General features: G+C 69.7%; 50 protein-coding genes and 1 pseudogene (2 of these 51 running past the window's edge). 21 read left to right on the forward strand and 30 right to left on the reverse strand.

The features are described 5' to 3' along the window. From hemL to IEX49_RS07895, 6 genes and pseudogenes are all read right to left on the reverse strand, one after another. Positions 1–419, reverse strand: partial view of a glutamate-1-semialdehyde 2,1-aminomutase gene (gene hemL, locus IEX49_RS07870; RefSeq protein ID WP_188805626.1) — the 5' end (the start) only. Its footprint begins 931 nt before the window's first position; 419 of the gene's 1,350 nt are visible here — the first part of the coding sequence; its start codon is at positions 417–419; its stop codon lies beyond the left edge, outside the window. Continuing rightward, entirely contained in the window at positions 419–1,405 is a 987-nt protein-coding gene (gene hemB, locus IEX49_RS07875; RefSeq protein WP_188805627.1) for a porphobilinogen synthase, read from the reverse strand. The genes hemL and hemB overlap by 1 nt, the downstream gene beginning before the upstream one ends. Positions 1,406–1,476: 71 nt before the next feature. Continuing rightward, positions 1,477–2,327 (reverse strand): annotated as a pseudogene (locus tag IEX49_RS07880) (ABC transporter permease). After that, entirely contained in the window at positions 2,317–3,297 is a 981-nt protein-coding gene (locus tag IEX49_RS07885) for an ABC transporter ATP-binding protein (RefSeq protein ID WP_188805628.1), read from the reverse strand. Before IEX49_RS07885 ends, IEX49_RS07880 begins: the two are co-directional and overlap by 11 nt. A gap of 40 nt (positions 3,298–3,337) precedes the next feature. Further along, positions 3,338–4,483, reverse strand: coding sequence for a LolA family protein (locus IEX49_RS07890; RefSeq protein WP_188805629.1), 1,146 nt, complete (start codon positions 4,481–4,483; stop codon positions 3,338–3,340). Between the two features lie 77 nt (positions 4,484–4,560). Further along, positions 4,561–6,948, reverse strand: a complete 2,388-nt coding sequence (locus tag IEX49_RS07895; RefSeq protein WP_229672408.1) for a trimethylamine N-oxide demethylase — start codon at positions 6,946–6,948, stop codon at positions 4,561–4,563. Positions 6,949–7,137: 189 nt separating this feature from the next. Here IEX49_RS07895 and IEX49_RS07900 point away from each other — a divergent pair, with 189 nt between their 5' ends. Genes IEX49_RS07900 through IEX49_RS07910 form a run of 3 tightly spaced genes read left to right on the forward strand, consistent with a single transcriptional unit; the run spans position 7,138 to position 11,060 of the window. Next, positions 7,138–7,983 carry an NYN domain-containing protein gene (locus tag IEX49_RS07900; RefSeq protein ID WP_188805630.1) on the forward strand — a complete coding sequence of 282 codons (846 nt, stop codon included), beginning with the start codon at positions 7,138–7,140 and terminating at the stop codon, positions 7,981–7,983. 48 nt (positions 7,984–8,031) lie between these two features. Next, positions 8,032–9,498, forward strand: a complete 1,467-nt coding sequence (locus IEX49_RS07905; protein WP_188805631.1) for a M20/M25/M40 family metallo-hydrolase — start codon at positions 8,032–8,034, stop codon at positions 9,496–9,498. Continuing rightward, positions 9,495–11,060: an MFS transporter gene (locus tag IEX49_RS07910; RefSeq protein WP_229672410.1), complete on the forward strand. Its 1,566-nt coding sequence runs from the start codon at positions 9,495–9,497 to the stop codon at positions 11,058–11,060. Before IEX49_RS07905 ends, IEX49_RS07910 begins: the two co-directional genes overlap by 4 nt. Positions 11,061–11,112: 52 nt before the next feature. Here the strand turns inward: IEX49_RS07910 and IEX49_RS07915 are convergent, their stop codons facing one another. The 6 genes from IEX49_RS07915 to hemE form a co-directional block, all read right to left on the reverse strand. Next, positions 11,113–11,910 (reverse strand): uroporphyrinogen-III synthase, encoded by a 798-nt coding sequence (locus IEX49_RS07915; RefSeq protein ID WP_229672412.1) that lies wholly within the window; start codon positions 11,908–11,910, stop codon positions 11,113–11,115. Positions 11,911–11,947: 37 nt separating this feature from the next. Beyond that, entirely contained in the window at positions 11,948–12,988 is a 1,041-nt protein-coding gene (hemC, locus tag IEX49_RS07920) for a hydroxymethylbilane synthase (RefSeq protein ID WP_188805633.1), read from the reverse strand. Beyond that, positions 12,985–14,304: a ferrochelatase gene (locus tag IEX49_RS07925; protein WP_188805634.1), complete on the reverse strand. Its 1,320-nt coding sequence runs from the start codon at positions 14,302–14,304 to the stop codon at positions 12,985–12,987. Before IEX49_RS07925 ends, hemC begins: the two co-directional genes overlap by 4 nt. Next, positions 14,304–15,056 (reverse strand): hydrogen peroxide-dependent heme synthase, encoded by a 753-nt coding sequence (hemQ, locus tag IEX49_RS07930; protein WP_188805635.1) that lies wholly within the window; start codon positions 15,054–15,056, stop codon positions 14,304–14,306. Before hemQ ends, IEX49_RS07925 begins: the two co-directional genes overlap by 1 nt. A gap of 159 nt (positions 15,057–15,215) precedes the next feature. Continuing rightward, positions 15,216–16,766 carry a protoporphyrinogen/coproporphyrinogen oxidase gene (locus tag IEX49_RS07935; RefSeq protein WP_188805636.1) on the reverse strand — a complete coding sequence of 517 codons (1,551 nt, stop codon included), beginning with the start codon at positions 16,764–16,766 and terminating at the stop codon, positions 15,216–15,218. Then, positions 16,763–17,908 carry a uroporphyrinogen decarboxylase gene (gene hemE / locus IEX49_RS07940; protein WP_188805637.1) on the reverse strand — a complete coding sequence of 382 codons (1,146 nt, stop codon included), beginning with the start codon at positions 17,906–17,908 and terminating at the stop codon, positions 16,763–16,765. Before hemE ends, IEX49_RS07935 begins: the two co-directional genes overlap by 4 nt. A 128-nt stretch (positions 17,909–18,036) precedes the next feature. Between hemE and IEX49_RS07945 the strand changes: the two genes are divergently transcribed. The 7 genes from IEX49_RS07945 to IEX49_RS07975 all read left to right on the forward strand — a co-directional run bounded on the left by IEX49_RS07945 (position 18,037) and on the right by IEX49_RS07975 (position 26,044). Next, positions 18,037–19,434 carry a glutamyl-tRNA reductase gene (locus IEX49_RS07945; RefSeq protein ID WP_188805638.1) on the forward strand — a complete coding sequence of 466 codons (1,398 nt, stop codon included), beginning with the start codon at positions 18,037–18,039 and terminating at the stop codon, positions 19,432–19,434. A 69-nt stretch (positions 19,435–19,503) separates the two neighbouring features. Further along, positions 19,504–20,124, forward strand: coding sequence for a TetR/AcrR family transcriptional regulator (locus tag IEX49_RS07950; RefSeq protein ID WP_229672415.1), 621 nt, complete (start codon positions 19,504–19,506; stop codon positions 20,122–20,124). Between the two features lie 177 nt (positions 20,125–20,301). Next, positions 20,302–20,535, forward strand: coding sequence for a DUF3107 domain-containing protein (locus IEX49_RS07955; RefSeq protein ID WP_115931633.1), 234 nt, complete (start codon positions 20,302–20,304; stop codon positions 20,533–20,535). A 50-nt stretch (positions 20,536–20,585) separates the two neighbouring features. Further along, entirely contained in the window at positions 20,586–22,160 is a 1,575-nt protein-coding gene (locus tag IEX49_RS07960; protein WP_188805639.1) for an RNB domain-containing ribonuclease, read from the forward strand. Positions 22,161–22,430: 270 nt separating this feature from the next. Beyond that, on the forward strand, positions 22,431–24,254 hold the full coding sequence (locus IEX49_RS07965) for a DEAD/DEAH box helicase (RefSeq protein ID WP_188805640.1): 1,824 nt from the start codon (positions 22,431–22,433) through the stop codon (positions 24,252–24,254). Between the two features lie 48 nt (positions 24,255–24,302). Next, positions 24,303–25,172: a DNA-methyltransferase gene (locus tag IEX49_RS07970; protein WP_229672417.1), complete on the forward strand. Its 870-nt coding sequence runs from the start codon at positions 24,303–24,305 to the stop codon at positions 25,170–25,172. Between the two features lie 47 nt (positions 25,173–25,219). After that, a complete protein-coding gene (locus IEX49_RS07975) occupies positions 25,220–26,044 on the forward strand; it encodes a spermidine synthase (protein ID WP_188805641.1) in 825 nt (274 codons plus the stop codon). A 61-nt stretch (positions 26,045–26,105) separates the two neighbouring features. Here IEX49_RS07975 and IEX49_RS07980 read toward each other — a convergent pair whose 3' ends face one another. After that, on the reverse strand, positions 26,106–26,954 hold the full coding sequence (locus IEX49_RS07980; RefSeq protein WP_188805642.1) for a PHP domain-containing protein: 849 nt from the start codon (positions 26,952–26,954) through the stop codon (positions 26,106–26,108). Positions 26,955–27,024: 70 nt separating this feature from the next. Between IEX49_RS07980 and IEX49_RS07985 the strand changes: the two genes are divergently transcribed. Continuing rightward, positions 27,025–28,605 (forward strand): aminopeptidase P family protein, encoded by a 1,581-nt coding sequence (locus tag IEX49_RS07985; protein WP_229672419.1) that lies wholly within the window; start codon positions 27,025–27,027, stop codon positions 28,603–28,605. A 32-nt stretch (positions 28,606–28,637) separates the two neighbouring features. Here the strand turns inward: IEX49_RS07985 and IEX49_RS07990 are convergent, their stop codons facing one another. Then, a complete protein-coding gene (locus tag IEX49_RS07990; RefSeq protein WP_188805644.1) occupies positions 28,638–29,846 on the reverse strand; it encodes a general stress protein in 1,209 nt (402 codons plus the stop codon). A 135-nt stretch (positions 29,847–29,981) separates the two neighbouring features. On the opposite strand from IEX49_RS07990, the gene IEX49_RS07995 reads away from it, so the two are divergent. From IEX49_RS07995 to IEX49_RS08005, 3 genes are read left to right on the forward strand one after another with little or no spacing between them, the layout of a single operon-like run. Beyond that, a complete protein-coding gene (locus tag IEX49_RS07995) occupies positions 29,982–31,235 on the forward strand; it encodes a magnesium transporter MgtE N-terminal domain-containing protein (RefSeq protein ID WP_188805645.1) in 1,254 nt (417 codons plus the stop codon). Further along, positions 31,235–32,020, forward strand: a complete 786-nt coding sequence (locus tag IEX49_RS08000; RefSeq protein WP_188805646.1) for a DUF1003 domain-containing protein — start codon at positions 31,235–31,237, stop codon at positions 32,018–32,020. Before IEX49_RS07995 ends, IEX49_RS08000 begins: the two co-directional genes overlap by 1 nt. Beyond that, on the forward strand, positions 32,017–33,243 hold the full coding sequence (locus IEX49_RS08005) for an Mrp/NBP35 family ATP-binding protein (protein ID WP_188805647.1): 1,227 nt from the start codon (positions 32,017–32,019) through the stop codon (positions 33,241–33,243). The genes IEX49_RS08000 and IEX49_RS08005 overlap by 4 nt, the downstream gene beginning before the upstream one ends. Before the next feature lie 59 nt (positions 33,244–33,302). On the opposite strand, the gene IEX49_RS08010 is transcribed toward IEX49_RS08005, so the two are convergent. Then, positions 33,303–33,920 carry a twin-arginine translocase TatA/TatE family subunit gene (locus tag IEX49_RS08010; RefSeq protein WP_188805648.1) on the reverse strand — a complete coding sequence of 206 codons (618 nt, stop codon included), beginning with the start codon at positions 33,918–33,920 and terminating at the stop codon, positions 33,303–33,305. A gap of 99 nt (positions 33,921–34,019) precedes the next feature. After that, positions 34,020–35,315 (reverse strand): zf-HC2 domain-containing protein, encoded by a 1,296-nt coding sequence (locus IEX49_RS08015; protein WP_188805649.1) that lies wholly within the window; start codon positions 35,313–35,315, stop codon positions 34,020–34,022. A gap of 225 nt (positions 35,316–35,540) precedes the next feature. Between IEX49_RS08015 and IEX49_RS08020 the strand changes: the two genes are divergently transcribed. Beyond that, positions 35,541–36,191: an O-methyltransferase gene (locus tag IEX49_RS08020; RefSeq protein WP_188805650.1), complete on the forward strand. Its 651-nt coding sequence runs from the start codon at positions 35,541–35,543 to the stop codon at positions 36,189–36,191. A gap of 121 nt (positions 36,192–36,312) precedes the next feature. Here IEX49_RS08020 and IEX49_RS08025 read toward each other — a convergent pair whose 3' ends face one another. The 3 genes from IEX49_RS08025 to IEX49_RS08035 all read right to left on the reverse strand — a co-directional run bounded on the left by IEX49_RS08025 (position 36,313) and on the right by IEX49_RS08035 (position 37,799). Then, positions 36,313–36,483, reverse strand: coding sequence for a DUF3117 domain-containing protein (locus tag IEX49_RS08025; RefSeq protein ID WP_159551692.1), 171 nt, complete (start codon positions 36,481–36,483; stop codon positions 36,313–36,315). Positions 36,484–36,627: 144 nt separating this feature from the next. After that, on the reverse strand, positions 36,628–36,954 hold the full coding sequence (locus tag IEX49_RS08030; protein WP_188805651.1) for a DivIVA domain-containing protein: 327 nt from the start codon (positions 36,952–36,954) through the stop codon (positions 36,628–36,630). Continuing rightward, positions 36,951–37,799: an LOG family protein gene (locus IEX49_RS08035; protein ID WP_188805652.1), complete on the reverse strand. Its 849-nt coding sequence runs from the start codon at positions 37,797–37,799 to the stop codon at positions 36,951–36,953. The genes IEX49_RS08030 and IEX49_RS08035 overlap by 4 nt, the downstream gene beginning before the upstream one ends. A 146-nt stretch (positions 37,800–37,945) precedes the next feature. Here IEX49_RS08035 and IEX49_RS08040 point away from each other — a divergent pair, with 146 nt between their 5' ends. The 4 genes from IEX49_RS08040 (at position 37,946) to IEX49_RS08055 (ending at position 41,373) form a co-directional block, all read left to right on the forward strand. Beyond that, the gene (locus tag IEX49_RS08040; RefSeq protein WP_188805653.1) at positions 37,946–38,740 is read left to right on the forward strand and encodes an amino acid ABC transporter ATP-binding protein; all 795 of its coding nucleotides are present in this window, start codon (positions 37,946–37,948) and stop codon (positions 38,738–38,740) included. A gap of 70 nt (positions 38,741–38,810) precedes the next feature. Beyond that, positions 38,811–39,683: a glutamate ABC transporter substrate-binding protein gene (locus IEX49_RS08045; RefSeq protein ID WP_188805654.1), complete on the forward strand. Its 873-nt coding sequence runs from the start codon at positions 38,811–38,813 to the stop codon at positions 39,681–39,683. A 128-nt stretch (positions 39,684–39,811) separates the two neighbouring features. Further along, entirely contained in the window at positions 39,812–40,486 is a 675-nt protein-coding gene (locus IEX49_RS08050; protein ID WP_188805655.1) for an amino acid ABC transporter permease, read from the forward strand. Beyond that, positions 40,483–41,373, forward strand: coding sequence for an amino acid ABC transporter permease (locus IEX49_RS08055; protein WP_188805656.1), 891 nt, complete (start codon positions 40,483–40,485; stop codon positions 41,371–41,373). Before IEX49_RS08050 ends, IEX49_RS08055 begins: the two co-directional genes overlap by 4 nt. Positions 41,374–41,385: 12 nt before the next feature. Here IEX49_RS08055 and dapE read toward each other — a convergent pair whose 3' ends face one another. After that, positions 41,386–42,630 (reverse strand): succinyl-diaminopimelate desuccinylase, encoded by a 1,245-nt coding sequence (gene dapE / locus IEX49_RS08060; RefSeq protein WP_188805657.1) that lies wholly within the window; start codon positions 42,628–42,630, stop codon positions 41,386–41,388. A gap of 38 nt (positions 42,631–42,668) precedes the next feature. On the opposite strand from dapE, the gene dapD reads away from it, so the two are divergent. Together dapD and IEX49_RS08070 are read left to right on the forward strand one after the other, a co-directional pair. Further along, entirely contained in the window at positions 42,669–43,724 is a 1,056-nt protein-coding gene (dapD, locus tag IEX49_RS08065; RefSeq protein ID WP_188805658.1) for a 2,3,4,5-tetrahydropyridine-2,6-dicarboxylate N-succinyltransferase, read from the forward strand. Positions 43,725–43,812: 88 nt separating this feature from the next. Continuing rightward, a complete protein-coding gene (locus tag IEX49_RS08070; RefSeq protein ID WP_188805659.1) occupies positions 43,813–44,667 on the forward strand; it encodes a hypothetical protein in 855 nt (284 codons plus the stop codon). Positions 44,668–44,704: 37 nt separating this feature from the next. Here IEX49_RS08070 and IEX49_RS08075 read toward each other — a convergent pair whose 3' ends face one another. The 10 genes from IEX49_RS08075 to IEX49_RS08120 form a co-directional block, all read right to left on the reverse strand. Beyond that, positions 44,705–45,988: a citrate synthase gene (locus IEX49_RS08075; protein ID WP_188805660.1), complete on the reverse strand. Its 1,284-nt coding sequence runs from the start codon at positions 45,986–45,988 to the stop codon at positions 44,705–44,707. 188 nt (positions 45,989–46,176) lie between these two features. Next, the gene (dapC, locus tag IEX49_RS08080; RefSeq protein WP_188805661.1) at positions 46,177–47,457 is read right to left on the reverse strand and encodes a succinyldiaminopimelate transaminase; all 1,281 of its coding nucleotides are present in this window, start codon (positions 47,455–47,457) and stop codon (positions 46,177–46,179) included. Positions 47,458–47,493: 36 nt separating this feature from the next. Then, entirely contained in the window at positions 47,494–47,826 is a 333-nt protein-coding gene (fdxA, locus tag IEX49_RS08085) for a ferredoxin (RefSeq protein WP_159551716.1), read from the reverse strand. 72 nt (positions 47,827–47,898) lie between these two features. Continuing rightward, on the reverse strand, positions 47,899–48,438 hold the full coding sequence (locus tag IEX49_RS08090; RefSeq protein ID WP_188805662.1) for a hypothetical protein: 540 nt from the start codon (positions 48,436–48,438) through the stop codon (positions 47,899–47,901). Further along, positions 48,425–50,332: a translational GTPase TypA gene (gene typA, locus IEX49_RS08095; RefSeq protein WP_188805663.1), complete on the reverse strand. Its 1,908-nt coding sequence runs from the start codon at positions 50,330–50,332 to the stop codon at positions 48,425–48,427. The genes IEX49_RS08090 and typA overlap by 14 nt, the downstream gene beginning before the upstream one ends. A 124-nt stretch (positions 50,333–50,456) precedes the next feature. Further along, positions 50,457–52,298 carry an ABC transporter ATP-binding protein gene (locus tag IEX49_RS08100; RefSeq protein WP_188805664.1) on the reverse strand — a complete coding sequence of 614 codons (1,842 nt, stop codon included), beginning with the start codon at positions 52,296–52,298 and terminating at the stop codon, positions 50,457–50,459. Beyond that, positions 52,295–53,425, reverse strand: a complete 1,131-nt coding sequence (locus IEX49_RS08105) for an ABC transporter permease (protein WP_229672470.1) — start codon at positions 53,423–53,425, stop codon at positions 52,295–52,297. The genes IEX49_RS08100 and IEX49_RS08105 overlap by 4 nt, the downstream gene beginning before the upstream one ends. A gap of 101 nt (positions 53,426–53,526) precedes the next feature. Continuing rightward, positions 53,527–55,050: an ABC transporter permease gene (locus tag IEX49_RS08110; RefSeq protein WP_188805666.1), complete on the reverse strand. Its 1,524-nt coding sequence runs from the start codon at positions 55,048–55,050 to the stop codon at positions 53,527–53,529. 120 nt (positions 55,051–55,170) lie between these two features. Further along, positions 55,171–57,018 (reverse strand): ABC transporter family substrate-binding protein, encoded by a 1,848-nt coding sequence (locus IEX49_RS08115; RefSeq protein ID WP_188805667.1) that lies wholly within the window; start codon positions 57,016–57,018, stop codon positions 55,171–55,173. Between the two features lie 378 nt (positions 57,019–57,396). Next, a protein-coding gene (locus IEX49_RS08120; RefSeq protein ID WP_229672421.1) for an HTTM domain-containing protein crosses the window boundary here: on the reverse strand, positions 57,397–57,671 show its 3' end. 646 nt of this gene lie beyond the right edge of the window; only the last 275 of its 921 coding nucleotides appear in the window; its start codon lies beyond the right edge, outside the window; its stop codon occupies positions 57,397–57,399.

Here is a 57,671-nt window from a genome sequence, read left to right on the forward strand (position 1 = left end):
GCGCCACGGGCCAGCCGGATGGCGGTCATGGTGGCCTCGGTGCCGGTGGAGACCATGCGGACGCGGTCCACGGGGACCTTCCCGGCGATCAGCTCGGCCAGCCTCAGCTCGTCCGGCGTGGAGGTGCCGAAGGACAGTCCGGCATCCACGGCCCGGTGGACGGCGTCCACGACGGCGGGGTGGTTGTGCCCCAGCAGCATGGGGCCCCAGGAGCACACCAGGTCCACGTACTCGCGGCCTTCGGCGTCGGTCAGGTAGGGGCCGGCGGCCTTCACCATGGACACCGGGGCGCCGCCGACCGAGCCGAAGGCGCGGACCGGGGAATTCACGCCCCCGGGGATCACGGCACGGGCGGCGTCATACAGTGCGGCGTTGGTGGTGGGAGCGTTGTTGGCGGTGTTCGAGGTGGTCTCGGTCATCAGAGGCGTCCTTCCTTGATCCAGCGGGCCAGCTCGGTGGCCCAGTACGTCAGCACGGTGTCCGCCCCGGCCCGGCGGATGGACAGCACGGACTCCATCACGGCGGCGTCGCGGTCGATCCAGCCGTTGGCCGCCGCGGCCTCGATCATCGCGTACTCTCCGGAGATCTGGTAGGCGGAGACGGGGACATCAGAGGCGTCTGCCACGTCCCGCAGGATGTCCAGGTAGCTCATGGCGGGCTTGACCATGACCATGTCCGCACCTTCGTCCAGGTCCAGGGAGACCTCGAGCAGGGCCTCGCGGCGGTTGGCGGGGTCCATCTGGTAGGTCTTGCGGTCACCCGTGAGCTGGGAGTCGACGGCCTCGCGGAAGGGACCGTAGAACGCCGAGGAGTATTTCGCGGCGTAGGCGAGGATCCCGGTGTCCTGGTGGCCGGCGTCGTCCAGGTCCTGGCGGATGACGGCCACCTGGCCGTCCATCATCCCGGAGGGTCCCACCAGGTCGGCGCCGGCCTCCGCCTGGGCCACGCCCATCCGGCCGTAGATCTCCAGGGTGGCGTCGTTGTCCACGGCCCCACCCTCGGTCAGGACGCCGCAGTGTCCGTGATCGGTGAACTCGTCCAGGCAGAGGTCGGACATGACGACCATGGAGTCGCCGACCTCCTCCTTGACCGCCCGGATGCCGTCATTGAGCACCCCGTCCGGGTCCAGGGAGGCCGAGCCGGTGGCATCGCGGGTCTCGGGGATGCCGAAGAGCATGATGCCCCCCACGCCCAGACCGGCGGCCTCGGCGGCCGCGGCCTTCAGGGTGTCCCGGGTGTGCTGGACGACTCCCGGCATGGACTGCAGGGCAACCGGCTCGGTGATGCCCTCCCGCACGAACACCGGAAGGATCAGGTCCGCCGGATGGATCCTGGTCTCCGCGACCAGTCGGCGCATCGCGGCGTTCTGGCGCAGTCGGCGCGGACGGTGAGTGGGAAAGGACATGGGTACCTCGGCATTTTCTCGGCAGTCTGCGACGGTCCGTGGGTCGGTCGGTGCCGTTCCAGTCTACTGAGCTAGCTCAACACGTCCTTCGTGGTGAAACGGCCGTAGGCGAGCGCCCCGAACACGGCCACGTAGCCGGCCTGCAGCAGCGCGTTCTCCCGGAACGAGTCCCAGAGGAGCGGCGAGCGCAGCAGGTCCGCGAAGCCCATCCAGTGATGGGTGAACAGCCAGGGGTGCAGCCACTCCAGCTGGGGCAGGGCACCGAGGATCTGCGCCACGATGGTCAGCACCACGGCGGCGGCCATCGCCCCGACGGGCACGTCCGTCAGCGTGGAGACGAAGAGGGCGATCGCGCCCAGGCCGCTCAGGGAGACGGTCGCGTAGAGCACCATCAGCCCGATCCGGCCGAGCGTCTCCGCCGAGGTGATGGTCATCCCCGAGGGCATCACCAGCGGTCCGGTCCCGAACAGCGCCAGCCCGGTGAGCACGCCGACGGCGGCCACCACCAGCGCCGCGGCCAGGCAGAAGACGAGCGCCACCGCGTACTTCACGGCCAACAGCCCGGCCCGCCGGACAGGGGCCACCAGAAGGTACCGGAGGGTACCGTGGGCGGCCTCCCCGCGATCGAGTCCCCGGCCACGACGGCGACGGTCAAGGGGAGGAAGAAGGGCATGCAGACCATGACCGCGGCCACCGCCAGGAACAGGCCGCTGGCGGCCACCTGGTCCAGGAAGGCCGGGCCCCTGCCCTGCGGTGGTCCGGACGTCACCCGCACCGCCACCCCCATGAGCACGGGCACCGCGGCCAGTGCGGCCAGCAGCGTCCAGGTGCGCCGGCGCCGGAAGAGCAGTCCCAGTTCGGAGACCAGCAGGGCCGTCCCGGTGCGTACGGGACGGACCTGGCTCTCGGAGTCACTGCTCAACGTCGAACCCCTCCCCCGTCAGCTCCACGAACCGGTCCTCGAGGCTGGCGTGCTCCACCTCGACGCCGCGCACCCCGACCCCGGCGGCCACCAGCGCGGCGACGATCCGCTCGGGCTCCGGCGCGTCCTCGCCCAGCGGGGCGCGCAATGTCCCGGCACCCGGAGCGGGCACGCCCTCCTCGACCGGCATCAGGCCCAGACCGCGCAGGACGTCCCCGGCGAGCGGGACGTCCCGGGTGCGGACGAGGATCCGGCGGGGGCCGTCGTCGAACAGGGAGGCCAGCGTCCCCTGGGCCAGCAGTCGGCCACGGCCCACCACGGCCGCATGGGTGCAGACCTGCTCAATCTCGCTGAGCAGGTGGCTGGAGACGAAGACGGTGGCCCCGCCCTCCGCCAGGGATCCGATGAGGTGGCGGACCTCCCGGGTGCCCTGCGGGTCCAGGCCGTTGGTCGGCTCATCCAGGATCAGCAGCTCACGCTCGGAGGCCAGCGCGTTGGCCAGCCCGAGGCGCTGCTTCATACCCAGCGAGTAGGCGTGCACGGCCAGCCCGGCCGCTTGCCCCAGGCCCACCCGTTCCAGGGCCCGGCCGATGCGCCGCTTGCGCGTGGCGGGATCGGTGGCCCGGTTTGCGGCGTCGAGGCGCAACAGGTTCGCCGTCCCGGTCAGGTAGGGGTAGAACGCCGGGCCCTCCACGAGGGTCCCGATGCGCGGCAGGACCTCCATGGCGGCCTGGGGCATGGGCCGGCCGAGCACGCTCATCGTCCCACCACTCGGCGTGGCCAGGCCGAGTAGCATCCTGATGGTGGTGGTCTTGCCGGAGCCGTTGGGGCCCAGGAAGCCGAACACGGAGCCGCGTGGGACCTCGAGGTCCAGCCTCTCCACGGCCAGCCGGGCGCCGAACCGTTTGCTCAGTCCCCGGGTACGGATGGCCGACTCGGCCTCGCCATCGTCGGCGTAGGACGCGCTCACCCTGGGCTCACCGGCCGCTCACGCGGAGCTCGCCCGGTGCTCATCTGGAACTGGCGACATCGAGCAGGCGCTCGAGCGGGACCGGACCGGCGAGGACCCGACCGTCGTCGGCGAGCAGGACCGTGGCCAGCGGCGTGCTCAGCACTCGGCCCGCCGCGGAGTCGATGGCGTACTGGTCCAGGAGCGGCGAGTCCGTCAGGCCCGCGGGCACCTTCTCAGCGGGGATGACGGCGACGGCGTCCCACCCGGAACCGAGCACGGCGTCACCGCCGGCCGGATGTCCGCCGGCGCCCCGAGGACCGGAACGGTGCGCATCAGGCCACATGCCGCCGTCGGGCCGGACGCGTTCGACCTCGGCGCCCGCGGGCGGGGTGAACTCGAACAGGCCGGCGTCCGGGGTCTCGGTCGAATAGCTCGTGTATTCGACGCTGATGGCCGGGTCCTCCTGGCCCACGGCCCGGACGCGGACGCTCAACGGCGCACCGGTGGCGGCGTCGACGGCAAGGGTGACGTCCTCGACGAGCGTGTCCGGAGTGCGCGGGTCGAGCCGCAGCGTGTAGGCGTCCCGGCCGGCGACTCGGGTGTCCTCGCCCACGGTGACCTCCGTGGTGGGATCCAGTCCCGCCAGCGCCTTCTCGGCCAGCCGCTCCGGGGTCATGTCGCCTTCCGGGGCACGCGCCATGCCGTGGCCGGTGCTCGCACCGTCGGGTCCCTGCGGCAGGATGACTTGCGTGGCCCGGCCCTCCGCCGAGTCGTAGGCCCAGACTTCTTGTCCGTTGCGCACCACGTTGCGCTCGTCCGTGCCGTCGAAGACCTGCATCCGGAGCCGGTCAGCACCGTCCGCGAAGACGCGCGCCTCGTGGGTTCCGGACAGCAGCGAGAATGCCTCGGCGAGGCCCTCCGGCACAGCTCCGGTAGCTCCGGCAGCACTCGACCCTTCCGGTTCGCCCCGCTCCGGGCCCTGACGCGTCGGCAGTGGTGGCAGGCCCAGCGCGAAACTGGCCTCGACGGTGCCGGAGAAGGAGGTGTCGTGGTGCCCCGCGGCCAACGCCAGGACCTCCTCGGCGCTCCGGTCCGGCAGGTCCGTCTGGGCGTTGGCCGTCAGGCCCCCGCCGAACGCGATCACGCCCACGATCACCGGCGCCGCCACGGCCGGGATCCACTTGTTGCGCTGCTGGGATGCCATGGGAGGTCCACCTTAAGGAATTCGTCTTCCCCGTCCACGCTACGCCGGCCCCGGGCCCGTGGCGAGGGGCCCAGGCCTCAGGAGCGAGGCTTCTCCTTCTTCGGATCGTAGAAGGGCGTGGCCACCACGGTGGCGGGGATCCGCTTCTGCTGGCCGTCCAGCTTGCCGATCTCCACCTCGGCACCCACCTCCGCGTGCTCCACCATCATCCGGCACAGGGCGATGTTCTTGCGCAGGACCGGGGACCGGGTGGCGGAGGTGACCACGCCGACCTGGAAGCGGCCCACGTGCACCGTGTCCCCGTGCCCGGCGGGCTCGTTGCCCGCCAGTTCGAGGCCGACCATCCTGCGCTGGGGGTTCGCCTTGCGCCTGAGGAGAGCATCCCGGCCGGAGAAGTCGTCCTCCTTGGTCTTCAGCGGCACGGTGAAGCCGACGCCGGCCTCGAAGGGGTCGATCTGGTCGTCGAAGTCGTACCCGGCGAAGACCAGCCCGGACTCGATCCGCAGCATGTCCAGCGCATCGAGTCCCAGTGGCGTGAGCCCGTGGGGCTGGCCCGCCTCCCAGACCGCGTCCCACACGGCGTTGGCGTGGCTGGGATGGCAGAACAGTTCGTAGCCGAGCTCGCCGGAATAGCCCGTGCGGGACACGATCACGGGGGTGCCCTGGTGGTCCCCGATCCGGCCGATCGTGAAGCGGAACCAGGTCACCGAGTCGAAGTCCGGCTGGTGCGGTGGGGTCCAGATCAGATCCCTGAGGATGTCGCGGCTGGCCGGGCCCTGCACGGCGATGTTGTGCAGCTGGTCCGTGGAGTCCTTGATCCAGACCCGGTCCAGGCCTCGCTCGGTGGCCACCTGCCGCATCCACTCACCGGTGTAGTCCTCCCCGGGGATCACCCGGAAGTTGGTGTCGGAGCAGCGGAACACGGTGGCGTCGTCGATCATGCCGCCGGTGTCGTTGCAGATCGCCGTGTAGACCACCTGCCCCTCGGAGAGCTTGCGGATGTTCCGCGTCATGCAGTACTGCAGCAGCGCCTCGGCATCCGGGCCGATCACCTCGAACTTGCGCAGGGGAGACAGGTCCATCACGGCGGCCTTCTCCCGGCACGCCCAGTACTCGGCCTTGGGCCCGTAGCCGTCGTAGTGCGTCGGCAGCCAGAAGTTGCGGTACTCCGTGAACTGCTTCGTCAGCGCACTCGTCCGCTCGTGGAAGGCGGTCTCGCGCGTGAGCTTGGGCACGGAGTCGGGGTTGGTGCGGTGGGTGATGGCCATGGAGAATTTCCGCTCCGAGGAATAGACGCGCAGGTGGATGTCGGTGGGGACCCAGCCGTTGGAGGGGTCGATGTCATCGGGGCAGGCGGAGGAGGCGCAGACCAGGTCCTGCTGGGCCTGCATCATCACGTAGTCCCCCGGGCGGGACCACGGCTCGTCGAACACCAGCATGTTGTGCTCGTCGAACATGGTGTTGTAGAAGAGGTTCAGCGCCGGCCAGGACTTCCGGGCGGCCACCGAGTACCGCTTGAGCTGACCGTTGAAGTTGTCCGTGCAGTTCACGTGCCCCGGGTAGCCGAAGTCCTCGTAGTACTTGGCGTTGCAGGCCGGCGTGAAGGCGTCATGGCGTCCCACCGTGTCCCGGATGATCGAGACCAGCGGGTCCATGTCCTGGTTGTAGAACTTGCCGTGCAGCCCGGGCTGGGCGTAGGCCTGGCCCACGATGTGCCGGGTGGTGCTGGCGTCCAGCCCCAGCTCGCGTCCCTCCTGCAGGGCCCGCGCATCGAAGGCCAGGAAGTCCGAGCACTGGCGGCCGGCCACATCGATGATCTGGATGTAGTCGCCCTTCTTGACCTCGTAGCCGATCGCCGTGCTGTGGTCGATCCGCACATCCAGGACCGGCTCGGCCAGCGGTGGGGGCAGCTCGATCTCCCGCGGCCGGTACGGGTCCGCCCGCTGGACCTCGATCATCAGGTCCGAGGGCGGGTTCTGTTCCTCGAAGTTCATGGCCCAGGTGGGGTTCCCGACGACGGCCGTCACCGGCCGCTGCGCCGTGAACGTCTCCCGGGACCCGGCCGGGGACCAGCCGCCGAACAGGCGAACGCCGTGGGCGGCGTCCGGCCGCAACCCGCGCAGGGCCAGGGCGGTGACCACGCGGGCGACCTGTTCGTTGTCGAAGGCGGAACCCTCGGTGAGCGAGCCCAGCACGGTGGCCGGGGCATCGGCCCGCAACCCGAGGGCAGAGAAGTCCTCACCGCCGTTGCCCAGCACGGTCAGTTCGGCGGCTTGGGCCCCGAAGCGGTCCACCACGGTGAGCTCGTCCCCGGACTCGAGTTCCAGGGCGGTCACGCCGCCGGGGCGGACCCAATACCGTTCGTGTCCCGGCACCACGGGCAGCAGCCCCGGTTGCACCAATCGCGGCCTGGCCAGATCGAGCGGGAGTGAAGACAGGTCAGTGAGATCGAGGGGTGCAGTCACCGGTATCCCTCCTCAGGGATGTCTGAACGATGGTCGGGACGCTGTCCGGTAGCGGCGTTCCCCGCACCGTAGCCCACATTCCGTGCGCATGTAAGGGCCCTGGAGGACGCCTGTGCCGATGGAGGGGAACGGCGCCGTCCGTCCCTGAGATTCCGGCGGGTCCCGGCGGGTCCCGGGTACGGTGACACCATGACCGACGTCTCGAGCGCCACCACCCGCATCGCCGTGCTGATCGACTGTGACAACGTCTCCCCCACCCATGCCGGGGCCGTCTTGGAGGAGCTGGCCACGTACGGCACCCCGACCATCAAACGGGCCTACGGGGACTGGACCACCAACCAGCTCAGCGGCTGGAAGAACGAGCTGAACCGGCTGGCCATCCAGCCCACCCAGCAGTTCTCCTACACCGTGGGCAAGAACTCCACGGACTCGGCCCTCATCATCGACGCCATGGACCTGCTCTGGATGGGCAACGTCGAGGCGTTCGCCATCGTCTCCTCCGATTCGGACTTCACCCGGCTGGCCACCCGGCTACGCGAATCCGGCAAACGCGTCATCGGCCTCGGCGAGCGCAAGACCCCGGAGTCCCTGCGCAATGCCGTGGACCAGTTCATCTACCTGGAGCTGATCGGGGGTGCCCCGGAGGAGGACTCCGCTCCGTCCCGGCGGGCCACTCGCCGGGGCCGCCGGGGCGGCGCCGCGAACGACAACGACACCGATGCCGCCGATGGAACTGCCGACGGTCCAGTCGTCGTCGACACACCCACCGCACCTGATGCCCTCGACGAGGACCGCGCGCGGATCAACCTGGAGAGCGCCCTGGCCAAGGCCATCAACGCCACCAGCGGCGACGACGGTTGGGCCTCCCTGAGCCGCGTCGGACAGTACCTGAGCCGCACCCACGTGGACTTCGACCCCCGTGACTTCGGCCATCAGAAGCTGAGCACCCTGGTGTCCGAACAGCCCTACCTCGAGCACCGCACGTCCGACTCCCGCATGCAGGTCCGCCTCAAGCAAGGCAGGAACCGGATGTGACCGTCCCGGGTCGGTTACCCGCCGGTATTCCACGCTACCCTCAAGGGCATGCCTGTATCCCCCGTCACACCTCGGCCCGGCGCAGGCCACCGCCTGGCCGAGCTGATCCGTCTCCGCACCGTCTCCGCCCTGCACGGTGAGCCGGACCAGCCTGCCGTCGCCGCGGATTTCGAGGCGTTCCCGCAACTCCTGGCCCGGCTCTACCCACTCGTCCACCAACGGCTGGATCACGAGATCGTGGATTCCACCGGGTTGCTGTTCCGCTGGCGGGGTGCCCGAGCCGCAGACCCCCTGGTCCTCATGGCGCATTGGGACGTGGTCCCGGCACCCGCGGACCTGGCCGAGTGGACTGCCGTCGGTTGGGCCACGGACCCATTCGCCGGCACGGAGGACCACGTATCCGGCGAACCGGTGGTGAGGGGCCGTGGCGCCCTCGACGACAAGGGCCCGCTCGTGGCCGTCCTGGAGGCGGTGGAGAACCTCCTGGCCGCCGGATTCGCCCCGGATCACGATGTCTGGCTGGTCTTCGGCGGAGACGAGGAGGTCGGCGGACGCAACGCGGCGGCCATCTCGGACCTGCTCCGCGAGCGCCTGCGAGAGGAACAGGGCCAGGACGCCGAACCGTGGCTCGTCCTCGACGAGGGCGGCGCGGTGGTCCCCGCGCCGCTGTCCTTCGTCCAGGGCACGTGTGCCATGGTGGGCCTCGCCGAGAAGGGCCAGGCCCAGTTGCGGCTCACCGTCTCCGGCGCCGGCGGCCACGCCTCCTCCCCGCCCTCCGGATCCCCCATCCCGCGCCTGGCCCGCGCCCTGCGCCGGCTGGAGCGGCGGCCCTTCCCAGCCCGGCTGACCGGCACGACGTCGGCCATGCTCAGCGCGCTCGCTCCTCTCGCCTCCGGGGCGGCGGGCCGCGCCCTGCCGTGGGTTCTCCGCTCCGGGACCGTGGCAGCCAGGGCGCTGGGCGCGATGGGCGGCGAGGCGGCCGCCATGGTGCGCACCACCGTGGCCCAGACGAGGCTGGAGGCCGGGACAGCGAACAATGTGCTGCCCTCCACGGCCAGCGCCACCCTGGACTGCCGGATCGTACCCGGGGAGACCGTGGCGGGGGTCCGTGACGGCATCGTCCACCGCATCGCCGATCCCGGCGTCAAGGTCGAGCTCCTCCACGGCCAGGACCCCTCCGGCGAGTCCCCGGCGACGGGTGACCGGTTCGCGGCTCTGGAGGCCGCCGTCGGGACCTCGTGGCCGGATGCGACGACCGTGCCCTACCTGTTGATGGCCGCCACCGACTCCCGGCATTTCCACGCCTGGTGCCGCCACGTCTACCGGTTCGCCCCACTGTGGATGGACGACGCTCAACGGGCGTCCATCCATGGGGAGAACGAGTGGGTGTCCGTGGCCTCGCTGGAGCGGGGTGAGCGCTTCCACCGTGACCTCATCACCGGCCGGGGTGGCCGTTACCACGACTCCGCCGTGACGGCCCGCGACGCCATGACGGCTCCCGGCGGCCAGGGGTGAAGGCGGCCCTCCGGCGGCGCCGGCGGGGTGGTGGTGCCCTCCTCTTCGGCGGGCTGGCCTCCATCGTGGGCTTCCTCGCCTTCGTCGAGTTCACGTCCGGGGTGCTGCAGGGGTACTACACGCCCCTGCTGACGGACATCGCCCGGCACCTCGGGGTGAACGACGCGGACGTGAACTGGCTGGAGGGCTCCCAGCTGATGCTGTCCGCCCTCGTGGTGCCGTTGCTCTCCAAGCTCGGAGACCAGGTGGGCCACCGGAAGGTGCTGATCTGGTCCACTGCCGTGACCCTGGCCGCATCGATCGCGCTCGTGGTGGCGCCCGTGTTCTGGGTCTTCCTGATCGCGTGGGCCTTCCAGGGGTTCTATGTGGTGTGGCTGCCGTTGGAGATCGCCCTGATCTATGTTCGGACCGCGGCACGGGAGGAGGCCACAGCCGCAGCACTGGGGCCTGATGACCCGCGGTCTGATGAGCCGGGGCCGGCAGCGTTGACGCGGCGGGCCGCCGCCGTGCTGGTCGGGGCCCTGGAGGTCGGGGCCATCGCCGGAGCGCTGGCCGCCGGCGCCCTGGTGGACACCATGGACGTCCAGGCCGTGCTGGCGGTCCCGGCCGTCGTGGTGGGACTGTGCCTGGTGGCCATCATCCTCGGGGTCGAGGAGACGCCCGGGGCCTCGCTGGCGAACTTCCGCCGCCGGGATTTCGACATGTCCGGGCTGCTCTGGGTCACGGTGGCACTCGTGCTGATCATGGGGTCACTGTTCGTCCTGCGGGGAGCGGGCCTCGCACCGGACCGCCCCGGGTTCTGGCTCTCGGCGCTGATGCTCGTGGCCGGCGCCCTCGCACTGGTGAAATTCGTCCGGGTCGAGCGGGAACATCCCGATCCCCTGATCGACATCCGCATGTTCACCGACCCCGCCCTGTGGCCGGTCTTCGCCACCGCGGGCCTGTTCGGGGTCTCGGTCCTCGGTGCCCAGGCCCCGCTGTCCACGTTCGCCCGGACCGACCCCGAGATCTACGGCTATGGACTGGGGACCACGGGTTTCCAGACCTCCCTCATCATCGGCACCTATCTCATCGCCATGGTGGCCGGGGCCAGCCTGCTGCCGGTGGCCTCGCGGTGGACGAGCCCGAGGCTGGCCCTGTTGTCCGCCACCTTGTGCGTGGCGGTCGGATTCGGCCTGTTCCTGCCGTTCCATGACCAGATCGGCCAGGTGGTAGCGAACATGGTGGTGGTGGGCCTCGGTTCCGGCGCCCTGGTGGCGTCCTTGCCGGCGGCGGCCGCCTCGGCCGCCCCGCGGGAGCAGACCGGCGTGGCCACGGGACTGACCAACTCGGTCAAGACCGTGGGCGGCGCGGTGGCCTCCTGCATCTTCGGGCTGGCGCTGGCCACCACCGCCGCGGCGGGGATTCCGGGCCCCGAGGCCGTTCCGGAGATCACGGGAGCTCCCGACGTCGGCACGGCCGGTTCGTTCTCCGGTTACCTCACCGTGTGGATCGTCTGCTCGGCCACCGCCTTGGCGGCCGCGGTCCTGTTGCTGTTCGTTCCGAAGAAGGCGTTCCAGTAATCTCCAGCCATGGTGGCGGCGTCACCGGCAGCGGGTCGGATGATCCCGTGAGCTAGACGCGATGGCCGGGGCCCAACGCGGCCAGGACCCCGAGGGCGTCCGGGCTCGGTGCGGTGGCGGCCAGGTCCAGGGACTCCTCAGCGGCTGCCCGGGCCGTGGGCTGGCCGAGGGCGATGAAGCGGGTACCGGCCGGGACGGCGGTGCCGCGGCGCCGGACCAGCTCCCGCACCGCACTCGGACTCGTCAGCACGACGTCGGCCCCAGGCACATCGTCGACAGTCGCCAGGGCATCCACGGACGCCGCGCCATCACCCGCCAGCCCGGCCAGCAGCCGCCGCTCCGTGGCCGCGGGGTAGGGCACGGTGCGGTAGGCCTGCACGTGGTGGACCTCCCAGCCGCGTTCGGCCAGGCCCTCTGCGACCTCGTCCGTGGCGAGCGCGGACTGTGGCAACAACAGGACCCGGCGGGCAGTCTCACCCGGCGGCGGAAACTGCGCGAGGATCCCGGCGGCGGAGGCGTCCCCCTCCGGCATCCAGGGGGCCTCGGTGCAGCCGGCCTCGGCCAGGACGCGGGCGGTCCCCCGGCCGGTGACGGCCACCCGGATGCCGGCAGCCACCCGTCCGTCCCAGCCGGCACGGGTCAGGGCCCGGACGGAGTTCGGGCTGGTGAGGACCAACCACGCCGGGACGGGTGCCGTCCGCTCATCAGGGGTGATGTCCCGGACGAGACCACGGAGCCCCGCCAGATCCTCCGGCAACGCGAAGTCGGTCAGAGGCAGGAAGGCGACCCGGTAGCCGGCCTCGGCCAGACCGGTCTCGACCGCCCCGGCCTGGGCCGGCTGGCGGGTCATGATCACGGGACGACCGGCAGCCACCGGCATCAGATGGTCACTGCGGGGCAGGCAGCAGGTCGGCGCCGCCGGCCAGCATGGCCTCCGCCACGTCGATGCCGAGCTGGCGGGCCAGTCCGAGCGTCTCGGTGTCGGCGGAGCCGTCCTCGAGGCGGACGCGGACGGCCGGCAGGTCCACGGAGGCGTGCTCACGCAGCAGGCGGCTGCCATCGGTGGCGGCCACCACGGCGTCCATCACGAGTCGGGCCGGTTCCTTCTCCACCCGGGCGAGGGCTCCGATCGGTGCCGCACATCCGGCCTCGAGCCGCTCCAGCAGGGCGCGCTCTGCGGTGACCTGCAAACGGGTGACGGCGTCGTCGTACCCGGCCAGGGCCTGCGCCACCGGATGGGTGGACCCGGCGCCGGTCACCGCCGTCTCCGGGCGGCACTCCACGGCCAGGGCGCCCTGCCCCGGGGCCGGCATCATGACGGTCGGGGCGAGGCGTTCGGTGATCGCCCAGTCGAAGCCGATCCGGTCGAGTCCGGCGCAGGCCAGGATCACGGCGTCCAGATCGCCGCGCGGGGAGCCGGCAGCCGCAGGGGCGTGATCATCGTGCTGTTCCAGCCCCGGAACCCGCGCGAGGCGGGTCTGCACATTGCCGCGGATGTCCACGACGTCCAGGTCCGGGCGCACGGCCTTGAGCTGGGCGACCCGCCGGGGCGAGCCGGTGCCGACCTTCGCCCCCTGCGGCAACTCGGACAGCCGCAGGCCGTCCCGGGCGCACAGGGCGTCACGGACGTCCACCCGTTTCGGGATGGACGCGATGACCAGGCCCTCCGGCTGGACGGAGGGCAGGTCCTTGAGGGAGTGCACCGCGAGGTCGACCTTCGCATCCAGCACCGCGGCGCGCAGGGCCGAGGCGAAGACACCGGTGCCGCCGAGCGAGGCCAGGGAGCCCGTGGTCACGTCCCCCTCGGTGCGGATGATCTCCAGTTCGGCGTCGAGCCCGGACAGGCCGGCCAGGGCTTCCGCCACCGTGGTCGTCTGGGTCCGGGCCAGGCGGGATCCGCGGGTGCCGATCGTGAAGGTACCGGTCATCGGGTCGGAACACCCACCTCGGAATCGAAGGCGGCCACCGTGGGGCGGACGGTGCCGTCCCGCATGACCTTGACGCAGCAGTTGGGCGCACACACGTCGTTCCACGCGCCGAAGCAGCCCACAGCGGCCCGGCCCTCTCGCCGGCCCAGGCGCTCCTCGACAATGTCGACAAGGCCGGAGACGAAGGCCGGATGCGTCCCGGGCGTCGGGGTGCGGCGGAAGGCCAGGCCGAGGTTCTCGGCGGTCTCCTTGGCCTCGGTGTCCAGGTCCCACATCACTTCCATGTGGTCGGACACGAAGCCCAGCGGCACCACGAGCACCCCGGCGAGCGGGCCGGCGTCGGACCCTTCGCCGTGGGTGGCGCGTTCGCCCCTCCGTTCGCCTTCGCGTTGGTTCTCATCCGCGCCGGCGGGCGCGGCCGCCAGTTGCTCGATCGCGTCATTGATGTCCGGCTCGAGCCACGGCACGTGCGGGGCACCGGAGCGGGACTGGTAGACCAGTGACCACTCGATGCCGGCGGCCTCGGGGACGCGCCGCAGGATCTCCTCGGCCACGTCCAGGTGCTGGGCCGAGTAGACGTCGGCACCGTTGCCCTCGCCGGGCGCCAGCCCGGTCTTCTCCTGGAGTTCCGCGGCCACCGGGCGGGGCCCGGCGGCCTCGGCATCCGAGGTCGGGATGGAGTGCGTGGCGAAGAAGATGTGCAGCCGGCCGTCTGCCCGGCCAGCGGCCGCCAGCTCGGCGCGGATCTCGGCCAGCCCGGCGCTCAGTCCCTCGGCGAACGGGGCCACGAATCCGGGGTGGTTGAAGTACTGGCGGATCTTGTCCGCCTCGAGCTTGCCCTCCAGGCCGGTGGACCGCAGGGCCATCCCCAGGTCCTCGCGGTATTGGCGGCAGGAGGAATAGCTGGAGTAGGCCGAAGTGGCCACGGTCAGCATCTTCCGGTGCCCGTCGGCGTAGATCTGCTCGAGGGTCTGGGGGATGTAGGGCTCCCAGTTGCGGTTGCCCCAGTAGACCGGCAGATCGATCCCGCGGGCGGCCAGCTCGGTCCGCAAGGCCTCCAGCAGGGCACGGTTCTGCTCGTTGATCGGGCTGATGCCGCCGTTGGCCCGGTAGTGGGTGGCCACCTCCTCGAGGCGTTCATCGGGGATGCCGCGGCCTGCGGTGACGTTGCGCAGGAACGGGATCACATCATCCTGCCCCTCGGGTCCGCCGAAGGAGGCCAGCAGGATGGAGTCGTAGTCCTTCGCGGCCATGGTGCCGTTCTCATCCACCCCGGCCAGGGGATCGAAGCCGGGATTCTGGGCGGTGTCCGTCATCAGGCCAGGACCTCTGCGATCTCGCTGGTGGTGATGTGGCGGCCCGTGTAGAAGGGCACCTCTTCGCGCACATGCAGGCGGGTCTCGTTGTTGCGCAGATGGCGCATCATGTCCACGAGGTTGTTCAGCTCCGGCGCCTCCAGGCCCAGCAGCCACTCCCAGTCGTTGAGGGCGAAGGCACTGGTGGTGTTGGCCCAGACCATGGGGAACTCGCGCCCCAGCATGCCGTGGTCCTTGAGCATCCGGCCACGCTCGGCCGGCTCCAGCAGGTACCAGTCGTAGGAGCGGACGAAGGGGTAGAAGCACAGCCACTTCAGCGGCTTGCGTCCCATGGCGAAGGCCGGGATGTGGTCCTTGGCGAACTCGGCCATCCGGTCCGAGCCCATGGCGGACAGCACGATGGTGGTGCCGGCCAGCAGCTCGGTGCGGCGCAGGGTGCGGATGGCGGCCTGCAGGTCCTCGGCCACGTGGCCGTACATCCAGACCATCAGGTCCGCGTCAGCGCGCATGCCGGAGACGTCATAGGTGCCGCGGACGGTGACACCCTTCTCTGCCAGCCCGGCGATGACCGCGTCGAACTGCTCCACAGCCCGCTTCCGCTCGGTCTCGGTATGGCCTCCGGCGCCGTTGCCGGCCGCGTTCCGCGCGAAGACGGTATAGGTGGTGAACCACTCGACCTTCTCGGCGTCGCCGGGGCTGTCTACTCCCTGCGTGCCGGCGTCTGCGTCGCCATGAGGCTGGTTCTCGGTCATCGTCACAACTCCTGTGGTGTCACCTAAGGTCTGGGTTCCGTACCCACCGCCGGTTTCTACAAGCGGTAGAACGAGCGGTCCCAGCCTACCCCTCCCGGCGGTGGGATGCCTCAGCCGGGTTCAGTCGGTTTCAGTCGGTCCGCGCGACCGGTGGCGGCGTCACGGCACGATCCGCCGGCGGGCATCGGCCACGATGGCGGCCAGTCCGGTCCCGGCCAGCCACGCCCCGACCGCGTCCAGCCCGGGCTGGTCCTCCAGCCACGTGCGCACCGACTCCACCCGGGTCCGGTGGTCCGTGGTGGCTGCGGGCAGGGCGGACTTCCACCGCACCACGAAGGAATCGACCAGCCCCGCGGCCACGTCCACCCCGGTGAGGGCGGTGGCATCCGCCAGGGCCCTGGCCCGCAGGTCCTCCTCCGGCGTGCGGTACCCCGGGGCGGCAGAATCGGGGGCGTCGGTCACCCGGCCGTAGGACAGGCGCAGCACGTGGCGGTGGCCGCCGAGCTCCTGCCGTGCCCAGTCCCACTTGGCGCTGACGTGGGTCAAAGCCTTGGCGCCCACCACGTCCGAGGAGACGGCCGGTGAGACCAGCAGACCGGTCCCCCGGGGGTTCGCGTCCAGTCCGGGCGCGTCCACCACCAAGGTCACGAGCGCGACGCCGGCCCCCTCCCGCGGGCGGTCCGCGGGGGACAGTGCCCCGCCGGAGACGGGGACGAGCAGGTCCCAGGCCCGGGGGCCGTCCGTGGCCACGACCACGCGATCCACCGTGACGGCCTCGGTGCCGTTCGCGCCGGCGGTCAGCTCCACCGTCCAACGGTGTCCACGTGCTGACCCGGACCCGCGCGCCAGCGTGACCGCGCGGGTGCCGGTCAGCACGCGGGCACCCGCACGGAGCACGTCCTCGGCGAGCGCAGCGGTCAGGGTGTGCATGCCCCCGCGCAGGGAGGCGACCACGGCTCCCGGCGGGGCGGCGGCGCGTCGGGCGGCCACGGCGCGGGCCAGTGAACCCTCGGCGACCAGGGCCTCCAGCAGGCCCGGCGCCACGGTGCGCAGGTCCAGGGTGTCCGGGTCCGCCGAGTGCACCCCGGCGACCACGGGCGCCACCAGGGTCTGCAGCACGCCCTCCCCCATGCGGTCCCGGACCACGGCGCCGACGGTGACCGGGGTCCCCTCCTCGACGGCCCGGCGCCAGGTGTCCAGTGAAGGCGGCGCGGGCCTCGAGTGTGTGCCAGACGTCGCATCCGCTGAACGGACCAGCGAGTCCTCGAGGTCCCGGCGGGCCCGCTCCAGGGCGTCGGCGCCGAGCGCCTCGGCGACCTCGGGAGCATCCAGGTCACCCGGGATCCCCAGGATCCCCAGGCGTGGTGCGGGCACGGCCCGGTGGTCCTGTCCCGGTCCGGACGGCGGCAGATACAGCCACGAACCGCCCGGGTGGGGCGCGACGACGGCCTTCCCCAGTCCCAGCTCATCCACCAGGTCGCGCACGGCCGGGGTGCGGACGGCGAAGGACTCCGCACCGGCGTCGAGGGTGAGTTCTCGGCCCCCCGGCAACGCCACCGTCCGCGGCGCCACGCAACCGCCGAGGGAATCGCCGGCTTCCACTAGGGTGACCTCGTATCCCGCGCGCACCAGTTCCCAGGCCGAGAGCAGCCCGGACACTCCCCCACCGACCACGAGGGCGGTGGGAGTGGCTGCCGGCCGGGAGGTCACGGCTGGATCGAGTGGATCAGGTCGACGATCCGGGTCAGGACCGTTGGGTCAGTGGTGGGCGGGACGCCGTGGCCGAGGTTGACCACATGCCCCGGGGCCACGCGACCTGCCTCGACGACCTCGCGGACGTGGGCTTCGAGCACCTCCCAGGGGGCGGACAACAGGGCCGGGTCGATGTTGCCCTGCAGCGGGACGGTGCCGCGCCCGTCGGGGCCCGGCGTGGCACCCAGGCGGCGGTGTGCCTCGCCGAGCGGCAACCGATAGTCGACGCCCATGACGGAGGCTCCGGCGTCGCGCATGGCCGGGAGGATCTCGGAGGTGCCGGTCCCGAAGTGCACGAGCGGCACCGGCTGGCCGCTACCGTCCTCCAGGTCGCGGACGTGGGAGAAGGCCTCGGCCGAGTGCGGCTGGACGTACTGCTGGTAGTCGGCCAGGGACAGGGACCCCGCCCAGGAGTCGAAGAGCTGTCCGGCGGAGGCGCCGGCCTCGATCTGCGCACGGAGGAAGGCGCCGGCAGTGTTGGCGGCCCACGTGGCCAGGGCGTTCCAGGTCTCGGGATCCGCGTGCATCATGGTGCGCGGACCGAGGTGGTCGCGGGACGGGCCGCCCTCCACCATGTAGGCGGCCACGGTGAACGGTGCACCGGCGAAGCCGATCAGCGGGGTGCTGCCCAACTCGGCCACCGTCAGGCGCACGGCCTCCCGGATCGGTTCGAGGGACTCGTCCGTCAGTTCGGGCAGGGCCGCCACATCGGCGGCGGTGCGCACGGCCCGGCCGAGCACGGGGCCGGTGCCGGGGACGATGTCCACATCGACGCCGGCCAGGCGGAGCGGGACGACGATGTCGGAGAAGAAGATGGCGGCATCGACATCATGCCGGCGCACGGGCTGCAGGGTGATCTCGGAGGCCAGCTCCGGCTTCAGGCATGACTCGAGCATGCCGATGCCCTGACGCACCTCCCGGTATTCGGGCAGTGATCGGCCGGCCTGCCGCATGAACCACACCGGGGTGCGGGAGGGGGTGCCGCCGCGGAAGGCGGTGACCAGGGGCGATCCGGCGGTGGATCGAGCCGGGTCGGTGGTGGCCAGCGGATGGTCGGCAGGCAAGGGGGTGCCGGTCAGGGGTTCGGACATGACCGACATTGTCCCATTTTCCTTCTGCAGTGGTGAATCGAGGGTGGATCGCGGAGGGATCGAGAGGGCGCCGTGGTGATGAACACAGGGTGCCCTTCTTCGACCCGACTGCCCGAAGGGATTAGAATCGGTGCATTGTGGCTTTGTTTTCCCTGGTTGCCTCGCACACCGACCTTGACCTCGACACGGTGGCGCAGCTGAGCAACGGCACCGGCGAGGTCGCTTCTGTCATCCCCGAATCCTCCGTCAGCGGTGCGGTCGTGCTGGCCACCTGCAACCGGGTGGAGATCTACGCCGAGGCCCCGGATGACCGGTCAGTCGAGCAGGCCCGCGCCGAGCTGCTGGAGGCCGTGACCCGTGGCTCCGGTCTGGCTCCGGCCACGGTGGAATCCTCCTTCAAGGTCCTGACCGGTGACTCCGCCGTGCGCCACCTGTTCGAGGTGGGCTCCGGCCTGAAGTCGGCCGTGGTGGGTGAACGCGAGATCGCCGGACAGGTGCGCCGCGCGCTGGGCACCGCCCAGGAGACGGGGACCGCCACCGGCACCCTCGTCAAGCTCTTCGAATCGGCCACCCGCACCGCCAAGGACGTCGGCACGCGGACCGCGCTCGGATCGGCAGGCCGCTCCATCGTCTCCGTGGCACTCGACCTGACGGCAGACCTGCATGCGGGGGTCTCCGACGCCGAGACCCGCGCCTTCTGGGAGCAGGCCAACATCCTGGTGATCGGCACCGGATCCTACGCCGGCACCACCCTGGCCCAGCTGGCAGACCGCGGCGCCGCCCACGTGGGCGTGCACTCCGCCTCCGGCCGGGCGGAGGCCTTCGTGGCCGACCGCGGCGGATGGGCCATGGCCCTCGGCGGCGAGAAGATCCACGGTGCGATCGCCGAGGCGGACGTCCTGATCGGCTGCTCCGGTGGTGATCGGCGGCTGGAGGCGGAAACCCTGCGTCGGCTCCGCGAGGGCGTCGAGTCCCGGCTGACCGTGTTGGACCTGGCACTCAGCCACGACTTCGATCCGGCCATCGCCGACCTGCCGGGAGTGGACCTGATCACCCTGGAATCGGTGAAGATGGCCGCCCCGGAGGGGCAGCAGGAGTCGCTCGTGGAGGCCTCCCGGCTGGTGGACGGCGCGGTGGCCGGGTACGTGCAGGAACGCAAGTCCCGCAGCGCCAACGAGGCCATCGTCGCCCTGCGCAAGCACACCCAGCAGGTGCTGGAGTCTGAGATGGAGCGGGTCCGGGGCAAGCACGGCTGCACCGCCGCGGCCGAAGAGGTGGAGTTCGCCCTGCGCCGCATGGTCCGCCAGATGCTCCACGAGCCCACGATCCGGGCCAAGGAGATGGCGGCCGAGGGGCGTCTCGAGGAGTACGAGCACGCCCTGAGCGTCCTGTTCGGCCTGGAGGTCTCCGCACCCGTGGCGCCGGCCGGCCTCGAATCCTGCCCGGCCGACGTCGCACCGGACGCCACGGTCGGAGCGGTGAAGCCGGCCGCCGGGACACTGGAGCCGGCCGCCGAGGCGGCCCGCATCGCCTGATGGGGCTACCGGCCGGTAGACTGGCCTGCACCGTCTGCACCTGACGAGTCATTCCAGAAAGGCATCACCGTGAGCACCTCCCCCGTGCGCCAGTCGAGGTTGCCCCGCGAAGAGCGCCGCAAACAGTTGCTCGATGCCGCCCGGCAGGTCTTCGTCGACCATGGGTTCCACGCGACCTCGATGGACGATATCGCCGTGGCCGCCGCCGTCTCCAAGCCGGTGCTGTATCAGCACTTCCCCGGCAAGCACGAGCTCTTCCTCGACCTCATGGACACCCAGGTCGACCTGCTGGGGTCCGCCATCACCGCCGCACTGGAGTCCACGACGGACAACAAGGCCCGCGTGCAGGCCACGATCCACGCCTATTTCCAGTTCGTGGACAGCCCGGACCGGGCCTATCGCCTGCTGTTCGACTCGGGGCTGAACAACGACCCGGACGTCGCCCTGCGGATGGAGGGCCTGGACCACCGGTTCGCCGCCGACATCGCCGAGGTCATCGCCGCCGACACCACACTCTCCCGCGAGGAGGCGCTGCTGCTGGGCCACGGCCTGGCCGGACTGGTGAAGTCCTCCGCTCGGCACTGGGCCGGACGGGCCGGCGACGCTTCGCGGCCGGGCCTGGAAACGGCGGCCGACCTGGCCTTCCGCCTTGCCTGGCGCGGCATCAGCCGTTTCCCCAAGGAACGCTGACAATCCGCTGCCGGACGGGTCACGGGCGGACAGGTTACAGACCGTTACGCCCGTGGCCGAAGTCGGCTCGGCCCCACCGCACAGCGGCCGGTGATCCTCTAGTCTGCTGTCGGACCAGTATTCGCCGGACCACGGAACCCCGTGGGCCCCGGCCCCCGTGACCAGAAGGAGACAGGCATGGAAATCCGCATTGGTGTTCAGAACGTGGCCCGCGAAGTCGTCATCGAGTCGGACGCCACCAACGAGGACGTCGCCCGCCTGGTGTCCGATGCGCTGTCCGATGGCGGCACTCTGCGCCTGAAGGACACCAAGGGCCGCCTGGTTCTGGTTCCCTCGGCCATCATCGGCTACGTCGAGATCGGCACCGAGACCCCGCGTCCGGTCGGCTTCGTCCCGACCCCGGGTTCCTGACTCCCGGCACCTTCTCGGCCAACTCCACCGCCGCCGGATAGGGTGAGCCCGTGGCCCACCACCATCTGGATCTCGCCCGTTCCGCCGGCCAGACCGAGCTGGCCAGCCGCTTGGCCGCCCTGCGGGAGGAGTTCTCGCTGCCCGCCGCTTTCCCACCAGAGGTGCTGGCGGAGGCCGAGCAGGCCGCGGCGAGCGCCGTGGACCTCCTTCCGGTCAACGACCGGACGGACCTGCCGTTGCTCACCATCGACCCGCCGGGCTCCACGGACCTGGACCAGGCCGTCCACCTGCAGCGCGGGTCTGGCGGCCACGATGACGGATTCACCGTCCACTACGCGATCGCCGATGTCCCGGCGTTCATCGCTCCCGGGGGCGCACTGGACGCCGAGACCCTGCGCCGAGGACAGACGGTCTACCTCCCGGACGGGCGGATTCCACTGCACCCGGAGGTCATCAGCGAGGGCACCGGGTCCTTGCTGCCCGGCGTGGACCGCGGCGCGTACCTGTGGACGTTCGGCCTGGACCGAACCGGTGCCGTGGTCTCCACCACGGTGGAGCGTGCCCGGGTGCGCAGCCGGGAACAGCTCACCTACCAGGAGGCACAGCGCCGGATCGACGCCGGTGCTGATCCCGGCTCCACGCTGGCCCTGCTCAAGGAGGTCGGGCTCCTGCGGGCCCGGCTGGAGACCGACCGCGGCGGAGCGAGCCTGCGCCTGCCCGAGCAGGAGATCACGGCCACGGATCATGGCTACGAGATCCTGACCGCCCCTCCGCTGGAGGTGGAGGACTGGAATGCCCAGATCTCACTGATGACCGGGATCGCCGCGGCGCACATCATGCTCGAGGGCGGCGTGGGCATCCTGCGCACCATGCCGCCGGCAGACCCGGATGCGGAGTCGACGTTCCGGGCCCGGACGCGGGCCCTCGGACATCCGTGGCCACAGGACCAGCCGTACGGCGAATACCTGCGGGAACTGGACATCACGCGACCACAGGAGTTGGCCATCATGCACGCGGCCACCTCCTTGTTCCGGGGTGCCGGATACACCGCCTTCGACGGCGACACGCCCGAGGTGACCGTCCAGGCCGCGATCGCGTCCCCCTACGCCCACGCCACCGCGCCCCTGCGGCGGTTGGTGGACCGGTTCGTCCTGGCCACCTGCCTGGCCCTGGAGAACGGCGAGGACGTGCCCCAGGGTGTCCGCGGCCTACTGCCGAGCCTGCCCGCGGCCATGAAGGACTCATCACTCGTGGCGTCCCGGGCCACCAATGCCGCCTTGGACCTGGTCGAGGCGGCGTCCCTGCACGGGAGGGAGGGCCAGGTGTTCGACGCCGTGGTCATCTCCGCGCCGAGCCCCGAGCAGACGGAGAAGGCCCGCAGTCAGGGGCGTCTGCCCTGGGGCGAGATCCAGGTGGAACAGCCTCCGGTCTTGGCCCGCTTCGAGGGCCAGGCCGAGGCCGGACAGCGCATCCGGGCGGTGCTCGTCACCGCGGACATGGCCACCCGCACCGTGCTGTTCCGGGTGGCCGGCCAGACTCCCCCGCCCCGGCCCGCGGAGGTCCCGGGCGGGGCCCTCGCACCGGAAGATCACGCGGACCCGGTAGACTGGCCGCATCAAGGATGACCGATCGCATTGTTCATCTGCGTTCACCTTCGTGATTTGACTCTCCGGATCCGGCACGCGCCCCTGAAGGGCCAGCCCGAATCCAGGGCCCATCCCCTCGATGCCGGCCTTGCACCTCCCGCGATCGGCTCCACCATGGACGCACGGCGTCCGGCCGATCCGCGCCGCCCCGCAGCTAGCCGAGCTAGCCGGAGCCAGGCGCCGGAGTGCACTGGAACCAGTGCCATCGCGCCGAGCCGCCCTGCCTGAAAGACGGGACCGAATTTCCCCATGACTCCTGAACAGAAGATCGCAGCGGACAACGACATCGACACCGAGGACCTGGCCACCTCTGAGATCGAGACGATCGAGGTGGAGGACTCCATCGACATCGTCGAGGCCAACGAGCCCGTGGCGGAGAAGACCTTCGCGGACTTCAAGGTCCGCTCGGACATGGTCGAGGCCCTCGCCGAGAAGGGCATCACGCACCCCTTCCCCATCCAGGCCATGACCCTCCCGGTGGCCCTGGGCGGGCATGACATCATCGGCCAGGCCAAGACCGGCACGGGCAAGACCCTCGGCTTCGGCTTGCCGGCCCTGCAGCGCGTGGTGGGCCCGGGCGAGCCCGGCTTCGACCAGCTCGATTCCCCCGGCGCTCCGCAGGCGTTGATCGTGGCACCGACCCGTGAGCTGGCCAACCAGGTCGCCCAGGACATCACGACCGCCGCCTCCAAGCGTTCCGTACGCATCGCCACCATCTATGGCGGCCGTGCCTACGAGCCCCAGATCGAGGAGCTGCAGCGCGGGGTCGAGGTCGTCGTCGGCACCCCCGGCCGCCTCATCGACCTGATGCGCCAGCGTCACCTGAACCTCAAGCTCGTGAAGATCGTGGTGCTGGACGAGGCCGACGAGATGCTGGACCTGGGCTTTCTGCCGGATGTGGAGACGCTGCTCTCCGCCGTCCCGGAGGTCCGCCAGACCATGCTCTTCTCGGCCACCATGCCCGGTCCCGTGGTCGCCATGGCCCGCCGGTACATGACGCAGCCGACCCACATCCGCGCCGCTGACCCCGACGACGAGGGCATCACCAAGAAGGACATCCGCCAGCTGGTCTACCGCGCCCACCACATGGACAAGGACGAGCTCGTCGCCCGCGTCCTACGCGCCGAGGGCCGCGGCAAGACCATCATCTTCACCCGCACCAAGCGCACCGCCGCGCGCGTCTCGGACGAACTGGTCAAGCGCGGCTTCGCCGCCGGCGCCATCCACGGCGACCTCGGACAGGGTGCCCGCGAGCAGGCCCTGCGTGCCTTCCGCGGGGACAAGGTGGACGTACTGGTGGCCACCGACGTGGCCGCCCGCGGCATCGACGTGGACGATGTCACCCACGTGATCAACTTCCAGTGCCCCGAGGACGAGAAGACCTACCTGCACCGTGTGGGCCGCACCGGCCGCGCCGGCAACAAGGGCACCGCCGTCACCCTGGTCGACTGGGAGGACATGCCGCGCTGGGGGCTGATCAACAAGGCCCTCGGACTGGACGTCCCCGAGCCGCCGGAGACCTATTCGTCCTCGAAGCACTTCTTCGAGGACCTGAACATCCCGAAGGGCACCAAGGGCCGCCTGCCCCGGGACCAGCGCACCAAGCCGGGCCTGGACGGGGAGACGCTCGAGGACCTCGGCGGTCCGGGCGCGAAGTCGGACAGCCGCGGCGACCGTGGCGGCCGAGGCCGTGGTGACCGCGAGGGCGGGCGCGACGGCGGTCGGTCCCGGCGCGGTGGACGTGGCGGCCGTGACGGCGGCCGTGAGGGTGGCCGGGGCCGCGGACGCTCCGGCGAGGCCCGCGAGCGTTCAGGCGAGGGCCGCGAGCGCTCCGGCGAAGACCGCGAGGGCCGCAGCGGGCGCGCCCCGCGCGAGGGTGACTCGGGTGAGACGCGTTCCGCGGGTGCGGGCCGGCGTCGTGGTACCACCGACGCATCCGGTGCAGCCTCCGAGGGTGGCGCCACGCGCAGCCGCTCGCGGAGCCGGTCCCGCACGCGCCGTAAGAACGGCAACGTGGTGCAGGGCGGCGCGGGTGGCGAGGCCACCGGCGGTCAGGCACCCTCCGGCGAGTGACCGGCGCTCGACCGTGCCCTTGTCCCCGTTCGCCGTCACCACAGCACCGTGGCCGGCCCCGGCACCGTGACCGCTGTGGATGAGTTCCGGCCGGACGGCCCCAACCTGGTGGTGGGGGCGGAGAACCTCGGGTTCCTGCCCTCACTGCCGGACGGGGCCTTCACCCTCGTCTACCTGGATCCGCCGTTCAACACGGGGCGGACCCAACGGCGCCAGCAGATGTCGATGGTCCGTGCCGCCGCGGAGGAATCGGACCGGGTCGGCTTCGGCGGGCAGAGCTACAGGACCATCAAGGGCGCCCTGGCCTCCTACGATGACGCCTTCGCCGACTACTGGGAGTTCCTCGAGCCCCGGTTGCGCGAGGCCTGGCGGCTCCTGTCCGATGACGGGACCCTCTACCTGCACCTGGACTACCGGGAGGTGCATTACGCCAAGGTCATGCTGGATGCGATCTTCGGCCGGGAGTGCTTCCTCAACGAGATCATCTGGGCCTACGACTTCGGCGGCCGGTCCAAGAGGAGGTGGCCGAGCAAGCATGACACGATCCTGGTCTACGTCAAGGACCCCGACGGCTACTGGTTCGACTCCGAGGAGGTCGATCGGGAGCCGTACATGGCACCCGGGCTCGTGACCCCGGAGAAGGTCGCCCGCGGCAAGCTTCCCACTGACGTCTGGTGGCACACGATCGTCTCCCCCACCGGCAAGGAGAAGACCGGCTATCCGACCCAGAAGCCGCTGGGCCTGCTCAAGCGGATGGTGGCGGCGTCCTCCCGCCGGGACGACTGGGTGCTCGACTTCTTCGCCGGCTCCGGCACGCTCGGGGCCGCCGCAGCCGCACTCCAGCGGCGCTTCGTGCTCGTAGACCAGAACCCCGAGGCTCTCGAGGTCATGCGCCGCCGGCTGGCTGAGCACCTCTGAGCACCTCTGAGCACCTCCGAGCACCGTGAGCCTGTCAGAATGGCACGATGGCCGATCCTGACGCGTTCCAGCCCACCCGCCGGAGCCTCCAGCTGAGTGTGAGCGGTGAGCAGGTCCGCATCCTTCCGGACGAGCACGACGACGGGTGGGTGCTGGAGATCGGCGGGGCGGTCCAGTCCCATGTCGATCTGCACGACCCCACCCGGATCCGCTATGAGTACCTGCGCCGGGTGGCCAACGTCCTCGACGCCGGCTGGCCGGGCGACCGGCCCCTCCGCATCCTCCACCTGGGCGCGGGTGCGCTCACCCTGCCGCGGTATGTCCAGCTCGCGCGTCCCGGTTCCGTCCAGACGGTGGTGGACCTCGACCGCGAGTTGCCGACGCTGGTCTGCTCCGTCCTGCCCCTGCCGGAGGGGACGGACCTGACCGTGGTCATCGGAGATGCCCGCGCCGAGCTCGCCCGCCTGGAGGGCCAGGAGTTCGATGCCATCATCCTGGACATCTACACCGCGGTGGACGCCGCCGTGCATCTCACGGGCAGCGCGTTCTACGGTGAGCTGCTGGGACATCTGACGGAGTCCGGAGTGCTGCTGGTGAACATCGGAGATGACACAGGCCTGCGGTTCCTGGCGCGGCAGGCCCAGGCCTTGGAGGTCGCCGCCGCCGGAGCGGGCCTCACCGGCGCCTGGACCCTGGCCGACGCGACGATGCTGGACCGCCTGCAGGCCGGCAACGCGGTCCTGGCCGCCGGCAGCGCTCTCGATGGACAGGACCAGGCGGGCCTGCACACCCGGTTGCTGGCCGCCGGACCGCATCCGGCAGCGGTGCTGGTTCCAGAGCAGACGGCGGCCCTCGCGGCCCGGATCGGCTAGGTCACCGGGACCGCAACAATCACAACCACAGGCATAGGCACAGTCCGGGCCACGGCCGACGTCACGGCCGGATGACCTCCGTGCCCGTGGCCTGCTCCTCCAGCCGTGCGACCACCTCGTCGGGAGTCGTGTTCTCGCCGATCCGGTTGGGCTTGCCGGCTCCGTGGTAATCGGAGGAGCCGGTGATGATGAGGTCGTGCTCCAGGGCGAGGAGCCGCAGGGTACGCCGGGCCTCGTCCGGGTTGTCCCGGTGGAAGACCTCGACGCCGGCCAGACCGGCGTCGATCATCTCCCGGAACAGCTCCATGCCGATGACGCGGCCGCGCATGGACGCCATGGGGTGGGCGAAGACCGGCACGCCGCCGGCCTCGAGCACCAGCCGGACGGCGTCCACCGGGTCCGGGGCGTAGTGGCCCACGTAGTAGGGAGAGCGCGGGGTGAGGATCGAGGTGAAGGCGGCCGAGCGGTCCCGGATCACGCCTGCGGTGACCAGGGCGTCGGCGATGTGCGGTCGGCCGATCGTGGCGTCCGGGGTGGCGTGGGCCAGCACCATCTCCCACGTGATGGGATAGTCCTCCCCCAGCCGCCTGACCATGCGCTGTGCACGCATCAGCCGGGAGGTCCGGGCCCGGCCGACCTCCTCATTGAGTCCGGGCGCCAGCGGGTCGTGCAGGTAGGACAGCAGGTGCACGCTGATCCCGGTGTCCGAGACGCAGGAGACCTCCATGCCGGGGATGAACGTCAGGCCCGTCTCCACGGCCGCGTGGGAGGCCTCGGCCCAGCCGGCGGTGGTGTCATGGTCGGTCAGGGCCAGGCCGGTGAGGCCGGCTCTGGCAGCGGCCCGCACCACGTCGGCGGGCGGTTCGGTGCCATCCGAGATGTGGGAGTGCGTGTGCAGGTCGAACGGCATGACCCCCAGACTATCCAACGCTCCCGGGCTCGCGGGGAAGAATGCGGCGAGGAATGGAATGATGGAAACCATGAACGACGAAACGCCCCGGCCCACCGACCAGACCGCGCCAGCCGACCAGACCGGTGCCGCAGCCGACCAGCCCGTAGAAGACCGCGTGAACAACCGATCCCAGAAGCCGACCTCGGATGCGTTCAAGCGGTTCATGGGCTCGAACTGGGCCCCCGCCGAGACCACGCCGGTCCTGCCGGATGCCTCGGCCCCGTTCGCCGCCCGGCGCCGCAAGGCCCTGTCCGAGCAATTCGAGGGCGAGCGGCTCGTCATCCCGGCCGGTGCGCTCAAGGTCCGCTCCAATGACACCGATTACCGGTTCCGCGCCCACTCCGCCTTCGCCCACCTGACCGGCTTGGGCGTGGACCATGAGCCGGAGGCCACCCTCGTCCTGGAACCGGTGGATCACGGCGCCGGTGACCACGGCGGACACCACGAGGCCACCCTGTACTTCCGCCCCATGGCCGGCCGAGACTCCGAGGAGTTCTACTCCAACGCCCGCACCGGTGAGTTCTGGATCGGCACCCGACCGACTCTCGGCGGGATGCAGGCCCGCACCGGCATCCGCACCGCCGACCTGTCGGAGCTGGAGGTCGCCGTCACCAAGAATGCCGGCGCCGTGGAGATCGGCGGCGTCCGCATCCGCCTGCTGCGCGGCTCCGACCTGGACGTCGAGGCCCTCGTGGACACCTCCCGCATCAACACCGGGGTGGACCTGGAGTTCTCGGACGGCCTGGACGCCCAGCTCACGGAGTTCCTCTCCGAGCTGCGCCTGCTCAAAGACGGCTGGGAGATCGAGGAGTTGCGCGGCTCCGTGGCGGCCACCATCGCCGGCTTCGAGGACATCGTCCGCGTCTTGCCCGCCGCCCGCGGCCATGAACGCGGCGAGAGGATCGTGGAGGGCGCGTTCTTCTCCCGTGCGCGCCTCGAGGGCAACGACCTGGGCTATGACACCATCGCGGCCTCCGGCAACAACGCCACCGTGCTGCACTGGATTCGCAACAACGGCGAGGTGCGCTCCGGGGATCTGATCCTCGTGGACGCCGGCGTGGAGGCGGATTCCCTCTACACGGCCGACATCACCCGCACCCTGCCGGTCGACGGCACGTTCTCGCCGATCCAGCGCACCATCTACCAGGCCGTCCTCGATGCCGCCGACGCCGCCTTCGCCGCGGTGAAGCCCGGTCTGAGGTTCCGGGACATCCACACCACCGCCATGCAGGTGCTGGCCGAGCGACTGCACGATTGGGGCCTGCTGCCGGTCTCCGTGGACGAGGCACTCTCACCCGAGGGCCAGCAGCACCGCCGGTGGATGCCGCACGGCACCAGCCACCACCTGGGCCTGGACGTACACGACTGCGCGCAGGCCAAGCGCGAGCTCTACCTGGACGCCGAGATCGTCCCGGGCATGGTCTTCACGATCGAGCCCGGCTTGTACTTCAAGAACGAGGACCTGGCGGTGCCGGAGGAGTACCGCGGCATCGGCGTGCGCATCGAGGACGACATCTACGTCACGGACGAGGGCGCCGAGAACCTCTCCGCCGCCCTGCCGCGCACGCCCGATGATGTGGAGGCATGGATGGCCCGGCTCCTCGGCTGACGGGCGGTCGGCTGACGGACCCGTCTGATGCGTCAGTCGCGCCGCTCGGACTCGTTCTGAGCGGTGTCTGGCTGATCGGCCTCGGGCTGGTCCACGGCCGCCCGGCGTCCATAGGCAGGCCGCTCGAAGGTGCCCGGCTCGCTGGAGCCGGGTTCCCCGGGGCCGGTCTCGCCCGGTGCTGCGGTCGTGTTCTGGTTCTGGTTCTGGTTCTGGTTCTGGTCCTGTTCCGCGGACCCGGTGCCCGACGCCGGCCGGTCACCGCCCGCTGTCGGTGCGGCCTCCCCGTCGACGGGACGGCTGGGATCGGAACGGCGGCCGGAGCCACCGGCACGGCCGTTGCGGCCCGACGTCTGCTGGCCCTGCTGATGCTGCTGGCCGTAGGACGGTGCCTCGAAGGACGCCGCGGCCTGGCCGCCCGGAGCGTTCTTGGCGGCGTTCTCGCTGAGGATGCGTTCCTGGACGGCCTTCGCCTCGTCCTCCGGCAGCCGCACCCCGTATTGGGGGCGGCCATCCGGCAGGTCCGGGAAGGTGCCGTTGCGGGAGGGCGCCTCGGTCTCCGGTGCCGACGGCGCCGGTGCGGTGTCCGCGGAGTGGACGGCCGGCGTCGGGCCCTGATTGGCCGTGGGCTCCTGAGCGGGAGTCTGGCTGGCCGTCTGGCTGGCCGGAGGCTGTGGGGCGCCTGACTGGTTGGCCGGAGGCTGGGGCGCGGCGGACTGGTTCGCCGGCGGGGCGGGGGTGTGCGCTGCGGGCGTCGGGGCTTGGCCCGGGCGGCCCAGCAGTTGCTTGGCCTGAGGTGCGGTCTCGAACTCGCAGACCACGTCGAAGTTGGACGGGACCAGCTGTTGGACCGAGTTCACGCCACGGCCCTTGCGCATCGCGTGCCCGATCACGCCGAAGAGCACCCAGATGGCCACACCGAGACCCACTGTGTACAGGATCTGGAGCCCGGATCCCGCAGGGTCGATCAAGGTCATCAGGATCCCGAGCATCGCACCGAAGAAGGCACCCTGGAGGGCCGAGCGCAGGGCCACGGACGGGTAGGTCAGGCGGTTGCGGATCCGCTCGACGGTGCGCAGGTCGGTGCCGACGACCGATACGGTGCGGACGTCGAACTCCTGCTCGGCCAGTCGGTCCACGACCTTCCGGGCCTCGGCGTAGGTGGGGAAGGACCCCAGCACCTCACCGCGGGGCAGGCCGCTGACCGAGGGGTCGGAGGACGTGGGACCGAAGAGCATGGACATGGGCTCCATTGTGCCGGTCGTGCCGGTGCAGGTCATCACGGCACCGGGGTTCTCCGCCACCGGCGTAAGGAGACGTCAGAAACAACGGCCGGACGGCAGGGACCATGGCCCGGCCCGGCCGACTAGGCTGGATGGGTGAATGCCCCGAAGATCTTCGTCGCCCGCCTGCTGGGCCTGGACGTGTTCGACCCCCTGGGCGACCGTCTGGGCCGCATGCGTGACGCCGTCGTCATGGAGCGCGGACCGGGTCAGCCGCCGGTCGCCGTCGGGCTCGTCATCGAGGTTCCGGGCAAGAAGCGCGTGTTCGTGCCGATGACCCGGGTCACCTCCATGGGCGCCGGGCAGATCATCACCACCGGCCTGATCAACCTGCGCCGTTTCGAGCGGCGGGGCGCCGAGCTGATGGTCGCGGCCGACCTCTTCGACCGCCGCGTCACCCTCGCCGACGGTTCCGGGCAGGCCGTGCTGGAGGATGTGGGCCTGGAACAGCAGCGCAACGGTGACTGGCTGGTCAGCGACCTCTATGTCCGGCGGCATGCCGGCCGCAGCGCCTTCGGCCGGGTCCGGGGCGAGCATCTGCTGGTGGGGTGGGGCGAGGCCCGCTGGGCTGCCCGCGAGGAACCCCAGGGAGCGTCCAGCTTCGTGGCCGCCCACGAGGACCTCAAGGCCGCGGACCTCGCCGATGTCCTGCATGAGATGACCACGAAGCGCCGTGTCGAGGTGGCCACCGAGCTGCAGGACGGGCGCCTGGCGGACGTGCTCCAGGAGCTCCCGGACGACGACCAGGTGGAGATCATCTCCAATCTGGACATCGAGCGCGCCGCCGACGTACTCGAGGAGATGGACCCGGACGACGCCGCCGATCTCCTCCACGAGCTCTCGGATTCCCAGCAGGAACTGCTGCTGGAGCTGATGGAGCCCGAGGACGCGGACGACGTCCGCCGCCTGATGGAGTACGAGGAGAACACCGCCGGGTCGGTCATGACGCCCGTGCCCGTCATCATGCCGCCCGAGGCCACGGTGGCCGAGGCCCTGGCGAACATCCGCCAGCAGGAGTTCACCCCGGCCATGGCCTCACTGGTGATCGTGGCCCGCCCACCCCTGGAGACCCCCACAGGCCGCTACCTCGGTGTGGTGCACTTCCAGCGCCTGCTGCGGTATCCCCCGCCCGAGCCGCTGGGGAACATCCTGGACAAGGACCTCGAGCCGGTCTCCGACCTCATGCCCCTGCCGGCCGTGACCCGTGAACTGGCCACCTACAACCTGACCTGCATCCCGGTGGTCAACGAGCACCACCGGGTGGTCGGTGCCGTCACCGTGGATGACGTGCTGGACCACCTGCTGCCCGACGACTGGCGCAGCATGGACGATCCCGAGGAGGTGTCCTGATGGCGGACAAGAACCCCGAGACCACCGGCCCGCGCCGGACCGGCCTCGATACTCCGCTGGGCGCGCGAGGACGCCGCTGGCCCCGGCTGAGCCCCAACCCGGACGCGTTCGGCGAGGCCACGGAGGGCTTCGCCCGATTCATGGGAACACCCCAGTTCCTGCTGTGGATGACCATCTTCTGCGCCGTCTGGCTCGGCTGGAACACCTTCGCCCCGGAGATGTGGCGCTTCGACTCCGCCGCCATCGGCTTCACGGCCCTGACCCTGGTGTTGTCCCTGCAGGCCTCCTACGCCGCGCCCCTGCTGCTGCTGGCGCAGAACCGTCAGGACGACCGGGACAAGGTGTCCCTGCGTGAGGACCGCACCCGTGCCGAACGCAACCTCGCGGACACCGAGTACCTGACCCGCGAGCTGGCCGGCCTGCGCATCGCGCTGCAGGACGTGGCCACCCGTGACTTCGTCCGCTCAGAGATGCGCGACGCCGTCGCCGAGATCACCGAGGAACTCAAGGACGAGGTGCGAGAGAAGATGCGTGCCGAGATCCTGGCCGAGATGGACCAGAATCCCGACGCCGGCCAGGCGCCGAAGCCGTCCGGCTCCAGCCCCCGGAAACACAAGAAGAAGAAGAACCGGCCCAGCCGCGAGGCCCGCGAACGCATCGAGGGCGACGAGGACGGCCCCCAGACCACCACGTTGGCCATCATGGCCGCCGAGGAGGCAGACCAGCCTGCCTCGGCTGACCACGCCGACTCGCAGGACAACCCCAAGGACACCCCCTCCGTATGACCGACACCCCCGGCGCCCCCGGCACCTTCGACACAACGGGCACCTTCGACACCCCCGAATTGACCACGGACCTGGAACGGGCCGCGTGGGTCCGGCTCGGCTCGGTCCTGGACCCGGAGATCCGGCGCCCCGTCACCGAGCTGGGCATGGTTGCCTCGATCACCGAGTCAACCGAGTCACCCACCGGCGCAACCAGCACCGGCACCGGCACCGGCACCGGCCATCTCACCATCGGCATCCGCCTGACCATCGCCGGCTGCCCCCTCCGGGACACCATCACCCAGGACGTGGAGCGGGCCCTGGAGGGGCTGGACGGATGCACGGGCGTCGAGGTCGTCATGGCCGTCATGACCGCCGAGCAGCGGGCCTCGCTCAAGGAGCTGCTGACCGCGGGCCGCCCGAAGAACCAGTTCGAGAAGGGCTCGCTGGCCCGGGTCTACGCGGTCGCCTCCGGCAAGGGCGGCGTCGGCAAGTCCACCGTCACGGCGAACCTCGCCACCGCCCTGGCGGACCGCGGACTGTCCGTCGGGTTGGTGGACGCTGACATCCACGGCTTCTCCATCCCGGGCCTGCTCGGCACCACGGCCAAGCCGACCCGGGTGGACGAGATGATCCTGCCTCCGGTGGCCCAGGGCGTGAAGGTCATCTCAATCGGCATGTTCCTCGACGCCGACCGACCGGTCGCCTGGCGCGGACCCATGCTGCACCGAGCCCTCGAGCAGTTCGTCACGGACGTCTACTGGGGCGACCTCGACGTCCTCCTGGTCGACCTGCCGCCGGGCACCGGGGACATCGCGATCTCTGCCGCCCAGCTGCTGCCGACCTCCGAGCTGCTCATCGTCACCACGCCGCAACAGGCGGCGGCACAGGTCGCGGCCCGGGCGGGTGAGCTCGCGGAACAGACGGGCCAACAGGTCGCCGGTGTCATCGAGAACATGGCGGCCATGACGCTGCCGGACGGCACCGTCCTGGACCTCTTCGGCTCCGGCGGTGGCCAGACCGTCGCGGACCGGCTCACCGGGTCCCTCGATCATCCGGTGCCGCTGTTGGGGTCGGTCCCGCTGGACCCCCTGCTGCGCGAGGACGGCGACGGCGGCACCCCGGTGGTCCTGGAACATCCGGACTCCGCGGCGGGTACGGAGCTGCGGCGCATCGCGGGTTCCCTGGCCGTGCGACCGCGTGGTCTCTCCGGCCTGAAGCTGCCGGTCACACCGCGGGACTGATCGAGCCTCCTGCGCGTCCCGGCAGGGTCTCCCGCGCGTCCCGGTGACGTGGCGTCGGCCTACGTGGCGTCGACGTCGAAGGGCGCCGGATCGCGCGGAACAGCCGGCACAACGCCGGCCCCGTCCGGCTGACCGGCTGCGACTGCTGCATCTGCCGCGTCTGCTGCGTCAGCATCAGCATCGACACTGCCCGTGCCACCCACTCGTCCGGCGGAGTGGGGCGTCGAACGGCTGGAGGTCTTGCCGAAGAACAGGGCTCGGGGATCCATGTCCTTGAGGTCCTCGCGCAGCTCATCGCGCTGAGATCGCACGGTGTCGAGTTCACCCCGGAATCCGCTCCGTCCGCTCCGTCCCACCGCGTGGGATCCACCGGACGGGCCGGAGGCGCCGGCCGCGCCTGAACCTGCGGCATCCCCGTCCACGGGGTCGGCGAGGGCGTCCTTGATGATGCGGCGTGGGTCGTACTGACGGGGGTCGTACTTCTTCCAGTCGATCTCGTCGAAGTCGGTGCCCGTCTCTTCCCTGAACTGGGTCTTGGCGCCCTCGGCCATGCGCCGCAGGTTGCGGATCCATTCGGTGAGTTTCCGGGCGTACTCGGGGAGCTTCTCCGGTCCGAGGATGAGCACGGCCAGCAGGGCCAGGATGATCAGCTCAGCGCCGTTGATACCGAAGGTCACAAGTCCTCAGCCTACCCGAGCGGCAGGACGTCACCGGAGGTGGTCAGACGGCCCGTCCTGTGCTCGTGCGTCATCTGCCCGTGCTGAACGCTGCAGCGGTCATCGGGCGTCATCCTCGTGCTCGTCCATCCAGGGCAGGAGTCGCTCGAATCCTCGGGCCAGGCGTTCCGCAGGCCGTTCTTCGGGTGCCTCCCCCGCTTGGACACGGGACCGCTCCGAGATGACCACCAAGCTCATCACGCGCTCGGCCCGGTCCACCGGCAGGTCTGAATCTACGGTGTAGGAGGCGTTCGCGGTCTGCGCTGTGGCCGTCCACGTGCCGTCGCCCAGATCGAGGACGGACATCTCCACGCCGACGGGCAGTCTGCGGGTCTCGCCGGACGCGGCCACGGTGGCTGCCCAGGCGGCGGCGCGGGCGTCCCCGTTCGCCAGCGGACAGCCGGGGATCCCGGCGTCCTCGGCCAGCGAGCGGCACTCATGCAGTACCAGTGAGGCCTCCTCACCCTGGAGAGACATCACCACCTCGGCGGTCTCCTCCTCCACGGTCCAGCCGGTGGATTCGTGGCGCAGTCCCAGTCCGTTCAGCGAGGGGACGTTCCACCCCAGTCGCCGCAGGTCGGTGACCATCTCCGGGGTCAACGCCATGGTCCCGTCCAGGGCGACTCCGGCGGAGACCCTGCCCTCGGCCGGATGGACGGATCCCGACGGGGACGGGATGGAGGGGGCCAGCGCCGGGCCGCCGATGCCGGCCGGCGAGAGCACCGCGGGTCCGCTCGGGTCGTCGGTGGCGCCCGAGCCGGGGACGCCGGTCTCGGAGTCCGCGGCACCGGCGGTCCCAGCGTTCTGCGACCCGGACGGCGCAGGTGATGCGCCGGCGTCGGGATCCGCCGTGGATGAGTTCACGGAGGCGGACGGCAGAAGGAGGTTCTCCCCGGTCTCCGGGCCGGCGACGGCCTCCGGATCACCGGCGATCCAGGCGGTGGACAGCACCGCCACGGCCGCCAGCCCGATGGCTCCCAGCCCCATGACCACCTTCCAGCCGGCCACGCCCTGGCCTTCTTTCAGCACGGGCGGCACGGCGGAACCGGACCCGGTGGGGGGCTCTCCGGTGTGGGACGGCCAGGGGTAGGGTGACGGCGGCCCCGCCCACGGCGATACCGGAGAGGCCGCAGGGGACGGGTACGACGGTGGGGACGGGTACGACGGGTTCGTCGAGGAAGCAGTGGGCGGGGACGACAGGGAGGAGGCGGCCTGCAGGATGCGTTCGCGCTGCTCCACCTCGTGACGGCATGCGGCACACTGCTCGAGATGGAGTGAGATCCGCTCACGGGCAGCCGGGGAGAGGCCATCCTCCACATAGGAGTCGAATCGTGCCCGGGGATGGAAGACCGCCATCAGCGCGGGCCCTTCCCTCCGGAGGTGTGTGCGGGGAGCGGCACGAAGGGGGTGGTGCAGTTGGGAATGATCACCGCAGTCGACTCCTTTCCGTACCCATCCAGTTTGGCCCCTTTTGCTGTGAGGAGCCTGAGCATGGGAGCGTGTCGCTGGAATCGCCGTAGACTGGATTGCCGGTCGGCACCCCCCCGGCTCCCCGCCGCACGAGAGAATCGAGCACGTCCCATGAAGGCCCTGAGCCCCCACCAGACGGACAAGCATGCCAGCTGGGCATTCGCGGAGTCCCGTCCGGCCGAGGACGACGTGCTCCTGCGGGCCCGGGAGCGGTCCTCCGACCTGGGGATCGTGCCGGTCACCGAGGGCACCGCCGCCCTGTTGACCGTCTTGGCCGCCACCCGCTCCCCCGCGACCCTGGTGGAGATCGGAACCGGTGCCGGCATCTCCGGCATCGCCCTGATGCGCGGCCTCACCAGGGACGCCATGCTGACCACCATCGACCCCGATGCCGAGGCCCTGCGCGCGGCCCGCGAGGGGTTCGCCGAAGGTGGGTTCCCCGCCAACCGCACCCGCATGATCACGGGCCGGGCCCGTACCGTGGTCCCGCGGCTCAACAGCAAGGCCTACGACCTGGTGTTCCTCGATGCGGACAAGGCCTCGCTGGTCTTCCACGTGGAGCAGGCCGCCCGGCTGTTGCGTCCCGGGGGTCTGCTGATCGTCAACGACGCCCTCGACGAGGATCGGGTCCCCAAGCCCGCCGTCCGCGAGGCGTCGACCGTGGCCGCCCGGGAGGCCGGCAAGCTGTTGCGGGACGAGGAGACCTGGCATTCCGCGCTGGTCCCCACCGGGTCCGGCGTGCTGTTGGCCGTGCGCCGCTGACAGGCCTCGGCCATCCCCGCCCGGGCTCCGTCCAGACAGGAGAAAGCCCCCGGATCCACCGCCTTCGAGCCGTGGATCCGGGGGCTTCCTGGTGCCGGACGGGCGACGCCGGCCAGGGAAGTCAGGCGTCCGTGACGCCGACGAGGCACTCCTTGAGCGCGTTCGCCTCGTCCTTGTTGAGTTCGAGCACCAGGCGGCCGCCGCCGTCGATCGGCACGCGCATGATCAGGCTCCGGCCCTCCTTGGTCACTTCCATGGGACCATCCCCGGTACGAGGCTTCATGGCTGCCATCTGTGTTCCCTTCTCGATGCGGTCCCCGTCGTCACAGCGAGGCCGCAAGACTGTACGTGCGGCCGTCAGGGCTAAAGGCATCCCCTGGCGGCCCGCGGAGCGCTTGACACCCCTATTATTCCGGATTCGGCGCGGTGCCGCTAATCACACGACGTCATCTGCACTTTCGCCGGGCATTCTCCCTGCCAGATGACGGAGCCTTGCGATCTCCGCATCCCGCTCGGCGAGGGCCCCGGACAGCGTCTCGAGCGCCTCGTCGACCTGGTCCATGCGGTATCCGCGCAGCCCCGGCGAGAATCGCAGCGCGGCCACGTCACCCGCCTCAGGGGCCGGGGGCAACAGGACCGGTGGCAGGGCGCGCACGGGCTCGGACAGCGGCGCCGCGAACCCCGTCCTTCCTGTGACGGCCAGGGCGAGAAGCCCCACCACCACGACGGCGGCCACCAGGACCAGCACCACGAACACGTTCACTGGGGATCACCCACCGCAAACCCGTGGTCCGCCGTGAGCCGCTGATGGTCCGGGTCCCAGTCCTCCCGGTCGGGCCAACGCCCGCCGGCCACCGTGTTGAGCACCAGGTCCACGGCCTCCTCCGGGGAGTCGGCCAGCTGGAGCAGGCTCACGTCGGCCGGATTGACCATGCCGCGCTCGACCAGGCTGTTCCTGATCCAGTCCACCAACGGGCCCCAGAAGTCCCGCCCGAGCAACACCACCGGAAAAGCGGTGACCTTGCCGGTCTGGACCAGGGTGAGGGCCTCGAACAGCTCGTCCAGGGTGCCCAGCCCACCGGGGACCACCACGAATCCCTGGGAGTACTTCAGGAACATCACCTTGCGCACGAAGAAGTAGCGGAAGTCGACGCCTAGGTCGACCCAGTCGTTCATGCCCTGCTCATGGGGCAGCTCGATACCCAGGCCGACCGAGAGTCCGCCGGCCTCCTTGGCGCCGCGGTTGGCCGCCTCCATGGCCCCAGGCCCGCCTCCGGTGACCACGCTGAAACCGGCCTCGGCGAGCCGGCGCCCCACCTCTCGGGCCTGCTCGTACTCGGCCGCGCCCGGTCCGGTGCGCGCGGACCCGAACACGGAGATGGCCGGCCCGAGGTCCGCCAGGGCACCGAAGCCCTCGACGAACTCGCCTTGGATGCGCAGCACCCGCCACGCGTCCGTGGTGGTGGACTGCCGTTCCGATGAACGGGGGTCGTCGGAACGGAGCAGCAATTGATCGAAGGTCGGACCGGCGGCAGCAGCACCGCGCAGAGTTTGAGGGCCGCGCCGGATTCGCGGAGCGGAGGCGTCCGCATCGCCGTGATGTGACATGAGCCCAGCCTATCGCCGCACCGGGACCCACGAGCCCGGGCCGAATCGCGCAAGAAGTGTTTCAGAACGGCAACGATTGGGTTAAAAGCGCCCTGACGACCACCTTGTGATGATCTGGCCCGACCTTGTCCTATAGTCTCTCCCCTATGACGCAGAGCACACCGGCCCCGACGGATCCCCCCGCAGCCGACTCCACCGCGAAGCGAGCCCTCGTTGAACTGGACAATGTCAACAAGCACTTCGGTTCGTTCCAGGCCCTGAAGGACATCAACCTGACCATCCCCGAGGGGCAGGTGGCGATCGTCGTCGGCCCCTCCGGCTCCGGCAAGTCAACGCTCTGCCGCACCATCAACCGCCTCGAGACCATCGATGAGGGCGGCACCATCCGCATTGACGGAAAGCCGCTCCCCGCGGAGGGCAAGGGACTCGCCCAGCTGCGGGCCGACGTCGGGATGGTCTTCCAGTCCTTCAACCTCTTCGCCCACAAGTCGATCGTCGAGAACGTGACGCTGGGACCGATCAAGGTCAAGGGCCTCAAGAAGTCCCAAGCGCAGGAGGAGGCCATGGCCCTGCTGGAACGCGTGGGGGTGGCCCAACAGGCCAAGAAGATGCCCGCCCAGCTCTCCGGCGGACAGCAGCAGCGGGTGGCCATCGCCCGTGCGCTGGCCATGCGACCCAAGGTGATGCTCTTCGACGAACCCACGTCCGCCCTGGACCCCGAGATGGTCCAGGAGGTCCTGGACGTCATGGTCCAGCTGGCGCACGAGGGGATGACCATGGTCGTGGTCACGCATGAGATGGGCTTCGCCCGCAAGGCCGGTGACCGCGTGATCTTCATGGACCAGGGCGCCATCCTCGAGGACACCGAGCCCGAGTCATTCTTCACCCATCCGCAACATCCCCGGGCCAAGGACTTCCTCGGGAAGATCCTCACCCACTGACCCCGTCCCTGACACCGCACCCACACCGCACCCAACCGCTCATCACTCGAGCACCGCTCCTGGAGGAACAATGCGCAAGAAGCTCCTTTCCACCGCCGCCATCGCCGCGTCGGCCGCCCTCGTCCTGTCTGCCTGCTCCCCGTCCTCCACCGAGGAGGGCGGCGAGTCCGGCGGCAGTGAGACCGCAGCCGGCGGCGAGACCGTCCGCATCGGCATCAAGTTCGACCAGCCGGGCCTCGGCTTCCGCGAGGGCAACAGCGATCCCACCGGGTTCGACGTGGACGTGGCCAAGTACGTGGCCGGCGAGCTCGGCTACACCGAGGACCAGATCGAGTGGGTCCAGACCCCCTCTGCCAACCGTGAGAACGCCCTCGAGGGCGGCGAGGTCGACATGATCTTCGCCACGTACTCCATCACGGACGAGCGTGCTCAGCGCGTCGGCTTCGCCGGACCGTACTTCGTGGCCGGTCAGGACCTGCTGGTCCGCGCCGACGACTCTGAGATCACCGGCCCGGAGGATCTCGAGGGCAAGAACCTGTGCTCCGTCACCGGTTCCACCTCCGCCCAGAAGATCAAGGATGAGTTCGCCTCCGGGGTGAACCTGGTCGAGCAGGGCGGCTACGCCGAGTGCGTGACCTACCTCGAGTCCGGCCAGGTGGACGCCGTCACCACGGACGACATCATCCTGGCCGGTCTGGCCGCGACCCCGGAGAACTCGGGCAAGTTCACGGTTGTCGGCAACCCCTTCACCGTCGAGCGCTACGGCGTCGGCATCCCGAAGGGCGACGAGCAGTGCCAGGCCATCAACGACGCCATCACCAAGATGAAGGACGAGGGCGCCTGGGAAAAGGCCCTGACCGCCAACACCGAGGGCACCGGGTACACCCCTGACGATGAGCTGAACTCCGGCCCCGAGGCTGAGATGGAATCCTGCGAGGCCTGAGCCGACCAGCACCGTAGGACGGCGGCGGGCCGGGCAACCTCCCGGCCCGCCGCCGTCGTCCTCCGGCCACCTCCACCGGCCACGGCCCCGGCGCACCCCCAGCCGCCGGCCACTGACACAGGAAGCTCATGAACGGATTCCTCGAACTCTTCGCCGACTATGACATCTTCGGCGCCTTCTGGATGAACATCCGGCTGACCCTCTTGGCGGCCGTCGGCTCCTTCGTCCTCGGCACGGTCCTCGCCATCTTCAGGATCTCCCCCGTCGGGTCCCTCCGGGGCATCGGCACGGCCTACGTCAACACCATCCGCAACACGCCGCTGACCATCATCATGGTGCTCGGCGTCCTGGCCGTGTGGGGCCAGCTGAAGATCGAGTTCTTCCAGGATTTCGACCTGAACTTCTTCACCTACGCCGTGATCGCCCTGTCCCTCTACCACGCGTCCTTCGTATGCGAGGCGATCCGCTCGGGCGTCAACACCGTGCCCCTCGGACAGGCGGAGGCAGCGCGCGCGATCGGGCTCAGCTTCCTGCCGGCGGCCCGTCTGGTGGTCCTCCCCCAGGCATTGCGCGGTGCCGTGACCCCGCTGGGCAACACGTTGATCGCGCTGACGAAGAACACGACGGTGGCCGCGGCGGCCTCCGTGGCCGAGGCCTCGGGGCTGATGAAGTCCATGATCGAGTTCAACCCGGACCTGATGATCTACATCTTCCTCACCATCGCGATCGGATTCTGCATCATCGTCATCCCCATGGGCATCCTGACCACCTGGCTCTCTGACAAACTGGCGGTGGCCCGATGAGCGCACAGACCTCCGTTCTCTTCGACGCCCCGGGCCCCAAGGCCCGGCGCAACATCCTGATCTCCAACGCGATCGCCCTCGCCGTGGTCCTGGTCGTGGTCATCCTCGTGCTGATGCAGCTGGACCGTCAGGACCAGCTGGCGCCGGACAAGTGGGTCAACGCCCTGAACGGCAACGCCTGGGCCAACTACTACCTGCCCGGCCTGCAGTTCACCCTGCAGTCCTCCGGCATCGCGGTGGTCACGGCCCTGGTCTTCGGACTGGTCTTCGGCTTCCTGCGGTTGGCCCCGTTCGCCATCATCCGCGGGATCTCCGGCGTCATCGTGGAGTTCTTCCGCGCCGTGCCGGTGCTGGTGATGATGTTCTTCCTGTACTTCTTCTTCTCCCGCGTGGTGGCTCCCACGGGGCTGATCGCCTCCGCTGATGCGGCGTACTACGGCGTCATCGTGGGCCTGACGGTCTACAACGGGGCCGTCATCGCCGAACTCGTCCGGTCCGGCGTGAAGTCCCTGCCCAAGGGGCAGCGGGAAGCCGCGGCGGCGGTCGGCATGACCGGCAACCAGTCCCTGCGTCTGGTGGAGGTTCCGCAGGCGCTGACCGCCATGCTGCCGTCCCTGCTCAGTCAGTTCGTGGTCATCCTCAAGGACTCCGCCCTGGGCTACCTGATCGGCTTCTACGAACTGCTGCAGTATTCACGCCAGCTGGGCTCCGGCTATTCGAACATCCTGCAGACGCTCGTGGTGGCGGCGCTGATCTTCATCGTCATTAACTTCATCCTCACCTGGCTGGCGACGAAGCTGGCCGGCACCCTGTCCTCCCGCACCGGTGGCGACACGGCCCCGGCCACCTCCACCACCATGGTCTCCACCATCGAGGTCGCCAAGTAGGTCCGGAGTAGGTCAGGACGACGCGGATGCCGGGCCGACGTCCGGCACCAGCCACCGGCGCAGGGCGGCCAGGCAGTCACGGATGGCACCGGCGGTGACATGCTCGTCGTCCGTGTGGGCCAGCAGGGCGTCCCCGGGGCCGAAGTTCACCGCGGGCACCCCGAGCTCGGAGAACCGGGCGACGTCCGTCCAGCCATACTTCGGCATCGGTGTTCCCCCCACGGCTGCGACGAAGGCGGCGGCGGCCGGACGGTCCAATCCGGGCCGGGCCGAGGGCGACTCGTCGACGATCTCCACCCGGTCACGTCCGATGCCGGCCTCGGCCAGCACCGCGTACACGTGCGCATGGGCCTGCTCGAGGTCCTTGTCCGGGGCGAACCGGTAATTGACCTCCACGGTGCAGGCGTCCGGAATGACGTTTCCGGCGGTCCCCCCGTGGATCCGGACCGCGTTCAGGCCCTCACGGTAGTCGAGTCCCTCGACCGTGATGGTGGCGGGACGATAGGCGGCCAGCGCCGCCAGCAGGGGCCCGGCCGCGTGGATGGCGTTCTCGCCCTTCCAGGCCCGCCCGGAGTGGGCCGCCACCCCCGGCACCGTGACCACGTAGCGATTGGTCCCGTTGCAGCCGCCCTCCACCACACCGTCGGTGGGCTCCAGCAGCACGGCGAAGTCGGCCTGAACCAGCTCCGGTGCCTCGCGGGCCACCCGAGCCAGCCCCGAGTGTTCGGAACCGACTTCCTCATGGTCGTAGAACACCCAGGTGACATCGTGCGCGGGGAGGGGGCCGGCGTCGCGCCCGATCCATCCGGCCAGCGCCAGCTGGACGGCCACCCCGGACTTCATGTCCGTGGCACCACGGCCGTAGAGCACGTCCGCGTCCGCCGGACTGGCACCGGGCGTCTCGGGTCCGGACGTCACAGTCCCGACGCCGGCCGGCGACTCCCAGCTGGAGGGCACCGTCCCGCGTGCGCCGGGGGTGGTGGGCAGCGGCACCGTGTCCAGGTGCCCGGCCAGCACGACGCGGGTTGGCAGCCCGAAGTCGGTGCGCGCCACGACGCTGTCCCCGATGCGGTGGATCTCCAACCGCGGCAGGGAGCGCAAGGCGGCCTCGACGGCGTCGGCGAGCGGGGTCTCGTGGTCCGAGACCGAGGGGATGTCCAGCAGTGCGGCCGTCAACGTCGCCACGTCCGAGTCGAGGGGTGGCAGGACGGGGACGGGATGGCCGGAGACGGGCCCGGCGTGGCTGGTGCTTTCCATGCCCGTCAGTCTAAGTCCGGGCCAGTAGGATATTTCCCATGACCTCCACCCCCACCCAGCCGGGTTCCAGCCTGTCCGCCGACCGTTCCGACCACGCCGATGCCGCTCGTCCAGGCGGCGTGCGCACGGCCTCAGGCGTCGGGCTGGCCACGGTGGCGGACGACGGCACCGTGCTCGACGTCTGGTATCCCGCCCCGGTGCTCGGCACTGACGGCGGAGGACTGGAGGCCGAGCTGGCAGCGGTGGCGGTGACCGACGCAGACCGTGGCACCAGCCAGCAGGTCCACACCGTGCAGATCGATCTCGACGCGGCCCCCGCAGACGCCATGGACGCCTGGTTGCGCCTCCATCTGCTGTCCCACCGGCTGGTCCGGCCGAACACCATCAACCTGGACGGCGTCTTCGGAGTGCTGGCCAACGTGGTGTGGACGAACTTCGGCCCCTGCCTGCCGGCCGGATTCGAGACCACGCGGCTCCGGCTGCGCGCCCGCGGTCCCGTGCAGGTCTACGGCGTCGACAAGTTCCCCCGCATGACCGATTACGTGGTGCCCACCGGCGTGCGCATCGGCGACGCCGACCGGGTCCGACTCGGGGCCCACCTGGCCGAGGGCACGACCGTGATGCATGAGGGCTTCGTGAACTTCAACGCCGGCACGTTCGGCGCCTCCATGGTGGAGGGCCGGATCTCGGCCGGCGTCGTGGTGGGTGACGGCTCCGACGTGGGCGGCGGCGCCTCCATCATGGGCACCCTCTCGGGCGGAGGGTCCCAGCGGATCACCATCGGCGAGCGGGTGCTGCTGGGGGCCAACTCCGGCGTGGGCATCTCCGTGGGCGACGACTCCGTGGTCGAGGCGGGGCTCTACATCACGGCCGGCACCCGGGTGTCCGTACGCATGGACTCCCGTGACGGGTCCACCGGTAAGGCTGGCGGGGAGGCAGGTGGAGAAGCCGTTCGGGAGACCACCGTCAAGGCCCTCGACCTCTCGGGTGTCCCCCACCTGCTGTTCCGCCGCGATTCCTCCACCGGTCAGGTCCAGGCCCTGCCCCGCGCCGGCCAGACCGTGGCACTCAATGACGCCCTGCACGCCAACTGACCCCGAGTAGCCCGACCATGCCGAACGCCGCCGCATCACGACCCCTGAGGCCGTCCGGCCTGGAACGCGCGCGAGGGGTGCAGCGCCGATGAGCAAACGTTCCCGGCGACGCTGGCGCGCGCTGGTGGTCCTCGTGCTCTGCCTGGCCGTGGTGACCGCCGGCGCGTGGGCGGCCTCCCGGTTCATCGACTCCTCGGAGATCCTGGTCCGGGAACACTGCACGGCGATCGTCGGACCCGACTCCTTCAAGCTCGCGCCAGACCAGGCAGCCAACGCCGCCCTGATCTCCGCGGTGTCCCTGGACCGCGGCCTGCCGGCCCGGGCCGCCTCGATCGGCATCGCCACGGGCTTCCAGGAGTCGAAGCTGCGCAACATCGACTACGGGGACGAGGCGGGCCCCGATTCCCGGGGTCTGTTCCAGCAGCGGCCGTCCCAGGGCTGGGGCTCCGAGGAACAGGTCATGGATCCGGTCTACGCGGCGAACCGCTTCTACCAGGAGCTGGAGGAGCTGGTGCCGGACTTCGAGGACCTCGACATCACGGTGGCCGCCCAGAAGGTCCAGCGCTCGGCGTTCCCCGATGCCTACGCCGACCACGAGCCCGAGGGGCGGGCCTATGCCTCGGCGCTGACCGGGCACTCCCCCGCGGCCCTGAACTGTGTGCTGAAGTCGCCGGCCGAGCCCGGCGACGCTGCGGCCATGTCCGCCGCCCTGCAGGACCAGTTGTCCTCGGCGCGGCCCCAGGTGTCTGACGACGGCCGCACGGCCACCATCCCGGCGTCCGGGACGCGGGGCTGGGCTCTCGTGCAGTGGGCCGTGGCCAACGCCGACCAGTTCGGCATCACCTCTGCCTCGTTCGGCGGACAGGGCTGGGTCCGGGCGGATCACGGCTGGGCCCCGGCCACGGGCACCGACGGCGCGGTGACCTTGACCTTCGCGGATTGAACCGCGGCCTCCCGTCAGCCCGCAGGCCGCCGTCCGCTCAGCGGTTGGGGTAGTCCCGCAGCTCGTAGCCGGTGTAGACCTGGCGCGGGCGGCCGATCTTGGTGGCCGGGTCCTCGATGAGCTCACGCCACTGGGCGATCCAGCCGGGCAGGCGGCCGAGCGCGAACAGCGGGGTGAACATCTTCTCCGGGAAGCCCATGGCCTTGTAGATCAGGCCGGTGTAGAAGTCGACGTTCGGGTAGAGGCGGCGCTCGATGAAGTAGTCGTCCGCGAGGGCCTTCTCCTCGAGGCGCATGGCAATGTCCAGCAGCTCATCGTTGCCGCCGAGCTTGCCGAGGATGTCATGCGCAGTCTGCTTGACGATCTTCGCGCGCGGATCGTAGTTCTTGTAGACGCGGTGCCCGAAGCCCATGAGCTTCACCCCGTCCTCCTTGTTCTTGACCTTCTCCATGAAGTCCTCGGGCTTGACGCCGTCCGACTTGATGGAGCGCAGCATGTTCAGCACGGCCTCGTTGGCGCCGCCGTGCAGCGGGCCGTAGAGCGCGTTGATGCCGGCCGAGATGGAGGCGAACATGTTGGCATGTGAGGAGCCGACCAGGCGCACCGTGGAGGTGGAGCAGTTCTGCTCGTGGTCCGCGTGCAGGATGAGCAGCAGGTCCAGGGCCTTGACCATGTCCGGGTCCAGCTCGTACGGCTCGGCGGGAACACCGAAGCTCTGGCGCAGGAAGTTCTCCACCAGGTTCAGGGAGTTGTCCGGATAGAGCATCGGCTGGCCGATGGACTTCTTGAAGGCGTAGGACGCGATCACCGGCAGCTTGGCCATCAGGCGGATGGTGGAGATGTGGACCTGCTCCTCATCGAACGGGTCCAGGGAGTCCGCGTAGAAGGTCGACAGGGCGGATACGGCCGAGGACAGCACCGGCATGGGGTGCGCGTCCCGCGGGAAGCCGTTGAAGAAGCCCTTGAGGTCCTCGTGCAGCATGGTGTGGCGGCGGATGTTCTGGTCCCACTCGCCCAGCTGGTCGCCGGTCGGCAGCTCGCCGTAGATCAACAGGTAGGCGACCTCGAGGAAGGAGGAGTGCTCGGCCAGCTGATCGATCGGATAGCCGCGGTAGCGCAGCACGCCCTCGTCACCGTCGATGTAGGTGATGGCCGACTTGGCGTTGGCCGTGTTCATGAAGCCGGGGTCGTACGTGACCTGACCGGTGTCCTTCAGCAGCGGTCCGATGTTCAGACCGTCGTTGCCGATGGTGGCCTTCTCGCGGCCCAGCTCGACGATCGTGCCGTCAACGGACAGCTGAGCTGAAGTGTTTTCGGTCATGGGTGCTCCCTCATGAGTTGTTCAGTATGCGAACCACCGGACACCGTCCTCCTGGGAGGGCGACCATGTGCAATGGGGGTGGTCCAATCCACGTCAACGCTATCAAGACGGGGGCCCAGACAAGGAATCGGTGACGATGAAGGCCACTGTTGATGTCCGCCGGAGGGGCCAGCCGCCGAGTCCACAGGTCAGCGCCAGGAGCGCAGCCGTTCAGCCGCCCGCGCCACCGCCTCGTCGGTGGCGGTCAGCGCCACTCGCACGTAGCCGTTGCCGGCCGAGCCGTAGAAGGTGCCGGGGCCGACCAGGATGCCCAGCTCGGCGAGCTCGCCGACCAGGTCCCAGCTGTCCTGCTCGGTGGGGGCCGCCGCCCCGGCGTCGGCGGCGGTGTGGAGGCCGGCGTCGGGGGCGTTCTCCGCGTCCACGGTTCGCAGGCCTTCACGCGTCCGCCGGCCGTCCCGCGTCCACAGGTACAGGCCTGCCTCGGAGTGGTCCACCACGAGGCCGGCGGCCTCCAGCGCGTCCTTGAGCAGGATGCGGCGGGCCCGGTACCGGTCCTTCTGCTCCTGCACGTGCGCATCGTCCCCGAGGGCGGCCGTCATGGCAGCCTGGACCGGCATCGGCACGATCATCCCGGCGTGCTTGCGGCTGTTGATCAGGGTGGACACCAGCTCGGCGTCACCGGCGGCGAAAGCGGCACGGTAGCCGGCCAGGTTGGACTGCTTGGACAGCGAGTACACGCTGAGCAGGTTCGTGTGGTCCCCATCGGACACCTCGGGAGAGAGGATGCAGGGCACCTTGGCGGCGCCCCCGTCCCTCTGATCCCGCTGGTCTCCGCTGGCCGAACTGCCCTCGTTGCCCGCGCTGTCATCGTCGTCCCAATTGCCCCAGCCGAGCTCGGCGTAGCATTCGTCGCCAGCCACCACGGCACCCACCTCGCGGGCCTGCGCGACAACGGCCCGCAGCTCCTCGACCGAGGCCACCTTCCCGGTGGGGTTCCCCGGGGAGTTGGTCCAGACCAGCCTGACCCGGGCGCGGGTGGCCGCATCCAGTTCATCGAGCGAGTCCGCGGCCACGGCGGTGGCGCCCACGAGCAGGGCACCGATGTCATAGGTGGGGTAGGCCACGGTGGGCCGGACCACCACGTCGCCGGGACCCAGGCCCAGCAGGAGCGGCAGCCAGGCGATGAATTCCTTCGAGCCCACGGTCGGGATGACGGCCTGCGGTTCCAGCCCGGGAACCCCCCGACGCCGGGCGAACCAGGCGACGACGGCCTCGCGCAACTCAACCGTGCCCTGCGTGGTCGGATAGCCGTGCGCGTTGGCGGCCGCCGCGAGGGCGTCCTGGATGAGCGCGGGCGTGTTGTCCACGGGCGTGCCGATGGACAGGTCGGCGATCCCACCGGGGTGGGCCGCGGCGGTGGCGCGGTAGGGCGCCAGGGATTCCCAGGGGTATTCGGGCAGCGTCAGCACGGGTCTGCTCAGGATCGGTTCTTCAGGCCGGGGCCGTCAGAGACCTTCGGGCATCGGCTGCGGCGGCAGGGCGGTGATCAGCTCATGGTCCTTGGGGATCAGGCCCATCTTCGCGGCGCCGCCCGGTGAGCCGAGGTCGTCGAAGAACTCGACGTTGGCCTTGTAGTAGTCCGCCCACTCGTCCGGGGTGTCATCCTCGTAGTAGATGGCCTCGACCGGGCACACGGGCTCGCAGGCGCCGCAGTCCACACACTCGTCGGGGTGGATGTACAACATCCGCTCACCTTCGTAGATGCAGTCGACCGGGCACTCTTCGATGCAGGCCTTGTCCTTGACATCCACACACGGCAGGGCAATGACGTACGTCACGTGGAACCGTCCACCTTCCAGGGGGTCGGAATGGGGTCCGGACATCACCGGACCTGGGATTCTACGTCCAGTCTAGTCCCGTGCCACCGGGTGGCGCAGAAGAGGCTGGGTCAACAGCATCGTGATGATGGCCACGGCCGGGATGCCCCAGACCCACACCGTCCCGGCGATGGCCGGGCCGGGGACCACCGCGAAGGTGTAGTCATTGGCAGCCACGGCGAAAGTGTCCAGGCCCGGCCAGTTCCCCATGACCATGGCCGTGGTGAACGCCGCGATGGCGACGACTCCCCCGGTCCAGGCCAGCGAGGACCTCAGGGTCCACCAGAGCTGGGCGGAGGCCACGAGCAGCAGAGCCAGCACGGCACCCCAGGGCAGGACCCAGGCGCCCTCCTCGGTGGTGGTGCCGCCGATCCAGCTGAAGTGCAGGTGCAGTACGGTCCCGAGGATCCCGACGCCGGCCCCGATCAGGATCGCGACCAGCAGCGGCACCCAGCCGCCTCGGCCTTCCGGGCGGGCGCCCTGCCCGGGCCCCGAGCGCGGCCCGACGCCGGCCGGGGACTGCCCGGCCGGCGTCGGGCCCTGCTGGTGGTCCCGCAGGTCAGGAGCGGGCACGGGCGCGGGCGGCCTTGCTGCGCTCCCCGGCATCCAGGATGACCTTGCGGATGCGGATCTCCTCGGGGGTGATCTCCACGCACTCGTCCTCGCGGGCGAACTCCAGGGACTCCTCCAAGGTGAGCCTCTTCGGCGGGGTCAGGCCCTCGAAGGAGTCGGAGGAGGCCGCACGCATGTTGGTGAGCTTCTTCTCCTTGGTGATGTTCACGTCCATGTCATCGGCGCGCGAGTTCTCGCCGACGATCATGCCCTCGTACACCTCGGCACCCGGCTGGACGAAGAACGTGCCCCGCTCCTGCAGGTTGATCATGGCGAACGGCGTGGCGGTACCGGAACGGTCCGCCATGAGGGAGCCCTTGTCCCGGTACTCGATCGGACCGGCCCAGGGCTCGAAGCCATTGGCGTAGGAGGAGGCGATGCCGGCGCCGCGGGTGTCCGTGAGGAACTGCGTGCGGAAGCCGATCAGGCCGCGGGCCGGCACGTTGAACTCCATGCGGATCCAGCCGGTGCCCTGGTTCTTCATCTCGGTCATCCGGCCCTTGCGGGCGGCCATCAGCTGGGTGATCGGCCCCATGAACTCCTCGGGGGTGTCGATGGTCATCAGCTCCATCGGCTCATGCACCTTGCCGTCGATGGTCTTGGTGACCACCTGCGGCTTGCCCACGGTCAGCTCGAAGCCCTCGCGGCGCATCTGCTCCACCAGGATGGCCAGTGCCAGCTCGCCGCGGCCCTGGACCTCCCAGGCATCGGGACGCTCGGTCGGCAGGACCTTGAGGGACACGTTGCCGATGAGTTCGGCGTCCAGACGGTCCTTGACCTGGCGCGCGGTGACCTTGGCGTTCTTGACGCGGCCGGCCATCGGGGAGGTGTTGATGCCGATGGTCATGGAGATCGCCGGATCGTCCACGGTGATCAGCGGCAGGGGCTTCGGGTTCTCGGCGTCCGTGAGGGTCTCGCCGATCATGATGTCCTCGATGCCGGCGACGGCCACGATCTCACCCGGACCGGCCGAGTCGATCGGCGCGCGGGACAGGCCCTTGGTGCCCAGCAGCTCGGTGATCTTCACGTTCTTCAGCTGGCCGTCCTGGCGGGCCCAGGCCACCTGCTGGCCCTTCTTCAGGGTGCCGTTGAAGATGCGCAACAGGGCCAGCCGGCCCAGGAACGGGGAGGCGTCCAGGTTGGTGACGTGCGCCTGCAGGACCTCGCCCTCGGTGTAGGTCGGGGCCGGAATGTGCTCCATGATGGTGGCGAACAGCGGCTCCAGGTCTTCGCTGTCCGGCAGACCGCCGTCGGCCGGCTGATTCAGCGAGGCCTTACCGGCCTTGCCGGAGGCGTAGACGATCGGCAGGTTCAGCACGGAGTCCAGGTCCAGGTCCTCGACCTCGTCGGAGAGGTCCGAGGCCAGGCCCAGCAGCAGGTCCATGGAATCGGAGACCACGCCGTCGATGCGGGCATCGGGACGGTCGGTCTTGTTGACCACGAGGATCACGGGAAGCTTGGCGGCCAGGGCCTTGCGGAGCACGAAGCGGGTCTGCGGCAGCGGGCCCTCGGAGGCGTCCACGAGCAGCACGACGCCGTCCACCATGGACAGTCCGCGCTCGACCTCGCCACCGAAGTCGGCGTGGCCGGGGGTGTCGATGACGTTGAAGGTGACGGTCTCGCCCTGGGCGGAGGGGCCCGAGTAGAACACGGTGGTGTTCTTGGCGAGGATCGTGATGCCCTTCTCGCGTTCCAGCTCGCCGGAATCCATCACCCGGTCCTCCACCTCGCCGTGGCTGGAGAAGGCGCCGGCCTGGCGCAGCATCGCATCCACCAAGGTGGTCTTGCCGTGGTCCACGTGGGCCACGATGGCGACATTGCGGAGGTCGGTGCGCTGGGTGAGGGTTTCAGTCATAGGGGTGCCTGTTCATCGAGGGCGGCGGGCTGGCGGGTGCCAAGAGGTTGTTAGCCGTCAAGGGCCCCGTCCGATTATACGGGACCGAGCCAATCCCTTCGGACACGCCTCGGACCGCCCCGCCTCAGTACGGGCGTTCCCCGAGGGACTCGAGCAGCTGACGGCGCTCGGTGCGCTTGGTCAACTGTTCATCGGGATCCGGCACGGGAGCCGCCGAGAGCAGACGCTTGGTGTACTCCTGGGTTGGATGGTGCAGGACCTCCTGCGTCGGCCCCTGCTCCACCTGCCGGCCATCCTTGAGGACGAGGACCCGGTGCGCCAGCATGTCCACCACGGCCAGGTCGTGCGAGACGAACAGGCAGGCGAACTCGTAGCGGGACTGCAGCTCGGCGAACATGTCCAGGACCGCGGCCTGCACGGAGACGTCGAGGGCGGACGTCGGCTCATCCGCGATCAGCACCTCCGGGTCCAGGGTCAGGGCCCGGGCGATGGAGATGCGCTGACGCTGACCACCGGAGAGCTCGTGGGGGAACCGGTTGACCACCGAGCGCGGCAGCTTCACCGCGTCCAGCAGCTCGTAGGCCCGCTCCATCCGCGTCTGACGATTGCCGACGTTGTGGATGACCATCGGCTCGGTGATGACATCGCCGATCGGAAACCTCGGGTCCAGCGAAGCCGCCGGGTCCTGGAAAACCACGCCGATCCGCTTCCGCAGGGCGCGCGCCTCCTTCCCGGCAAGCCGGGTCAGGTCGCTGCCGTGGATCTTCAGCGAACCGGACGCCACCGGCAACAGCCCCAGGACCGACTTGGCGATCGTGGACTTGCCGGACCCGGACTCGCCGACGAGCCCGAGGATCTCCCCCGGGGCCACCGTGAAGTCGATGTCATGGACCACGCGGTTCTTCTTGCCCCGATGGTCGTACTCGATGCAGAGGCCCTGCGCCTCGATCGCGTAGACCGCCGTGGTCTGGCTGGCGGTCACCGTATCCGGTTCGGACACCGTGAGCTCGGCCCCCAGCCGCGGTACGGACCCGAGCAGCCGCTCCGTGTAGGGGTGCTGCGGGTTCTGCATGACCTGGTGGACCTCGCCGGACTCCACGAGCTCGCCGCGCAGCATCACGCAGACCCGGTCGGCCATGTCCGCCACCACGCCCATGTTGTGGGTGATGAGCAGGATGCCGGTGTTGAGTTGGTCCTTCAGCGAGCGCAGCAGTTCGAGGATCTCGGCCTGCACGGTCACGTCGAGGGCCGTGGTCGGTTCGTCGGCGATGATCACCTCGGGCGAGCAGCTGATGGCCATCGCGATGACGATGCGCTGCCGCTGGCCGCCGGAGAACTGGTGCGGGTACTGCTTGAGCCGGTGCTGTGCATCCGGGATCCCGACCATCTCCAGCAGCTCCACCGCCCGGCGGTCCGCCTCGGTGCCGTAGGCGATACCGTGCACGTTGAGCGACTCGGTGAGCTGATCCCCCACCGTGAGCACCGGGTTCAGCGCGGTCATGGGCTCCTGGAAAACCATGGCCGCATGGCGGCCGCGGATCTTGCGCAGACCGTTCGCGTCCAGGGCGGTGACCTCACGATCCCCCAGCATGACGGTACCGGTGACGCTCGCGTTGGCCGGGAGCAGTCCCATGGCCGTCGACGACGTCACGGACTTGCCGGAGCCCGATTCACCGACCAGCGCCACGACCTCGCCGGGCTTGATGTCGAAGCTGACGCCCTTGACGGCGTTGACGTCACCGAACTCGGTGTTGAAGGTGACGGAGACGTCCTGGAAGGACAGGATCGGCCTGCCGTCGCGGTCAGGGTGGCGTTGCACCAGACCCAGCGAGCCGGTTGCCGGGGACGTGCCCGACGCCGGCCGTCCGGCCTTCGATGAGCCCGCGGCACCCGCGGTGCCCGGCGTCCCGGTCTCGGACCGGCCCTCGTCGGGATTGTGGTTTTTCTTTCGTCCGAAGATGCTCATGGGTTTCCTATCCCGCTTCCGCCCAATAGTCCGCCGAGGCCCGATCCATTGATGGGCTGGCCCGGGACATCCTTTCCGCCCGGCCCCGCGGTGGATCCTGTCGTCTTGTTGAGAGCCTTGTCACGGCCGGAGAAACCGAAGATGCCGCGCTTCTTTCCGCGGGAGCCCTGACGGGGATCGAAGGCATCCCGGAGGCCGTCGCCGATGAAGTTCACGGACAGGGCGATCGCCAGGATGAACATGCCAGGCCACCAGAACAGCCACGGCCGGGTGGTGAACGCGTTCTGGTACTGGCTGATGAGCAGGCCGAGAGAGGAATCCGGAGGCTGCACGCCGAATCCGAGGAAGGACAGCGAGGTCTCCAGAAGGATGGCCGCGGCGATGGCGAACGTCGCGTTCACCACGATCACACCCACCGTGTTGGGCAGCAGGTGCCGCAGGATCACCCGTCCGGGCTTGGCCCCCATGGCCACCGCAGCGGCCACGAACTCCTTCTCCCGCAGGGACAGCACCTCACCGCGGACCAGGCGGGCGAGGGAGGTCCAGGTGACCAGCCCCAGGACCAAGGCCAGAGGCAGGATGCCGGCACCGAGACCGGAGGACATCTGACCGAGGACCGCTGCCAGCACCAACAGCGGGATCACGATGACCAGATCGGTCGCCCGCATCAGGACGGCATCGATCCAACCGCGGAAATACCCGGCCAGCGAGCCGACCACGGAGCCGATCACGGTGGAGACGATGCCGACCACGAGGGCGATGATCAGCGACTGCTGGGTACCCCGCATGGTGAGGGCGAAGTAGTCCTTGCCGGTGGAGTCCTGCCCGAAGGGGTGCTCCCCCCACTGGATGCCCTGGCCGCCCAGCCACTGGGGCACGAGGGACAGCGTGGGGTTGCCGCCGTTGACCACGGCGCCGGCCGCCGCGTAGTCCTTGTCCCACCAGCCCGGGATGCCGGCATAGCCGATGGAGGTGAAGGCCAGGATGAAGATCAGCGCCAGGAAGACGGCGGAGATCATGGCGGCTTTGTGGTTCCGGAAGCGCCGCCGGACCAATTGCCCCTGGCTGTAGGACTTGCCGGTCTGCTGGCGCAGCTTGGCATCCTCGACCTCGGCCAGGTTGGCCATGTCCACGGCGGTCTGGGAGGGGCCCGTTCCGTTGCGGACGTTCTCCTCCGGGGTGTACTCGGGCTTGTTGCGGGGAGTCCCGTCTTCGTTGCTCATGCGACTCACACTCGAATCCGGGGGTCGAGGACGGCGTACAGGATGTCAGCCAACAGGTTGAAGAGGACGGCGGCCGTTCCCGTGACCAGGAAGAAGGCCATGACGGGAGCGGGGTCCACCTGTTCCAAGCCGGTGCGGAACAGCTCGCCCATGCCCTTCCACCCGAAGACCTGCTCGGTGATGACCGCACCGCCGATCAGGCCGGCGAAGTCGAAGGCCATGATCGTCGTGATTGGGATCAGCGAGTTGCGGAAGGCGTGCTTGAGGATCACCTGCCGCTCGTTCAGGCCCTTGGCCCGTGCCGTCCGGATGTAGTCCTGCTGGCTGACCTCGAGCATGGAGGCCCGCGTGTAACGCGAGTAGCTGGCCAGGGAGATCAGGGCGAGCAGGATGGTCGGCAGCAACAGCTGGGTGCCCTTGTCCAGGAAGTCCTCCCAGAACGTGCCGGTGAAGTTCGGGGTCTCCGAGCCGATGGTGGCGATCGGGCGCCCCACGATCTCCAGGTAGGACGGCCACGAGCGGAAGAGGTGCTCGACGATGATCAGTCCGCCCATCACCACGGCGGTGAACACTGAGACCAGGGTCGCCGCACCCTTGGAGTAACCGCCCATCAGGCGGCCGATGGCGATGGCCACACCGATGGCCACCACGGCGAGGATGAGGATGATCAACCAGTTCGGATCCCACAGCAGGCCATAGGTGGCGTAGTAGGCGACCAGGCCGAGCACGGCGGTGATCAGGCCGGCATACAGCACGCGGCGGTTCTTCAGGCCGGCCCCCAGGACGGTGGCGCCGACGGCCGCAGCCACACCGACCAACGTGATCACGACGGGCCCGAGCTGCGGATAGCGGGCGAAATTCAGCCAGTCCATGTAGGGAAGGGCGGCACAGGTGAACACGAAGGCGCCGAGGAAGGTGAACAGCCGGCGTCGGGCATTGCCGGCCAGGACGGCCTGCAGGGCGAGGCCGAGGACCAGGCCGACGACGATGATCGTGGGCCAGGAAAATCCTGGGTCCGGGCTGGCGAGCCAGTCATTGAAGCCGATGGCCAGGTACTCCTTCAGGAGCACGGCAGCCCAGAAGACCGGCAGCGAGAAGAACATGAAGGTCAGGAAGGTCACCACATAGTCGATGCCGGAGTACTGGCGGATGGCCGTCAGGATGCCGATGAGGACGCCGAAGACCATGGCGATCACGGTGGCCAGCACCACGAGCCGCAGGGTCGAGGCCGCCGCCAGTCCCAGCAGGTCGATGACCTGCTGGCCAGAGCGGTTGGTGCCGAGATCACACTGGCCGATGACGCATTTGCCGACGCCGGTCAGCCAGTCCCAGTACCGCGCGTACCACGGCTGGTCCAGCCCCATGAAGTCGATACGCTGTTCGATCAGGTACTCGCGGTTGTCCGCATTGGATTCCCGGAGGTCCTTGAGCGGGTCACCGGAGTTGATGGTGAGGACGTACAACAACAGCGAGGCACCGAGGAGTACCAGGAATGAGCTGCCGAAGCGGCGGAGGATAAATTTCAGCACAACGGGGCGTTGCCTTCCATGCAGGGAGGGGGAACAGTTGGGGCCCGGCCGGAGATGGTCGGGCCCCAACTGCGGAGGCGTTCGAAGGAGATCAGAGAGACCTGATCAGCTCACACGCACTCACTCGACACGAGCCCACTGCTCTGCGTTCCACACGGCTCCGGACTGGGTGGCCGTGTTACGGACATTGGCGATGTCCGCGGAGTGAGCCACGATGCCCGGGTGGGCATACAGCGGAATGCCGTGCAGGCTCTCCCACAGCTCACGCTCGATGATCTTCACCTGCTCGGCGTGGACCTCGGGATCCACTGAACTGGCGAGGGTGTCCCAGGCGGCATCGACCGTCTCATTGGAGTACTCGCTGTAGTTCTGGTTGCCGATGCCAGCGGTGTGATAGATGTTGCGGCCCGAGGCGATCTGGCCGGAACCGGCCCATGCGAACAAGGCCACCTCCCAGTCACCCTGCGGCTGGACCACGCCGAAGAAGTCGGCATGGCCGGCGTCGATGACGTTGAAGCCCGCTTCGTCACAGGACGACTTGATCATGGCGACCGTCTCGGCACGGCGGGGGTTCGGTGCGCTGTAGCCGATGCGGACGTCCAGATTGGTCTTTCCGGACTCCTCGACGAGCTGGGTTGCACGCTCCATGTCGACCTCGTCGTACTGGCCGTCATAGGCGGCGTCCACGACCTCCTGGTAGCTCTCCTGGAACGGGAAGACCTCGCGGGCGTTCATGACGACGGCTTCCGGGTCCAGCGGCTTGATCAGGTTGTCCACGATGTTCTGCCGCGGCACACACAGGGCGAAGGCCTCGCGCAGCTCGGGGCTGTCGGAGAAGATCGACTCCTCCATGAAGTTGAAGTCCAGGTGCTCCCAGGTGAGCGAGGCGTCCTGCTGGATGACGATCTGGTCGCCCAGGCCCTCCAGCTGCTCGAGGGTGTCCACGGTGGCCTGCGGCTCGATGACGTTGAGGTCACCGTTCTGCAGGGCCTGGACGTGCGTGTCAGCCGCGGCAAAGCGGATGACCAGTTCCTGGGTGGCCGGCGGGGTACCCCACCACTGGTCGTTGGCCTCCAGGGTGATGGACTGACCGGGCTCCCAGCTCTTGAACTTGTAGGGGCCGTTGGAGGGGGCGATCTCCTCGGAGGGCAGCTCGCCCGGCGAGGTGTTCCAGCCGGTGTTCCAGAACTCGGCGGCCGGAGCCAGAGCCTCGGCATCCTCGTTCTTCACGGCCTCGATCATGGCCTCCATGCCCATGCCGGACTGCTCGGCGACCACGTGGGCCGGCTGCGCGGTGTCCAGGAGGATCGGCCAGTCGGCATAGGGCTCTTCGAAGGTGATGGTGAATTCCTTGCCGTCCACGTCACCTTCCGGTGCATCCGGAACCCGCAGGCCGAACTCGTGTGCGATGGAATTGAACAGCGGCGTGGCTTCCTCGCCCTCACCCGAGGTGATCCGCGGGTTCTCCACGCCCCACTTGAGGATGTAGTCGGCGGCGGTGACGGGTGTGCCGTCAGACCACACGGCCTCCTCGTTGATCGTGTACTTGACCTGGAGCGGGTCGTCCGAGATCTTCTCGTAGGTGCCGTACTCCTCGTTCTGGTAGATCTCCCCGTCGGTACCGAAGTAGGCGAAGGTCGAGATCATGCGCTCGGTGATGGCCGAGTTGTAGGTGGAGTACGTCTCCGGAGTCATGGAGTTGTAGGAGATGAACTCGTCCTCGCCCACGGAGTAGGAGATGGAGCCCTCTTGGGTCTCGATCTCACCGAGGTCGGCCTTGCCCGTGTCTGTGGGTTCAACCGTGAGCTTGTTGCCGGCTTCGCCGGTCATCACCTCACCGTTGCCGCCCTCGGGTGCGGCGGTGCCGGATTCTTCGTTCTCGGCCGGGCCACCCGGCGCGCAGGCGGACAGGACGAGCGCCGAGCTGGCCAGAAGGGCAGCAGCGGCAGAAAGCTTTGTGTATTTCATCAAAGCGTCTCCATTCAAACAGGTGCGAGACGTGGAGTGCTCCCGATCCGACCCGGATGGGGTGGGAGGGCCGGTCCGATTCCGGCGCCGAACCAGTTTTCCGCTTCAGCACCGGAGGGTGAGCAACACCACAAGGTGTGCAAGAGAATAGCCTCGCAACATGCGAAAGCAACATTGAATAGTACGATCCTGGCTCAATCGTTACCATCCCGTAACTTAGTCAACAGCCGCGTACTCCCGCGTGTTTCCGGGGCGTTACAGCAGGTGACTATCAATGTAGACAATGTCCCCGAAATGGGTGTTTCACATCACGGCCCGCTGATTCCCGCCGAAAGTGGCCGTTGCCGCAGGTCGTCCAGCCAGGCCTGCGGCTCCGGCTCAGCGAGGAAGTTGCGGGCCCATCGGGAAGTAGGGCAGGTAGGACACGCCGGAGATGTTGTATTTGAACTTGATCCCCATGATGATGCGGATGCCCACGTGCATTCCCCACGCCCCGGCTGCGAACACCTGGCCCAGCCGGCGGTTGATGAGGGAGAGGGGCGCCCCGAGTTCCACGGCCAGGGACACGACCGCCATCACGGTGAACAGCTCCTTCTGCCGGTACAGCGCGGCCCCGGCCTCCGGCTTGGTGGAGCCGAAGAGGTCCTTGCGCA

It is taken from the genome of Citricoccus zhacaiensis (genome assembly GCF_014645315.1).
Taxonomy (GTDB): Bacteria; Actinomycetota; Actinomycetes; order Actinomycetales; family Micrococcaceae; genus Citricoccus; species Citricoccus zhacaiensis.

Bases quoted from the DNA above. Each gene is read 5' to 3' on its own strand.
- hemB (WP_188805627.1), bottom strand. From the start codon at position 1,405: ATGTCCTTTCCCACTCACCGTCCGCGCCGACTGCGCCAGAACGCCGCG.
- IEX49_RS07890 (WP_188805629.1), bottom strand. From the start codon at position 4,483: ATGGCATCCCAGCAGCGCAACAAGTGGATCCCGGCCGTGGCGGCGCCG.
- IEX49_RS07900 (WP_188805630.1), top strand. From the start codon at position 7,138: ATGACCGACGTCTCGAGCGCCACCACCCGCATCGCCGTGCTGATCGAC.
- IEX49_RS07905 (WP_188805631.1), top strand. From the start codon at position 8,032: ATGCCTGTATCCCCCGTCACACCTCGGCCCGGCGCAGGCCACCGCCTG.
- IEX49_RS07915 (WP_229672412.1), bottom strand. From the start codon at position 11,910: ATGACCCGCCAGCCGGCCCAGGCCGGGGCGGTCGAGACCGGTCTGGCC.
- hemC (WP_188805633.1), bottom strand. From the start codon at position 12,988: ATGACCGGTACCTTCACGATCGGCACCCGCGGATCCCGCCTGGCCCGG.
- IEX49_RS07925 (WP_188805634.1), bottom strand. From the start codon at position 14,304: ATGACGGACACCGCCCAGAATCCCGGCTTCGATCCCCTGGCCGGGGTG.
- hemQ (WP_188805635.1), bottom strand. From the start codon at position 15,056: ATGACCGAGAACCAGCCTCATGGCGACGCAGACGCCGGCACGCAGGGA.
- hemE (WP_188805637.1), bottom strand. From the start codon at position 17,908: ATGTCGGTCATGTCCGAACCCCTGACCGGCACCCCCTTGCCTGCCGAC.
- IEX49_RS07955 (WP_115931633.1), top strand. From the start codon at position 20,302: ATGGAAATCCGCATTGGTGTTCAGAACGTGGCCCGCGAAGTCGTCATC.
- IEX49_RS07965 (WP_188805640.1), top strand. From the start codon at position 22,431: ATGACTCCTGAACAGAAGATCGCAGCGGACAACGACATCGACACCGAG.
- IEX49_RS07975 (WP_188805641.1), top strand. From the start codon at position 25,220: ATGGCCGATCCTGACGCGTTCCAGCCCACCCGCCGGAGCCTCCAGCTG.
- IEX49_RS07980 (WP_188805642.1), bottom strand. From the start codon at position 26,954: ATGCCGTTCGACCTGCACACGCACTCCCACATCTCGGATGGCACCGAA.
- IEX49_RS07985 (WP_229672419.1), top strand. From the start codon at position 27,025: ATGAACGACGAAACGCCCCGGCCCACCGACCAGACCGCGCCAGCCGAC.
- IEX49_RS07990 (WP_188805644.1), bottom strand. From the start codon at position 29,846: ATGTCCATGCTCTTCGGTCCCACGTCCTCCGACCCCTCGGTCAGCGGC.
- IEX49_RS08000 (WP_188805646.1), top strand. From the start codon at position 31,235: ATGGCGGACAAGAACCCCGAGACCACCGGCCCGCGCCGGACCGGCCTC.
- IEX49_RS08005 (WP_188805647.1), top strand. From the start codon at position 32,017: ATGACCGACACCCCCGGCGCCCCCGGCACCTTCGACACAACGGGCACC.
- IEX49_RS08015 (WP_188805649.1), bottom strand. From the start codon at position 35,315: ATGGCGGTCTTCCATCCCCGGGCACGATTCGACTCCTATGTGGAGGAT.
- IEX49_RS08020 (WP_188805650.1), top strand. From the start codon at position 35,541: ATGAAGGCCCTGAGCCCCCACCAGACGGACAAGCATGCCAGCTGGGCA.
- IEX49_RS08025 (WP_159551692.1), bottom strand. From the start codon at position 36,483: ATGGCAGCCATGAAGCCTCGTACCGGGGATGGTCCCATGGAAGTGACC.
- IEX49_RS08035 (WP_188805652.1), bottom strand. From the start codon at position 37,799: ATGTCACATCACGGCGATGCGGACGCCTCCGCTCCGCGAATCCGGCGC.
- IEX49_RS08040 (WP_188805653.1), top strand. From the start codon at position 37,946: ATGACGCAGAGCACACCGGCCCCGACGGATCCCCCCGCAGCCGACTCC.
- IEX49_RS08045 (WP_188805654.1), top strand. From the start codon at position 38,811: ATGCGCAAGAAGCTCCTTTCCACCGCCGCCATCGCCGCGTCGGCCGCC.
- IEX49_RS08050 (WP_188805655.1), top strand. From the start codon at position 39,812: ATGAACGGATTCCTCGAACTCTTCGCCGACTATGACATCTTCGGCGCC.
- IEX49_RS08055 (WP_188805656.1), top strand. From the start codon at position 40,483: ATGAGCGCACAGACCTCCGTTCTCTTCGACGCCCCGGGCCCCAAGGCC.
- dapE (WP_188805657.1), bottom strand. From the start codon at position 42,630: ATGGAAAGCACCAGCCACGCCGGGCCCGTCTCCGGCCATCCCGTCCCC.
- dapD (WP_188805658.1), top strand. From the start codon at position 42,669: ATGACCTCCACCCCCACCCAGCCGGGTTCCAGCCTGTCCGCCGACCGT.
- IEX49_RS08070 (WP_188805659.1), top strand. From the start codon at position 43,813: ATGAGCAAACGTTCCCGGCGACGCTGGCGCGCGCTGGTGGTCCTCGTG.
- IEX49_RS08075 (WP_188805660.1), bottom strand. From the start codon at position 45,988: ATGACCGAAAACACTTCAGCTCAGCTGTCCGTTGACGGCACGATCGTC.
- typA (WP_188805663.1), bottom strand. From the start codon at position 50,332: ATGACTGAAACCCTCACCCAGCGCACCGACCTCCGCAATGTCGCCATC.
- IEX49_RS08100 (WP_188805664.1), bottom strand. From the start codon at position 52,298: ATGAGCATCTTCGGACGAAAGAAAAACCACAATCCCGACGAGGGCCGG.
- IEX49_RS08105 (WP_229672470.1), bottom strand. From the start codon at position 53,425: ATGGCCAACCTGGCCGAGGTCGAGGATGCCAAGCTGCGCCAGCAGACC.
- IEX49_RS08115 (WP_188805667.1), bottom strand. From the start codon at position 57,018: ATGAAATACACAAAGCTTTCTGCCGCTGCTGCCCTTCTGGCCAGCTCG.